General features: G+C 62.6%; 58 protein-coding genes (1 of these 58 running past the window's edge). 27 read left to right on the forward strand and 31 right to left on the reverse strand.

The features are described from left to right. The 3 genes from QM600_RS05920 to QM600_RS05930 form a co-directional block, all read right to left on the reverse strand. Window positions 1-131 carry the 5' end (the start) of a serine/threonine protein kinase gene (locus QM600_RS05920; RefSeq protein WP_283260536.1) on the reverse strand. 472 nt of this gene lie to the left of the window's left edge, so only the first 131 of its 603 coding nucleotides appear in the window; its start codon is at window positions 129-131; its stop codon lies beyond the left edge, outside the window. Window positions 132-210: 79 nt separating this feature from the next. Then, entirely contained in the window at window positions 211-747 is a 537-nt protein-coding gene (locus tag QM600_RS05925; RefSeq protein ID WP_283260537.1) for a hypothetical protein, read from the reverse strand. 17 nt (window positions 748-764) lie between these two features. Further along, complete coding sequence (locus QM600_RS05930) at window positions 765-1,706, reverse strand: oxygenase MpaB family protein (RefSeq protein ID WP_283260538.1); 942 nt, start codon at window positions 1,704-1,706, stop codon at window positions 765-767. Between the two features lie 50 nt (window positions 1,707-1,756). Here QM600_RS05930 and QM600_RS05935 point away from each other — a divergent pair, with 50 nt between their 5' ends. Beyond that, the gene (locus QM600_RS05935; RefSeq protein ID WP_283260539.1) at window positions 1,757-2,326 is read left to right on the forward strand and encodes a TetR/AcrR family transcriptional regulator; all 570 of its coding nucleotides are present in this window, start codon (window positions 1,757-1,759) and stop codon (window positions 2,324-2,326) included. On the opposite strand, the gene QM600_RS05940 is transcribed toward QM600_RS05935, so the two are convergent. From QM600_RS05940 to hglS, 5 genes are all read right to left on the reverse strand, one after another. Further along, complete coding sequence (locus QM600_RS05940) at window positions 2,313-3,104, reverse strand: DNA-formamidopyrimidine glycosylase family protein (RefSeq protein ID WP_283260540.1); 792 nt, start codon at window positions 3,102-3,104, stop codon at window positions 2,313-2,315. The two genes, QM600_RS05935 and QM600_RS05940, sit on opposite strands and share 14 nt — an antisense overlap. Then, window positions 3,104-7,624: an ATP-dependent helicase gene (locus QM600_RS05945; protein WP_283260541.1), complete on the reverse strand. Its 4,521-nt coding sequence runs from the start codon at window positions 7,622-7,624 to the stop codon at window positions 3,104-3,106. Before QM600_RS05945 ends, QM600_RS05940 begins: the two co-directional genes overlap by 1 nt. 15 nt (window positions 7,625-7,639) lie before the next feature. Next, complete coding sequence (locus QM600_RS05950) at window positions 7,640-8,644, reverse strand: acyl-CoA dehydrogenase family protein (protein WP_283260542.1); 1,005 nt, start codon at window positions 8,642-8,644, stop codon at window positions 7,640-7,642. 64 nt (window positions 8,645-8,708) lie between these two features. After that, the gene (gene amaB, locus QM600_RS05955; RefSeq protein ID WP_283260543.1) at window positions 8,709-10,214 is read right to left on the reverse strand and encodes an L-piperidine-6-carboxylate dehydrogenase; all 1,506 of its coding nucleotides are present in this window, start codon (window positions 10,212-10,214) and stop codon (window positions 8,709-8,711) included. Then, entirely contained in the window at window positions 10,211-11,473 is a 1,263-nt protein-coding gene (hglS, locus tag QM600_RS05960) for a 2-oxoadipate dioxygenase/decarboxylase (protein ID WP_283260544.1), read from the reverse strand. The genes amaB and hglS overlap by 4 nt, the downstream gene beginning before the upstream one ends. 30 nt (window positions 11,474-11,503) lie before the next feature. Here hglS and QM600_RS05965 point away from each other — a divergent pair, with 30 nt between their 5' ends. After that, window positions 11,504-11,968 (forward strand): Lrp/AsnC family transcriptional regulator, encoded by a 465-nt coding sequence (locus tag QM600_RS05965; protein WP_283260545.1) that lies wholly within the window; start codon window positions 11,504-11,506, stop codon window positions 11,966-11,968. 66 nt (window positions 11,969-12,034) lie between these two features. Beyond that, window positions 12,035-13,366 (forward strand): L-lysine 6-transaminase, encoded by a 1,332-nt coding sequence (gene lat / locus QM600_RS05970; protein ID WP_283260546.1) that lies wholly within the window; start codon window positions 12,035-12,037, stop codon window positions 13,364-13,366. Here the strand turns inward: lat and QM600_RS05975 are convergent. From QM600_RS05975 to uraD, 6 genes are read right to left on the reverse strand one after another with little or no spacing between them, the layout of a single operon-like run. Further along, window positions 13,356-16,046 carry a molybdopterin-dependent oxidoreductase gene (locus QM600_RS05975; RefSeq protein ID WP_283260547.1) on the reverse strand — a complete coding sequence of 897 codons (2,691 nt, stop codon included), beginning with the start codon at window positions 16,044-16,046 and terminating at the stop codon, window positions 13,356-13,358. The genes lat and QM600_RS05975 overlap by 11 nt on opposite strands. Then, entirely contained in the window at window positions 16,043-16,852 is an 810-nt protein-coding gene (locus QM600_RS05980; RefSeq protein WP_283260548.1) for an FAD binding domain-containing protein, read from the reverse strand. The genes QM600_RS05975 and QM600_RS05980 overlap by 4 nt, the downstream gene beginning before the upstream one ends. 7 nt (window positions 16,853-16,859) lie before the next feature. Then, window positions 16,860-18,242, reverse strand: coding sequence for an 8-oxoguanine deaminase (locus tag QM600_RS05985; protein WP_283260549.1), 1,383 nt, complete (start codon window positions 18,240-18,242; stop codon window positions 16,860-16,862). Next, on the reverse strand, window positions 18,212-19,144 hold the full coding sequence (gene pucL, locus QM600_RS05990; RefSeq protein ID WP_283260550.1) for a factor-independent urate hydroxylase: 933 nt from the start codon (window positions 19,142-19,144) through the stop codon (window positions 18,212-18,214). The genes QM600_RS05985 and pucL overlap by 31 nt, the downstream gene beginning before the upstream one ends. An 8-nt stretch (window positions 19,145-19,152) precedes the next feature. Continuing rightward, on the reverse strand, window positions 19,153-19,482 hold the full coding sequence (uraH, locus tag QM600_RS05995) for a hydroxyisourate hydrolase (RefSeq protein WP_283260551.1): 330 nt from the start codon (window positions 19,480-19,482) through the stop codon (window positions 19,153-19,155). Next, complete coding sequence (uraD, locus tag QM600_RS06000; protein ID WP_283260552.1) at window positions 19,479-19,997, reverse strand: 2-oxo-4-hydroxy-4-carboxy-5-ureidoimidazoline decarboxylase; 519 nt, start codon at window positions 19,995-19,997, stop codon at window positions 19,479-19,481. Before uraD ends, uraH begins: the two co-directional genes overlap by 4 nt. 97 nt (window positions 19,998-20,094) lie before the next feature. On the opposite strand from uraD, the gene QM600_RS06005 reads away from it, so the two are divergent. Beyond that, window positions 20,095-20,895 (forward strand): tyrosine-protein phosphatase, encoded by an 801-nt coding sequence (locus QM600_RS06005; protein ID WP_283260553.1) that lies wholly within the window; start codon window positions 20,095-20,097, stop codon window positions 20,893-20,895. Here QM600_RS06005 and QM600_RS06010 read toward each other — a convergent pair. From QM600_RS06010 to QM600_RS06055, 10 genes are all read right to left on the reverse strand, one after another. After that, a complete protein-coding gene (locus QM600_RS06010; protein ID WP_283260554.1) occupies window positions 20,892-21,242 on the reverse strand; it encodes a VanZ family protein in 351 nt (116 codons plus the stop codon). The genes QM600_RS06005 and QM600_RS06010 overlap by 4 nt on opposite strands. Then, on the reverse strand, window positions 21,239-21,580 hold the full coding sequence (locus QM600_RS06015; RefSeq protein ID WP_283260555.1) for a hypothetical protein: 342 nt from the start codon (window positions 21,578-21,580) through the stop codon (window positions 21,239-21,241). Before QM600_RS06015 ends, QM600_RS06010 begins: the two co-directional genes overlap by 4 nt. Window positions 21,581-21,609: 29 nt before the next feature. Further along, on the reverse strand, window positions 21,610-21,999 hold the full coding sequence (locus tag QM600_RS06020) for a DUF1707 SHOCT-like domain-containing protein (protein ID WP_283260556.1): 390 nt from the start codon (window positions 21,997-21,999) through the stop codon (window positions 21,610-21,612). 112 nt (window positions 22,000-22,111) lie between these two features. Next, entirely contained in the window at window positions 22,112-23,908 is a 1,797-nt protein-coding gene (locus QM600_RS06025; RefSeq protein WP_283260557.1) for an acetyl/propionyl/methylcrotonyl-CoA carboxylase subunit alpha, read from the reverse strand. Between the two features lie 143 nt (window positions 23,909-24,051). Beyond that, entirely contained in the window at window positions 24,052-25,464 is a 1,413-nt protein-coding gene (locus QM600_RS06030; protein WP_283260558.1) for a condensation domain-containing protein, read from the reverse strand. 9 nt (window positions 25,465-25,473) lie between these two features. After that, window positions 25,474-25,890 (reverse strand): SufE family protein, encoded by a 417-nt coding sequence (locus tag QM600_RS06035; RefSeq protein WP_283260559.1) that lies wholly within the window; start codon window positions 25,888-25,890, stop codon window positions 25,474-25,476. Continuing rightward, window positions 25,887-26,789 carry a sulfurtransferase gene (locus QM600_RS06040; protein WP_283260560.1) on the reverse strand — a complete coding sequence of 301 codons (903 nt, stop codon included), beginning with the start codon at window positions 26,787-26,789 and terminating at the stop codon, window positions 25,887-25,889. Before QM600_RS06040 ends, QM600_RS06035 begins: the two co-directional genes overlap by 4 nt. A gap of 253 nt (window positions 26,790-27,042) precedes the next feature. Further along, window positions 27,043-27,684, reverse strand: a complete 642-nt coding sequence (locus QM600_RS06045) for a Maf family protein (RefSeq protein WP_283260561.1) — start codon at window positions 27,682-27,684, stop codon at window positions 27,043-27,045. Window positions 27,685-27,698: 14 nt separating this feature from the next. Continuing rightward, on the reverse strand, window positions 27,699-28,040 hold the full coding sequence (locus QM600_RS06050; protein ID WP_283260562.1) for an acyl-CoA carboxylase epsilon subunit: 342 nt from the start codon (window positions 28,038-28,040) through the stop codon (window positions 27,699-27,701). Next, entirely contained in the window at window positions 28,037-29,677 is a 1,641-nt protein-coding gene (locus QM600_RS06055; RefSeq protein WP_283260563.1) for an acyl-CoA carboxylase subunit beta, read from the reverse strand. The genes QM600_RS06050 and QM600_RS06055 overlap by 4 nt, the downstream gene beginning before the upstream one ends. A gap of 116 nt (window positions 29,678-29,793) precedes the next feature. On the opposite strand from QM600_RS06055, the gene QM600_RS06060 reads away from it, so the two are divergent. Genes QM600_RS06060 through QM600_RS06080 form a run of 5 tightly spaced genes read left to right on the forward strand, consistent with a single transcriptional unit; the run spans window position 29,794 to window position 33,933 of the window. Next, window positions 29,794-30,648 carry a biotin--[acetyl-CoA-carboxylase] ligase gene (locus QM600_RS06060; RefSeq protein WP_283260564.1) on the forward strand — a complete coding sequence of 285 codons (855 nt, stop codon included), beginning with the start codon at window positions 29,794-29,796 and terminating at the stop codon, window positions 30,646-30,648. 52 nt (window positions 30,649-30,700) lie between these two features. Then, window positions 30,701-31,276 carry an HdeD family acid-resistance protein gene (locus tag QM600_RS06065; RefSeq protein ID WP_283260565.1) on the forward strand — a complete coding sequence of 192 codons (576 nt, stop codon included), beginning with the start codon at window positions 30,701-30,703 and terminating at the stop codon, window positions 31,274-31,276. A 35-nt stretch (window positions 31,277-31,311) separates the two neighbouring features. Further along, window positions 31,312-31,881 (forward strand): PH domain-containing protein, encoded by a 570-nt coding sequence (locus tag QM600_RS06070; RefSeq protein WP_283260566.1) that lies wholly within the window; start codon window positions 31,312-31,314, stop codon window positions 31,879-31,881. 37 nt (window positions 31,882-31,918) lie between these two features. Continuing rightward, window positions 31,919-32,599 carry a response regulator transcription factor gene (locus QM600_RS06075; RefSeq protein WP_094272073.1) on the forward strand — a complete coding sequence of 227 codons (681 nt, stop codon included), beginning with the start codon at window positions 31,919-31,921 and terminating at the stop codon, window positions 32,597-32,599. A gap of 14 nt (window positions 32,600-32,613) precedes the next feature. Continuing rightward, on the forward strand, window positions 32,614-33,933 hold the full coding sequence (locus QM600_RS06080) for a sensor histidine kinase (RefSeq protein WP_283260567.1): 1,320 nt from the start codon (window positions 32,614-32,616) through the stop codon (window positions 33,931-33,933). A 6-nt stretch (window positions 33,934-33,939) separates the two neighbouring features. Here QM600_RS06080 and QM600_RS06085 read toward each other — a convergent pair whose 3' ends face one another. After that, window positions 33,940-34,488 (reverse strand): GtrA family protein, encoded by a 549-nt coding sequence (locus tag QM600_RS06085; RefSeq protein ID WP_283260568.1) that lies wholly within the window; start codon window positions 34,486-34,488, stop codon window positions 33,940-33,942. A 121-nt stretch (window positions 34,489-34,609) separates the two neighbouring features. Here QM600_RS06085 and QM600_RS06090 point away from each other — a divergent pair, with 121 nt between their 5' ends. From QM600_RS06090 to QM600_RS06125, 8 genes are all read left to right on the forward strand, one after another. Continuing rightward, window positions 34,610-35,875, forward strand: coding sequence for a 5-(carboxyamino)imidazole ribonucleotide synthase (locus QM600_RS06090; protein ID WP_283260569.1), 1,266 nt, complete (start codon window positions 34,610-34,612; stop codon window positions 35,873-35,875). Continuing rightward, complete coding sequence (gene purE, locus QM600_RS06095) at window positions 35,859-36,377, forward strand: 5-(carboxyamino)imidazole ribonucleotide mutase (RefSeq protein WP_243619409.1); 519 nt, start codon at window positions 35,859-35,861, stop codon at window positions 36,375-36,377. The genes QM600_RS06090 and purE overlap by 17 nt, the downstream gene beginning before the upstream one ends. 9 nt (window positions 36,378-36,386) lie before the next feature. Beyond that, window positions 36,387-36,764: a hypothetical protein gene (locus QM600_RS06100; RefSeq protein ID WP_283260570.1), complete on the forward strand. Its 378-nt coding sequence runs from the start codon at window positions 36,387-36,389 to the stop codon at window positions 36,762-36,764. Between the two features lie 18 nt (window positions 36,765-36,782). Beyond that, a complete protein-coding gene (locus QM600_RS06105; RefSeq protein WP_283260571.1) occupies window positions 36,783-37,964 on the forward strand; it encodes a sensor histidine kinase in 1,182 nt (393 codons plus the stop codon). 21 nt (window positions 37,965-37,985) lie between these two features. Further along, window positions 37,986-38,693 (forward strand): response regulator, encoded by a 708-nt coding sequence (locus QM600_RS06110; protein ID WP_283260572.1) that lies wholly within the window; start codon window positions 37,986-37,988, stop codon window positions 38,691-38,693. 69 nt (window positions 38,694-38,762) lie between these two features. Continuing rightward, window positions 38,763-39,566 carry an ABC transporter ATP-binding protein gene (locus tag QM600_RS06115; RefSeq protein WP_283260573.1) on the forward strand — a complete coding sequence of 268 codons (804 nt, stop codon included), beginning with the start codon at window positions 38,763-38,765 and terminating at the stop codon, window positions 39,564-39,566. Then, complete coding sequence (locus tag QM600_RS06120; RefSeq protein WP_283260574.1) at window positions 39,563-39,754, forward strand: hypothetical protein; 192 nt, start codon at window positions 39,563-39,565, stop codon at window positions 39,752-39,754. Before QM600_RS06115 ends, QM600_RS06120 begins: the two co-directional genes overlap by 4 nt. After that, the gene (locus QM600_RS06125; RefSeq protein WP_283260575.1) at window positions 39,751-42,009 is read left to right on the forward strand and encodes an ABC transporter permease; all 2,259 of its coding nucleotides are present in this window, start codon (window positions 39,751-39,753) and stop codon (window positions 42,007-42,009) included. The genes QM600_RS06120 and QM600_RS06125 overlap by 4 nt, the downstream gene beginning before the upstream one ends. Window positions 42,010-42,024: 15 nt before the next feature. On the opposite strand, the gene QM600_RS06130 is transcribed toward QM600_RS06125, so the two are convergent. After that, entirely contained in the window at window positions 42,025-42,738 is a 714-nt protein-coding gene (locus QM600_RS06130; RefSeq protein WP_283260576.1) for a TIGR03089 family protein, read from the reverse strand. Window positions 42,739-42,758: 20 nt separating this feature from the next. Continuing rightward, window positions 42,759-44,294, reverse strand: a complete 1,536-nt coding sequence (locus tag QM600_RS06135) for an LCP family protein (RefSeq protein ID WP_502942893.1) — start codon at window positions 44,292-44,294, stop codon at window positions 42,759-42,761. A 66-nt stretch (window positions 44,295-44,360) separates the two neighbouring features. Here QM600_RS06135 and rfbD point away from each other — a divergent pair, with 66 nt between their 5' ends. Genes rfbD through QM600_RS06155 form a run of 4 tightly spaced genes read left to right on the forward strand, consistent with a single transcriptional unit; the run spans window position 44,361 to window position 48,056 of the window. After that, window positions 44,361-45,248 carry a dTDP-4-dehydrorhamnose reductase gene (gene rfbD, locus QM600_RS06140; protein ID WP_283260577.1) on the forward strand — a complete coding sequence of 296 codons (888 nt, stop codon included), beginning with the start codon at window positions 44,361-44,363 and terminating at the stop codon, window positions 45,246-45,248. Window positions 45,249-45,258: 10 nt separating this feature from the next. Then, the gene (locus QM600_RS06145; RefSeq protein WP_283260578.1) at window positions 45,259-46,176 is read left to right on the forward strand and encodes a glycosyltransferase family 2 protein; all 918 of its coding nucleotides are present in this window, start codon (window positions 45,259-45,261) and stop codon (window positions 46,174-46,176) included. Beyond that, the gene (manB, locus tag QM600_RS06150; RefSeq protein WP_283260579.1) at window positions 46,173-47,252 is read left to right on the forward strand and encodes a mannose-1-phosphate guanylyltransferase; all 1,080 of its coding nucleotides are present in this window, start codon (window positions 46,173-46,175) and stop codon (window positions 47,250-47,252) included. Before QM600_RS06145 ends, manB begins: the two co-directional genes overlap by 4 nt. Before the next feature lie 30 nt (window positions 47,253-47,282). After that, entirely contained in the window at window positions 47,283-48,056 is a 774-nt protein-coding gene (locus tag QM600_RS06155) for an SGNH/GDSL hydrolase family protein (RefSeq protein ID WP_283260580.1), read from the forward strand. A 7-nt stretch (window positions 48,057-48,063) separates the two neighbouring features. Here the strand turns inward: QM600_RS06155 and QM600_RS06160 are convergent, their stop codons facing one another. The 3 genes from QM600_RS06160 to cofD are packed head-to-tail and all read right to left on the reverse strand — an operon-like array spanning window position 48,064 to window position 50,959. Beyond that, window positions 48,064-48,624: an NUDIX hydrolase gene (locus QM600_RS06160; protein ID WP_283260581.1), complete on the reverse strand. Its 561-nt coding sequence runs from the start codon at window positions 48,622-48,624 to the stop codon at window positions 48,064-48,066. Continuing rightward, the gene (locus QM600_RS06165; protein WP_283260582.1) at window positions 48,621-49,970 is read right to left on the reverse strand and encodes a coenzyme F420-0:L-glutamate ligase; all 1,350 of its coding nucleotides are present in this window, start codon (window positions 49,968-49,970) and stop codon (window positions 48,621-48,623) included. Before QM600_RS06165 ends, QM600_RS06160 begins: the two co-directional genes overlap by 4 nt. Further along, complete coding sequence (gene cofD / locus QM600_RS06170; protein ID WP_283260583.1) at window positions 49,967-50,959, reverse strand: 2-phospho-L-lactate transferase; 993 nt, start codon at window positions 50,957-50,959, stop codon at window positions 49,967-49,969. Before cofD ends, QM600_RS06165 begins: the two co-directional genes overlap by 4 nt. 396 nt (window positions 50,960-51,355) lie before the next feature. Here cofD and QM600_RS06175 point away from each other — a divergent pair, with 396 nt between their 5' ends. Further along, a complete protein-coding gene (locus tag QM600_RS06175; RefSeq protein WP_165826358.1) occupies window positions 51,356-51,619 on the forward strand; it encodes a WhiB family transcriptional regulator in 264 nt (87 codons plus the stop codon). A gap of 136 nt (window positions 51,620-51,755) precedes the next feature. Here QM600_RS06175 and QM600_RS06180 read toward each other — a convergent pair whose 3' ends face one another. After that, window positions 51,756-52,244, reverse strand: coding sequence for a metallopeptidase family protein (locus QM600_RS06180; protein ID WP_283260584.1), 489 nt, complete (start codon window positions 52,242-52,244; stop codon window positions 51,756-51,758). A gap of 80 nt (window positions 52,245-52,324) precedes the next feature. Here QM600_RS06180 and QM600_RS06185 point away from each other — a divergent pair, with 80 nt between their 5' ends. From QM600_RS06185 to QM600_RS06205, 5 genes are all read left to right on the forward strand, one after another. Then, a complete protein-coding gene (locus QM600_RS06185; RefSeq protein WP_283260585.1) occupies window positions 52,325-52,723 on the forward strand; it encodes a DUF3499 domain-containing protein in 399 nt (132 codons plus the stop codon). Between the two features lie 119 nt (window positions 52,724-52,842). Then, the gene (locus QM600_RS06190; protein ID WP_283260586.1) at window positions 52,843-54,216 is read left to right on the forward strand and encodes a phosphomannomutase/phosphoglucomutase; all 1,374 of its coding nucleotides are present in this window, start codon (window positions 52,843-52,845) and stop codon (window positions 54,214-54,216) included. A 115-nt stretch (window positions 54,217-54,331) separates the two neighbouring features. Beyond that, complete coding sequence (locus QM600_RS06195; RefSeq protein WP_283260587.1) at window positions 54,332-55,456, forward strand: tobH protein; 1,125 nt, start codon at window positions 54,332-54,334, stop codon at window positions 55,454-55,456. Then, the gene (gene manA, locus QM600_RS06200) at window positions 55,456-56,673 is read left to right on the forward strand and encodes a mannose-6-phosphate isomerase, class I (RefSeq protein ID WP_283260588.1); all 1,218 of its coding nucleotides are present in this window, start codon (window positions 55,456-55,458) and stop codon (window positions 56,671-56,673) included. The genes QM600_RS06195 and manA overlap by 1 nt, the downstream gene beginning before the upstream one ends. Before the next feature lie 29 nt (window positions 56,674-56,702). Then, window positions 56,703-57,629 carry a cation diffusion facilitator family transporter gene (locus QM600_RS06205; RefSeq protein WP_283260589.1) on the forward strand — a complete coding sequence of 309 codons (927 nt, stop codon included), beginning with the start codon at window positions 56,703-56,705 and terminating at the stop codon, window positions 57,627-57,629. Window positions 57,630-57,671: the final 42 nt, after the last annotated feature.

Genomic DNA, 57,671 nt, shown 5'->3' on the forward strand with positions numbered 1-57,671 from the left:
GGGTAGCCGCCCTGTGGATAGCCAGGTTGTCGGTAACCGGGAGGAGGGCCGTTGCCAGGCGGTGGTGGTAGACCGGGTTGTGGGCGCGCAGGGTCGGAATTCCACGGATATGGCGGTTGAGGGGCAGTCATATCGTGGACTCCTGATCTGATGTTGCGCCGTTTTGTCTCCGTTATGTATATCGGATCGGGGAGCCAGGATTGTTTTTCGCTAGTGGGTCAGCACAAGTTTGAGGGCCACGATAATTGTGGCGACTGCGGCGAGTCCGAAAGCCGCGATATGGGTTTCGGTGCTCACCTTTTCGCCGTGTAGGCGACTGATCACGTAGCTGGTCGATCCGATGCGCAGTACCAGTACGAGTTCGGCGATCAATTGAGCTGTCCGGGGCTCGAACAGATTGATCCAGGCAGTTCCCAGGATTACGACAGGAACGACGGCTGACGTGAGAATCGGTACGGAATCGCGGAGTGCGTCGAGCCTCTCCCGACGGGATAGTTGTCGATCATTACGAATACTTTCGCCCACGCCCTCGGCAAAGGTGTGGGCAATGTACGTCGAGAGCGCGGTGCCGATGACAATCGCAACTCCGAGCGATTCTTCGGATCGCATCACCGGAACCAGGGCGGCAAGGGCCAGGATGTTTCCGTAGATGTACGCGGTAGTCCGGGCAGCGATGCGTTCTTGCCCGAGCGGTTCGCCGCGCGAGGTGATCGGACGATTCAGTAGAGTCCGGAAATCCCAATCCATCTGTCGAGCATGGCAGATCAGACGCGTGGGCTGTAGTGCATCGGGTTATCTCGTTGATCGAGTGGCGGCAGATTGCGGGCGGGAGTGTGAACCAGGGGAGCGTCGGCGGGTGTCCTGCCATTTGCGCGATCCCAGCCGGCGCGGGCACGGGGTTGATAGTGGTAACGCGAGGGGACTAGACGGAAGGCCGCATTGACGGCTTTACCGACGATCTTGTGGATCTTCGCGTCGCGGGCACTCCAGGAGTAGCCGAGAAGATCACGCACAGGTTGGTCGTACATCCCGACGGTCAGCCAGACGAATCCTCGGGCGATGGGGATTCGGACGACGCGCCAGATCGGGTTGGGTAGCCACGTCATGAACGGCGGCTTGCCCAGGGCGGACAGGTCGAGGACGTCGCGGGTGGCTTTGTTGTCTTCGAGTACGGTGCGGCACATGTGATCCCAGTACTCCTGGAAGGCTTCCCAGGTTTCGGGGACTGGTCGCATGCTCATGCCGTAGAGGCGGTACCACTGGATGTGTTCGGTGAAGAGTTGTCGCTTCTGGGCTTCGGTGAGACCGCCCGAAAAGTTCTCGGCCGTGACGATAGTGCCCATGAAGAACGTGGCGTGTGCCCAGTAGAAGGTGTCGGGATCGAGTGCGTGGTACCGGCGCCCGAACTTGTCGATACCCTTGATGTTGGTGTGGTACCCCCGTACCTGAAGCGCGGTTTCTTCGGCGCGATCGCCGTCGAACACAACTCCGGCGATGGGGTAGAGCGAGCGGTACAGTCGCTCCCAGCGCTCGTCGAAGAATTTCGAATGTTCTTCGACGCCGGCACCGAGGCCCGGATGCATGTTCTGCATCGAGCCTGCCCACGGGCCTTGCAGCATTCCCCGCCAGTCGCCGAAGTACTTCCATGTCAGGGAATCGGGACCCAATGGTGTGGGTGCGGCACCGTCACCTGTTTGACTACGCATGTTGTCAGATTAGGATCGGCAACACCAGTAGTCAAGGAATCGGGGCAAGCGTGGGTATCGAAGAACGGCGTGCAATACGAAAGGCAACGCTGTTCGACGTGGGCGTGACGCTTCTCGGAGCTGTCGACGGATCAGCCGTCAACGTGCGAGCAGTGTGCAGAGCGGCCGGGCTCACGGAGCGGTACTTCTACGAGAATTTCACCGACCGGGATCAGTACGTGCGGTCGGTTCACTCCTTTGTTGCAGAGCGCGCACAATCGGCACTGGTCGCAGCAGTGGCCACCGCGACCGATTCGGAAGCAGTGGCAACGGCGGCGGTGGATGCCTTCGTGAAGTTGATGGTCGACGATCCGGCAATGGGTCGAGTGCTGTTGATCGCTCCGTTCTCGGAGCCGGTTCTCACCGGCCGCGGAATTGAGTCGATGCCGGCGTTCGTGGATCTGGTGTACGCCCAACTTTCCGAAATCAGTGATGCGGTGGACAAACAACTGGTTGCCGTCGGATTGGTGGGCGCACTGTTCCTACTGTTCATCGGTTACCTCGACGGCAGCATCGACATCGACCGTGAACGCTTTGTCGCGCACTGCGTCCGTTTGCTCACGAGGGCTAATCACGCGTAGCCGGTTGGCACGACGGGCAGAAGAAGATCTGTCGCTCGGTGAGTTGATCGGGTCCGAGTAGGTCGTCGAGGATACGAGTTCCGCACCGACGGCAGGGTTTTCCGGCGCGGCCGTACACCCACGTTTCTCGTCCGCGGCGGGTATCGCCCGTGGTAACCCGAACTCGACGGGTCTTGTTGGCATCGATGATGCGGAACGAAAGATCGACCACAGCGTCGAGGTCCGGAACATCCGCTGTAGGAGTTCGGGGGTGAAGTCCACGGAGGAAACAGATTTCGTTCCGATAGATATTGCCCAGTCCGGCCAGGACGCGTTGATCGAGTAGTGCTGTTCCGATCGGTTGTATGCCGACGGCGCGCAGATTGGCCAGCGCCTGGGTGGGGTTCCAGTTGGGTCCCAGCAGATCCGGTCCGAGGTGCCCGATCACGGAATCCTCCTGGTTCCGGTCGAGAATCTCGGTAATTCCGAGCGAAAAGCCGACTGCAACAGCATCTTCGGTGGCAAGAATGATCCTTGCTTGATGTGCGGGGCGTCGCCACCGCTCGCCGGTGCGGTAGATCTGCCACGCACCTTCCATCTTGAGATGTGTGTGGATGGATGCGTCGTCGACCCGAATCAGTAGGTGTTTGCCTCGGCTGACGACGGAGTCGACGCGAGTGCCCGTCAGGTCGACAGTGGCGTATCGAGGAACCCGAACGTCGCAGGCTGTCAGGATCTTTCCTTCGAGTGCCGCGCGCAGTGCATGTGCCGTCTGCCAGACGGTATCGCCTTCGGGCATCAGGATCTCAGCCGGTATCCGCGCGGGGTTGCCGCAAAACCCGCTTCGACTAGAATCGACGCAAAATCATTGCCGTGAATCGTTGCTCCGTCTACCTTCTCGACCACCAGTTTCTCGACGGCACGATGCTTGACCATCTGTGCCAGAGACGTTGCTGCCGTGCGGAGTACACCGCTGTCATTGGTGAACGTCAGGATGGTTCGGCCACCACGCTCGACAAAGAGCGCCAATTCGCCATCTACGAGCACGACCAGAGCACCGGCTTTGCGGCCCGGTCGGTGTCCCGGTGATTCTTCGCCGCTGGACCCAGGCCAGGGCAGTGCTGCGCCGTAGGGGTTGGCGGGATCGCAGGCAGCGAGAGTGACCGTGGCAGAGGAGGTATGACGGCCTTCGATGGAATCTCCGAACGTCCGCAACCGATCCACGACGGCGGGGGTCGAGAACTGGGCGCCGCCCAGGGTATCGACAAAATATCCGCGTCGGGCTCGGCCGTTGTCCTCGAAAGTGCTGAGCACCTTGTAGATCAGTGCGAACCCGCCGGGGACGTTCTCGCTGACCACGCTGCCGCGAGTCACCACGCCGTAGCGTTCGAGAAGGAGATCGGCTGTGGCGTGGGCGCGGACGGTGGGGTCAGGTTCTGCGGGCGGCAACAGGAACCATCGCCCCGCAGCGGTGGCTGGTCCGGTACGCGCGGGCACGGCAGGACGCATCATTCCGCGATACGGACGAGCACGGGGAACGCGTCGGGGGATCCGGTGGCTTGTTGTGGTTCGGGTGGTGTCGGACAGCAGTGCGCGGAGCGGTGCGAGAGTGTCGTTGCCGATGTGTCCGAGCCACACCAACTCCCACAGCGCCGTGGTGAGGGCGCCGTCGTCGGTCGCTTCGAGTGCGTCGGCAATATGTCGGAAGAAGTACGCGCCACCGCCGGTGAGCAGATCAAGGACCTGTCGCTGCAAGTCCGAAACGTCGGTATCGGCCGGGGGATTGAGGGTGATGGGAGCAAGATCCGCCGGGTGCAGAACTATCCATCCGTCCTTGCTCGAGATGGCTCCCGACCCCGACCACAGGACCTCGCCCGTCGACGTCAGTTCGTCGAGCAGAGCCGGCGAGTAGTCGGTGACACGGCTGGGCAAGATCAAGGATTCGAGTGCCGACGCCGGAATGGGAACTCCGGCAAGCTGATCGATCACTGTTGCGACGCCGTCGATGCCGCGAAGGGTTCCGCCCACGTGCTGCCAGCTGGGCAGGAAGCGGCCCAGCGTCGCGGTACTGACCGGCTCGACTTCTTGGCGGGCGGCGGCGAGTGAGCGTCGACGCAATCGCCGCAGAACTTCGGCGTCACACCATTCGCTGCCGGCGGAGCCAGGTCGGAACTCGCCTTCCAGCACTCGCTTCTCCAAGGCGAGTCGCCCGAGGACATCGCGTGCCACGGACACTCCGACGCCGAATCGTGCGGCCGCGTCGGCAAGTATGAAGGGACCGTGGGTGCGGGCGTATCGGCTCAGAAGGTCTTCGAGCGGTTGATCCGCAGGCTCGATGAACGCGGCGGGTACTCCGATGGGAAGTGGCACGCCAAGTCCGTCGCGCAGGCGAGCGGCATCCTCGATTGCCGTCCACCAATGCTGCCCGGCAAACGAAACCGCAAGGGCGCGTTTGTCAGCGACCAACTTCTCGAGCCAGGCCACGGGATCTTCGAGGCTGCGGGCAGAAACTTCTTCGGTGGTCAGTGGACCGAGCATCCGCAGAAGATCGGCAACACCTTCGAGATCTTTTGCCTTCCGCTCCGGAACAAGCCTTTGGAGTTCACGTTCGGCCGTCTCGATGACGGCGCCGTCGAGCAATTCACGGAGTTCGACGCGGCCGAGAAGTTCAGCCAGCAAGGTCGAGTCGAGAGAAAGTGCGGCAGCGCGCCTTTCGGCGAGCGGACTGTCGCCCTCGTACATGAACGCGCCGACATAGTTGAACAACAGTGCACTGGCGAACGGTGACGGTGACGCGGTCTCGACGTCGACGATCCGGATCTGCCGCTTCGCGATCTTGCCGAAGAGTTCTTTGAGGGCCGGAAGGTCGTAGACGTCCTGGAGGCATTCACGCACCGTCTCGAGCAGGATCGGGAACGTCGGGAACTTGCGGGCCACGTCGAGGAGTTGGGCGCTGCGTTGACGCTGCTGCCACAGGGGTGCGCGTTTTCCGGGATTTCGGCGGGGGAGAAGTAATGCGCGAGCGGCACATTCACGGAATCTGGAGGCAAAGAGTGCGGAACCGCCTACCTCCTGTGTCACCAGATCCTCGATGTCGTCGACATCGAACGCAAACAGTTCGGCGCCGGGAGGTTCGTTCTCGGTATCGGGTAGGCGGATGATGATGCCGTCGTCGGACGCCGTGGGGCTCGAGTCGACGCCGTACCGCTCCTGCAACCGCGCACCGATAGCCAGTGCCCACGGGGCGTGGACCCGTTGGCCGTAGGGAGAGTGGAGAACCAGGCGCCAATCTCCGAGTTCATCGCGGAACCGTTCGACCACCAACGTGCGATCCGACGGAACCTGGCCGGTCGCGTTTTTCTGTTCGTTGACCAGTTGAATCAGGTTGGTGGTGGCGTTGTGGTCGAGGCCGCCGACGCGGCAGCGCTCGACGACATCGGCCTCGTTACCCAGCGAGGTTTCACGGACGAACTGTCCCAAGGCCTGGCCGAGTTCTGCCGGGCGCCCCAAACCGTCGCCGTGCCAGAACGGGAGTCGCCCCGGCATACCGTAGGCGGGACTGACGAGGACGCGATCGAAGGTGATCTCTTCGATCCGCCAACTGGTCGCGCCCAACGCGAAGACGTCTCCGACGCGGGATTCGTAGACCATTTCTTCGTCGAGTTCGCCGACACGAGAAGACTTCTCGCCGACCATGTAGACCGTGAAGAGGCCACGGTCGGGGATGGCGCCGCCTGAGGTGACGGCCAGACGCTGGGCGCCGGGACGCCCGGTGAGGGTGTTGGCTTCGCGATCCCAGACCAGGCGTGGGCGTAGTTCGGCGAACTCGTCCGACGGGTAGCGGCCGGCCAGCAGATCGAGGGTGGACTCGTAGGCGGAACGGGGAAGTGTTGCAAACGAACCGCTTCGGCGGACCATGTCGAACCAGTCGTCGACGTCGATGGGCTCGAGGGCCGTCGCGGCAACCGTCTGCTGGGCGAGAATGTCAAGCGGATTGGCCGGGACGGCAAGGGCTTCGATCTTGCCTTCGACCATGCGCTCGACAGTGACGGCGCAGTGGATGAGATCGGTGCGATGTTTCGGGAACACCACACCGCGTGAGATCTCGCCGACCTGGTGACCGGCGCGGCCGACGCGTTGCAGTCCGCTGGCAACCGACGGTGGCGCCTCTACCTGAATGACGAGATCAACAGCACCCATGTCGATTCCGAGTTCGAGGCTGCTGGTCGCGACGACGCAGCGCAATCGTCCGGACTTGAGATCATCCTCGATGAGGGCGCGCTGATCTTTGCTGACGGAACCGTGATGGGCACGAGCAAGCAATGGTTCGGCGCCGAAGTTGACCTCGGTCGGAGTGCCGATCTGTGCCGGTGGACGAGGCATCTTGTCGACCACTACGCCGGTGCGTTCGGCATGAATCTCGTTGAGACGCGCCGTCAACCGCTCGGCGAGCCTTCGTGAATTGGCGAAGACGATGCACGAACGATGCTCCAGTACGAGGTCGACGATCTGCTCTTCGACGTGCGGCCAGATGGAACCTGCTTGGGGCGTGGGGGATTCGGAACCGTCGGACGGAGTGGCGATTCCCAGTTCGGTCATGTCCTCGACGGGTACTCGGACCGTGAGATCAAAAGTCTTGGCGGCGGGAGGGGCCACGATGCGGATGGGGGCGGAACCGGAGAGGAATCGTCCGACCTCTTCGTGGGGACGTACGGTGGCGGACAGCCCGATTCGCTGGGCCGGCCGCTCGAGCAGGGCGTCGAGGCGTTCGAGGGAGAGAGCGAGGTGCGAACCGCGTTTGGTGCCCGCGACGGCATGTACCTCGTCGACGATGACGGTATCGACACCGAACAAGGTTTCTCGGGCAGCCGATGTCAACATCAGGAACAAGGATTCCGGGGTCGTGATCAGGATGTCCGGTGGCCGCTTGATCAGTGAGCGGCGATCAGCAGGAGAAGTATCGCCCGAGCGGACACCGACAGTGATTTCCGGCGGCGTGAGTCCGAGTCGTTTGGCTGTTTGAGTGATGCCGACCAACGGAGCCCGGAGGTTACGTTCGACGTCGACACCGAGGGCCTTGAGCGGCGAAATGTAGAGGACCTTGGTGGTGCGGTCACTGCCGTCGTGACCGGCCAGCTGATCGAGTGCCCATAGAAATGCCGACAGTGTCTTGCCGGACCCGGTGGGGGCGACAACAAGTGTGTGCGCGCCACTGGCAATGGATTCCCAGGCGCCCAGTTGAGCGTCGGTGGGGGCGGTGAAGGCACCGTCGAACCATTCTCGTGTCGCGCGCGAGAACCTCTCGAGGACATCAGTCACCTGTCCATAGTGCACCTACCCACCGACAAGACGCTCGACCAGAGATGTCTTGATCGTGGGCCGGGTACCGGCCACCAGGGTGAATGTGGCTTCACGCATCAAACGTTCGGCCGTATTGCTACCCACCAGCGAGCGACTGCCGGTGGCGGTGACCAGGGCGGCTGCCACGCGAACGGCGAGTTCGGACGCGGCGGCGCGGGCAGCAGACATGTCGGCGCGATCCGCCAGTGCCAGATCGAGATGGCGGCGAGTGGCAGCAGCCTGCTCGGTGAAAGTGTCCACATCGACGCCGAGGTCGTGGAGTTCGGTCATCGCGCGACGGGCAACCCCCATCGCCATGGCTCCGTTGAACCACAGGCCGGGCAACTGTGTGCTCTGGAACTGTTCGTCGTCGACTACCACTGCGATGTCTGCGTCCGGGATCTCGAAACCGTCGAAAACTATACGCGCGGTGTTGCTTCCGCGGGCAGCGATCAGTGGAAGCACCTCGACCGTGAGGCCCGGTGCGACGGTCGCCGGGACGACCGCGTGGACTATGGAATTGTCGAACTCGTCTCTGGCCGATACCAGCAGGATGTCCACGATTCCCCAGCCGGTCACGAAGGGCGCCGTGCCGTCGAGGACGTATCCGTTGTCGACCCGCCGAGCCCAGAGGAGCGGTGGGTTGGGAATCGCGCCGGCGTAGGCAACCCCACCCTGGAGGGATCCGGTGATGAGTGAGTCCCAGTACTGCTTGCGGAGTGCATCGTTGGCGGTCGACGCCAACGCCCCCACAACGCCATGATGCTGCATCCACGTGAATGCCGTAGCGAGGCAACCGCCGCACAGTGTTTCTACGACGTCCACCAACTCTGCAGCGGACGGACCGTCGGCACCGAGGGCTGCGAGTCCGTAAAAACCGTCCGCTGCCAGGGCGTCGAAATGGCTGCTCGGGATTTCACCGTCCGCGTCAACGCTGTCGGCAACGGGGAATAGGACGCTATCGGCGATCTCGCGCGCAAGTTCGGGCCACATGGTCACGGTGAAAAGCGTAGGCGGTCGATCCGAACGGCGCTGGCGAACTCACGATCACGAACCTGGCGAGTTACCCGAACTCGACTCCCTGAGCCAGTGGTAGCTGATTCGAGTAGTTGACCGTATTGGTGGCGCGGCGCATGTAGGCCTTCCATGAATCGGATCCGGACTCACGCCCACCGCCGGTTTCTTTCTCACCACCGAAGGCCCCGCCGATTTCGGCTCCCGACGTTCCGATGTTGACATTGGCGATTCCGCAATCGGAGCCGTCGGCGGCCAGAAACCGTTCAGCTTCACGATGATCGAGCGTGAAGATCGATGATGAAAGTCCTTGCGGCACTTCGTTGTGGAGCCTGATGGCGTCGTCGAATTCGCGATAGGTCAGTACGTACAGGATCGGGGCGAAGGTCTCGGCTCGAACCACATCGCTCTGTGCCGGCATCCGCACCAGCGCAGGATTCACGTAGTAACCCGTATCTCCGACGCGCTCGCCGCCGCAGACGACCGTCCCACCTTCGGCGCGCACCGACTTCAGAGCCTTGTCCATCGTGTCGAAGGCAGCCTCGTTGATCAGCGGGCCGACCAGGATGCCGTCGTCGAACGGGTTTCCCACACGCAGTTGCGCGTAGGCAGCAGAAATTCGATCGACCAGAGCATTCGCTATCGACTCGTGAACGATCAACCGGCGCAACGACGTACACCGCTGGCCTGCAGTTCCGGCGGCTGAGAAGACGATCCCGCGGACAGCGAGGTCGAGATCCGCCGACGGGGTGACGATCGCGCCGTTGTTTCCACCTAGTTCGAGGAGACTGCGCCCGAACCTCGCCGCAATCCGCGGCGCGACCTCGCGTCCCATCCGGACGGAGCCGGTGGCGCTCACCAGAGCGACCTGCGCGTTGTCCACCAGGCGTTCGCCGACCTCTCGTCCGCCGATGACCAGTTGGTGAACCTCTGCCGGAGCGCCGCATTCCGCAAGGGCGCGTCGTAGGAGAGCGTGGCAAGCCAGCGCCGTGAGCGGGGTGGTCTCGGAAGGCTTCCAGACAACCGCGTCGCCGCACACCAGAGCGATAGCCGTGTTCCAGGACCACACCGCCACCGGGAAGTTGAAGGCGGAGATGACACCGACAACGCCAAGGGGGTGCCATGTCTCCATCAGCCGGTGGCCGGGCCGCTCCGAAGGCATTGTCCGTCCGTACAGTTGGCGCGAAAGACCAACGGCGAACTCGCAAATATCGATCATTTCCTGCACTTCGCCAAGCGCTTCCGACGTGACCTTGCCGGCCTCGAGTGTGACGATCTCGGCAAGGTCGACCTTGTGTTCGCTCAAGAGTTGACCGAGCTGCCGTACCACCGCGCCCCGAGTCGGGGCCGGAACTGTGCGCCAGGCCAGAAATGCCTGATGTGCAGTAGAGGCCGCGGCGTCGACGTCACTAACGGATTGCTGGGCGACGGTGCGAAGTTCGGTTCCCGTAACGGGAGTGCGCGCACTGAGATTGCCGGTCGGCCAGTCGACTCCGCATCGGGAGAGCGCGGATTGTGCACGCTCGGCGAGGGTGGACGGATCGGGAAGGATCACGGGTCACTCCTTTGGTCGGCACGGGAGGCGTCCTGTTGCTTTCGGTACAACTCGAAGGGATCGAGTATCGATCGTCCGATTGCGCCCTCGAGTTGATCCTGCCCGTAATCGGCGCTGAGCGCATCGGAAACGGATTCGGAGGCGGAGTCGAGGTTGGATGCAAAGATCCCGGCCGCGGAAGCCGGTAGGAAGTCCTCGTAGACGATGGGCTCACGTATCGTCGTCGAACCCTCGCGTCGGCACGTGAAGTACGCCAGATCAGCCTCGGCAAGTCCGTCCTCGGTGGTGGGAAATGCGCTCTCCCACACCGCGGTTTCAGTGCAACCGATCAGGGCGTCGTAGATGTCTCTTCCCTTGTGTGTCAGTGCGATGCCACGTGCTTCCACCTCCCCGAAACGCACTCGAACGGGCCCGTCGGTGATCGATCCGTCGGCCTCCCGGAAGCGGCGGATCTCGTCCAGCGCACGAAAGGAGGTTTGCCGCAGCAGAAGTGGCGGTCCATTCCATCGGGGTGGTCCCTGAATTCGGTCGATCATGGTGATGCCGCGTGCTGTCATGCGTCGGTACAACTCGTCGATGTCGAGTACTCGCGGGGTGAGGTGGTTGACGTGTGTTGTTCTCTGCCCGGCGATATCGGCGGCCACGGGCGAGATGCGGCTGAGTTCGCGGAACCACGTTGCGTCGATCGGTTCGGTTCCGAGGCTGAATGCACGTGTCGCGGCGTCGACGAACTGTGTGGCTTGCGGTTCCGGCAACCCTCCGTCGGCGTGTGCGGCCCGGGCCAGGCGAAGTAGTTCGGGGGAGAAGAGGGTGCGTCTGCGAAGGTAGGCGGCGATTCGGCGCTGGAGATCGGTGTCGAAGAAGCGTTGATCCGCGATTGCCAGAACGGATGTGAAAACCCGAAACGGGTTGTGCGCGAGTTCAGTCGGATCGATGGGACGGAAAGCGGTCGATACCACCGGGACCGGAGGGTTAGCGATCCGCAAATCGTAGTACCCGACCGGCGACATTCCGAACCCGCCGAAGAGAATTGCGGCGTCCCGTAGTTCGTCGAGAGTCCCCAACCGGATCGCCCCGTGTCGTTCTGCGCTGATTCGGGCGAGGTCGCTCACGTTCTCCAGGCCCGGGTAGGAGGCAACGAAGTCGCGATTGACCTGCCTCGTTACGTCGACGAGAGTGTTGTACGCGGGGACTTCACTCCCGTACATGTGTCCTAATTGGGCGGCAAAACGGGAACGCAACCGCCATGTTTCAGTCATGTGCGCCCCTTGCTACGTTAATGTGCGCGGGTGGGCGAAATAGAACAAGGTGACAATTCTACTGTTCCGATCGACGACACGGACCGACTGCTGATCCGAGAATTGGTGTCGGACGGGCGTGCCACTTTGTCGACCCTTGCCGAGAAGGCTGGTCTCTCGATCTCGGCGGTGCAGTCGAGGGTACGTCGACTCGAGTCCCGCAAGGTGATCCGCGGCTACTCGGCGAAGGTAAATCCCGAGGCTGTCGGTCAGAACTTGGCGGCATTTGTGGCCATCACCCCTCTCGACCCTTCTCAGCCCGACGATGCGCCTGCGCGCCTGCGGCACCTGCCGGCGGTGGTGGCGTGCCACTCTGTGGCCGGCGACAACAGTTACGTGCTCCTCGTCCGAGTCGCATCACCGCGAGCGCTTGAATCTCTGTTGCAGGAGATTCGGACAGTCGCAAATGTCGGAACCCGAAGTACGATTATTCTACAAACTTTTTACGACGAATAGCCTCAGCTGTAGTAATTTTTCCTGCCGATCATCGACTTTGCCGGAACACGGACATATTGTGAGCGTATGAGTACCGCGATGCAGGGCGTGGGCGGCAGTACGGAGTTTCCGGTGTTCGACGTGTTGAACGCCAGCATTCTCACGGACGGGTTCGATCTTGTGCTCGACGTCGAACGTTCGCACGGTGTGTATCTGGTGGATTTGCGTACCGGAACCGAATTCCTGGACATGTTCGGTTTCTTCGGTTCGTCGGCGCTCGGGATGAATCATCCAGGCATCGCTGACGACGAAACGTTTCAACGTGAGTTGGCGGTGGCTGCGTCCAACAAGCCGAGCAATTCCGATGTCTACAGTGTGCCGATGGGCCGGTTCGTGGACGCCTTCGTTCGGGTTCTGGGGGATCCCGCTCTCCCACACCTGTTCTTTGTGGACGGCGGAGCACTCGCCGTCGAAAATGCGCTCAAGGTGGCGTTCGACTGGAAGAGTAGATTCAACGAAACTGCCGGACTCTCACCAGACCTGGGGACCAAGGTCCTGCATCTGACCGAAGCGTTCCACGGTCGCAGTGGATACACGATGTCGCTGACCAATACCGAACCGGGCAAGGTTGCGAGGTTCCCCAAGTTCGCCTGGCCTCGGATCACTTCGCCGTATCTCGCCGATGGGCAAGATGTGGCGTCTGCGGAGCGCTCGAGCCTCGCGCAGGCAAGGCGAGCATTCGCCGAAAATTCCGGCGACATAGCCTGTTTCATTGCCGAACCGATCCAGGGTGAAGGCGGCGACCATCACCTTCGGCCGGAGTTTCTGCAGGCGATGCAACAACTGTGCCGGGAGAACGACGCGTTGTTCGTTCTCGACGAGGTTCAGACCGGGTGTGGACTCACCGGAACTGCCTGGGCTTACCAACAATTGGGGTTGGAACCGGACGTTGTGGCTTTCGGCAAGAAGACTCAAGTGTGTGGAATCATGGCCGGCGGCCGGGTAGACGAGGTGCCGAACAATGTGTTTCGCGTCAGTTCGCGAATCAACTCCACCTGGGGTGGCAACCTGACGGACATGGTGAGAGCCCGTCGAATTCTCGAAATCATCGAACGGGATCGTTTGATCGATCGGGTACGGCTTACCGGCGCGCACCTGTTCGATCGGCTCAAGGATTTGAGCGGAAGATTCGATGACGTCACCGAACCTCGCGGACGCGGTCTGATGTGCGCGATCACCCTGAACACCAAGGAATTACGCGACCATGTTGTTTCCCGATTGTGGGAAGACGAGCGCGTGATCATTCTCCCGACCGGAGTTCGAGGCATCAGATTCCGTCCACCGCTGACCGTGACGATCGGTGAGCTGGACGCAGCAGTGGACGCCGTGGAGCGAGTTCTGAGCCGAGTCACTCGCTGAGTTTCCGCCAGACCCGGTCCGGCGTCATCGGTACGGCGTACATCCTTGCGCCGCAGGCATCCGCGATGGCGTTTGCCAGCGCCGGTGCTACCGGATTGACAGGAGCCTCGCTCATCGATTTGGCGCCGAAGGGACCTAACTTGTCGTAGGTATCGGCAAAGAGGACTTCGGTTATCGGGAGATCCACCAACTGTGGAATGTGGTAATTCCGCAGCGTGGGATTGACCACGAGACCCTGTTCGAGGACGATCTCCTCGAACAGCGCGGCGCCGAGAGCCTGTCCCACACCACCTTCCACCTGCCCGCGCAATTGAGCGGGGTTCAGCACGGTTCCGGCATCAGCGGCCTGGACCGATTGCAGAATGACCACTCGGCCCGTCGCGGTATCTACCGCGACCCGAAAACCGTGGACATTGAACGAGACCGAGCGGGGGGTTCCGTCGTGACAGCCGTCGGCCGAGAGCGGTCCACTCTCGAGTAACGTCGAGAAATCGATGCGGCGGTCTCCGACGTCGACGCCGTCTGCGGCGAGTGCTGCCGGACCCGGGCAGATAGCTTGTGTGCGTGTGAGTATCCGGTCGCGGAGGCGTTCGCATGCGATCAACAGTGCCTTGCCCGCTACGACCGTACCGGCCGATCCGAAAGCGCCGGTGTCGTGTCCTCCGGTATCGGTATCGGATTGAACGATCACGATGCGATCGACGCTCGTCCGAAGTTCGGTGGCGGCAATCTGATGATGAACTGTGGTTGTTCCGTTCCCGAATTCGGCCGTGCCGATTCGCACCACGTACCGGCCATCGGATTCGAGTGTCACGGTGGTGTCGGCGAAGTGGCCGCGCGGCGGGATCGTGGCGATCATGGCAATTGCCATGCCCCGACCGGTTTTCCACGGTGATCCGGGCGCTGTTCCACGCCCGTTCGAAAGTGCAGTTTCGACCAAGTCCAGGCACTGATCGAGGCCGTAGCTGCCGAATTCGAGATCGCCGTCCTCGACGTGCCAGTCCACAAAATCGTCTCCCGGGACCACGACATTGCGACGACGGAACTCGAAGGGATCGATATCGAGTTCGCGGGCGAGTTGATCCATCGCCGATTCGACGGCAAAGATGACTTGCCCGAGGCCGTACCCGCGAAACGCTCCCGACGGCACGTTGTTCGTGTACACGGCTTCGGCGTCGACACGCTTGTTCGGACACCGATACACCGCAATCGATTCGGTGCAGCCGTGGAACATCACACCCACCGAGTGATTTCCGTAGGCCCCGGCGTCGGAGAGGACGTCGATTGCCAGCGCGCTCAGTTGCCCGGATGCGTCGGCACCGACTCGCACCGACACCTGCATCGGGTGCCGCGACGGTGCGATCGTGAACTGGTCGCTCCGACTGAATTCGTACTGCACGGGCCGCCCGGTGCGCAGTACAGCGAGGGCAACGAGGTCCTCCGTCAACATTTCCTGTTTACCGCCGAATCCGCCGCCGACCCGCGTAGCGAACACCCGAACGTTCAACCGATCGAGATCGAAGATGTGCGCCAGTTCGTCGCGCACCAGGAAAGGCACCTGTGTGCTGCTGCGGATGACCAAGCGGCCGTCCGCGTCGAGCCAGCCGACCGATCCGTGGGTTTCCATCGCTACGTGCTGGACCCGCGCCGTCTTCCAGGTTCCTTCGACGACGGCAGCAGATCCTGCCAGTGCTTCCTCGATATCGCCGACGCCCTCGTGCAGTGCGGCAACAACATTGCGCTGCGCATCGGCGATCCGGGACACGGCGTCTTTGTCGGCGTGTAGGAGCGGCGCAGTAGGGGAGCGTGCGTCCGTCGGGTCGAAGACTGCAGCGTGTATCTCGAAGTCGACCTCGATCAGCGCCAGTGCACGTTCTGCGTCTCGGGCTGTCTCGGCGATCACTGCGGCAACTCGTTGACCGATGAATCGCATGGTGCGGTCGAAGACACGGGTGTCGTCCGGATCGTCGGTTCGATCCTCATGCCGGGCTGTCGAGAACAGAACATCGGGGCTGTCGAGGTAGGTCAATACTGCTACGACACCGCGTGCGGAACGTGCTGCAGCCGTGTTGATCCCGCAGATGTAGGCATGGGGATGCGGGCTGCCGAGTACCGCGGCATGTACGAGTCCGGCGGGTATATCGCCTGCACGCAAATCCATGGTGAAGGGTTCATTTCCCGTGACGATCCGGGCTGATGCCGGCGCTGCAATGGAACGTCCCTGTGCTGCCTGGTTATCCGAGCGCTCGGTGTTGCTCGTGCCCGCGAGTGCGTCGCGAATCGAGCGATACCCCGTGCAGCGGCAGAGATTTCCCTTCATCGACTGCGGTAAGTTCTCCTTCTGCTCGGTGGAGAACGCACATGTGGTCACCACCATTCCGGCCGTGCAGAAACCGCATTGGAATCCTCCGGCGTCGATAAACGCTTGTTGCGTCGGGTGTAGATTCTCCGGGGCGCCGAGACCGGCCGCAGTGACTATCGCGTGCCCGCCGATGCGATGGGCGGGGAAGATGCAGGAATGGGTGGGCCGGCCGTCCACCAGTACCGAACAGGCGCCGCAATCGCCGGCGTCGCAACCTTTCTTGACCGAAGTGGTGCCGTGTTCACGCAAAAACGTCCGCAGGCACTGGCCCGGGCGGGGTTCGTCGTCGTGGGCTACCCCGTCGACGGAGTACTTCATGTCAGTTCCTCCCGGACCTCTTCAGCGAGTAGTGCCGTCATCGCGCAGCGCCAGGATGCACTGCCGTGGACGTCCGTGAAGTAGGCGTCTGCCGGTATCCGATGACGAAGTGCGTCAGCCACGTCCGTCGGGTTCGGATGTTCGGTAAACCGCAGTACGTACGGTCTCCGGGTTGACGCCGTGACCGCGAGGGTGAAACCGTCTGCGCCCCTTCGTCCGACAATCAGAACAGACGAGCGCCCGAGCGTTGTGAGTGCCAGCTTGCGAATCGCAGTACGGGCTGACAATGCGTGCGCGGGAAGGGTGATACCGCGAATGATCTCGCCGACACCGAGCGCGTTGATGCCGTTGTCGATCACACAATCTGCAATCGGTATCCTGTATTCGCTCCCGTCGGGCCTCCAGATAGTCAAGCCGCCGTCGAGTGCCGCGGCCATCGTCGTCATGGCGCCGGCCGGAAAAGCGAGCGCGATATTTCCGCCGACTGTGGCGTACCGCAACACTTTCCACGACGCCAGCAGCGCGTCGGCGCAGTTCTGGAACAGTGGAGCCGCGCGGAACGAGGCCGGCAGTTGGGCGCGGCACAATTCCTCGATCGTGCACGTGGCCGCAATCTCGAGGCCACGATCGGTGACGGTGATCGGCTCCCAGCCGAGGCCGGCAAGGTCGACAAGTGCGCTCAGCTGGGGTTGTGGCTCGGAGTACAACCACGTACCGCCGCCGATGAATCCGATCCCCGCCGAGGGCGCCGGAAGGTCCGCCCGAGTCCGGGGAACCAGAACATGATCGATTGTGTGCAGGTCCACCGCTAGGTCACCCGGCCTTTCGCACCAGCGCGAGGTGAGCGCGAGCGACGTCCGATGCAACGACGTCCTCGTCAACCGTGGTTACCCGATTATCGGCCACCACAACCTCGCCGTTCACCAACAACAGTTTCAGGGGTGGTGTGGAGCCCAGTACCAATGCGGCTACCGGGTCGGTGATTCCGGCGTGAGCGATCGTATTCAGATTCCACACTGCGAGATCTGCCAACTTGCCCGCCTCGAGTGATCCGATCTCGTTCTCGCGGCCGAGAACCCGTGCGCCGCCGATGGTCCCGAGCTCGAGTGCTTTCCGGACCGTCATCGCCTGCGGACCGCCGCGTGACCGGGCGAACAGGAGGGCATGGCGTGATTCCTCGACGAGACTGCACGCCTCGTTGCTGGCTGAGCCGTCGACCCCCAGTCCGATCGTGACACCGGCACCGAGAAGCTCCGGCGTGCGGGCAACGCCGGCGCCGAGTCGGGCATTGGATGTCGGGCAGTGTGCCGCAGCGGTTCCCGTGCGTGACATGGTCTCGATTGCTGCGTCGTCGAGATGCACGGCGTGCGCGAACCACACATCCGGCCCCAGCCAGTCGACGCGTTCCATGTACTCCATGGGAGTGCCGCCGAACTGTTCGCGGCAGAACTCCAACTCGTCAACTGTCTCCGCCAGGTGAGTGTGCATCCCGACCCCGGCAGCACGGGCCAATGTAGCCGACTCGCGGAGCAGAGCCTCCGTAACCGAGAACGGGGAGCAGGGCGCCACAGCGATCTGCAGCATCGATCCGGGACTCGGGTCGTGCCAGCGATCGATGACAGTCTGGGTTCCGGTCAGAATGTCGTCGAGTTTTTCCACTATGTGATCGGGTGGCAATCCGCCTGAACTCCGCCCGAGGTCCATCGATCCGCGCGTCGGATGGAACCGCAGGCCAACTTGTGCTGCGGCAGTGATCTCCGCTTCGAACACGTCGCCCGCGTCGCGCGGAACCACGTAATGGTGATCCGTGGTCGTGGTGCACCCCGTTTTCGCCAACCAGGCGAGTCCGCCCGTCGCGGCAGTGTGTACTGCATCGGCGTCTATGCCCGCCCAGACGGGATACAGGGTGGTCAGCCACTCGAAGAGCGTCGAATCGGCTGCCAGACCGCGAGTGATCCACTGGTACAGATGGTGGTGGGTGTTCACCAGTCCCGGTGTGATCAGGCATCCGCGGGCATCGATGACACGTGCCCCGGGGAATTCCGGAGTCGGTCCGGCGCCGACCGCGGTGATCGTGTTGCCCGCCACCGCCACATATCCGCTGGTGAACTCGGTACCCGCGCCGTCGACTGTGGCGATGTGAGCGCCCTCGATAACGAAGTCGGTCACGACAGCCAGCCTGTATAGGGCGTCCATGCGGGGCCCGCGTCGGGTGCGTCGGATCGACTGACTGCTGCTTGGATCAGCCCGTACGGACGATCTGCGGCCTGAAAGACTTCGTTGTTGTTCTCGACCCCGAAACGTTCCAGAGCGTAGTCGAAATGGTGTTTGTTGGGTGCGGAGAGGCGGACCTCGGCGATGATCGGGAACTCCTTCAAGATCGCCTTGCCGATCTGGAACAGTGTCTGCTGCAACGCAAGTGAATGAACTGTCGCGAACTGCTTGACGATCTGTGCCTTGACGCCCACGTAGACCGACTCCCAATCGACGTCTGTCCCGACGAACCGCCACTGCGCGACCAGAGCGGTGGCCAGGACACGGTCCTCGGTGGGTTCGAGAACCGTGTACGGATCTTGAAGGAACCCGGTGAACTCGCTGCCACTCGACTTGAGCAGCACCAGGTCTTTCAAGCCTCCGATCACCCAGGTCCCGGTGTCGTCCTGGGTGATCGACGCGGTCCGCACCTCCTGACCCTTACGGACCCAGGTGTGATCGTGCTCGGTACCGTCGACAATCGCACGCAACCAGGCGTATTCCTCGATCTCGACCCGTGCACCGGTGACGGGCTGGATGTCGTCGACAAAGTGGGCGGCAAGTTCGAGCCCGTAGGACTCGATCGAGATCAGGCCCTTCTCTTTGGCATAGGCGTACGCCGTTTGCTTCTGGGAGTCGGTGGGGAGCACTGTGGATTGGTCGCCCGTGAGGTACGCGTCGGCGAAATCGCCTCGCAGGCAAGTGGAGACGTTCACATCGTGAATTTCGTGGCGGGGTGTGTCGCGGTAGATCCGGACGACACGATTCTCGGCCTTGCCGTACTGGTGCCCGGTGAGTTCGATCGATCCGGAGAGCGGCGCCGTGGTCGGGTTCTGTTTTCTCACTGTAGTTTTCAGCTCCCGCGATAGGTGGAATAGGCAAAGGGGGACAGCAACAGTGGGACGTGATAGCCGCGTACCGCGTCGTCTACCCGGAAGGTGACAGTCACCTCCGGGTAGAAGTTTTCTTGTCCGGTCTGCTCGAAATATGCTCCGGTGTCGAAGATCAGGTGATAGTTGCCCGGTGTCAGGCCGTCGGGGGCAAGTTCGGCTATCCGCCCGTCGGAGTCGGTGAGGGCGCATGAAATGGGCGCTCCGTCTGCGCCACACAGTTGGACGCTGACGCCCGCTGCGGGCGTGCCGGTGGTGGAATCGAGAACGTGCGTGCTCAATACCTTGCTCATGGGGTCTCTCCCGGTAGCGCGTCGATCAGACGGGTGAGCCTGATGCGATTGATTGCAGCCAACTCCGTTCGTAGCACGGAACGCTCGGTGGCGGGGTCGTTTTCGAGACGCTCGAGAAGTATGTTCAGGAGTTCCGACCCCGACCGGCCACTCGCGCACACCAGATAGACGTGTGAGAACTTGTCCTCGTACTCCGCATTCTTGATTCGCAACTGGGCCAGCACCTGTTCGGATGCCGTGGACACGAGCGTCTGCTCCGTGGTCGAGGATGCGCTGTCGGTGCGCTCACCGATGCGGGGATGACCCGCCAGTGCCTCGTCGATTTCGGATTCGGGAAGGCCGCGAAGCACGGAATCCGCAGTATCGAACAACGCGTCGACATTGGGGTAGGGACGTGCCGCTGCCACCGCCGACGCCCAAGCCGAGGAATGGCAGCATTCGAGCAGCGCCTTCAGTGCCGACTGATCCGTGAGCGCGTTGAATGCATCGAGACCACTGGAATTCCATGCACGCATGACCACAGCATTACCTGAACATGTTTCGGAGCGGTAGCGCAGCAATTACGGGAGATGAAGCCTCATAATCTTCTTGTTCATCGGTATCTTCATAGACATGACTGATACTCCAAAGTTGCCATCCGTCGTGCCGTCCCTGGCGAACCTGCGCGATATTGGGGGACCGGAGTCGAGGTTCGGCGGTTCGGTACGAACTGGTGCGGTGTTCCGCTCGACAGACCTTGCTTCGCTGACAGAGACGGGCGAGCAGACGCTGGCGGAGTTGGCCATCACCACGATCTACGACCTGCGCACTGCGTCCGAGCGTGAAACTGCGCCCGACCGGATTCCTGCCGGAGTTCGCGAACTCGGCCTGGACGTATTGGCGGACAAGGAGTATCGGGCCATCCCCGCTCAGATGCAGGAGATGATCGCCAACCCTCGAGCAGCTACCGAACTGCTGGGAACCGGTCAGGCACTCGAGTATTTCCAGGGCAGCTACCGCGATTTCGTGACACTACCCAGTGCTGTCTCGTCGTACCGGCAACTGTTCCTGGATTTGACGCAACCTACCAGCGCGCCGGCACTGATTCACTGCACGACCGGCAAAGATCGAACCGGGTGGGCTGCCGCGGCACTCCTACTGTTCCTCGGCGCCTCGGAAGACGCAGTGTTCGACGACTACCTGATGACAAACACGATCTTGCTCCCCCTGTTCGCGCCACTCTTCGAGCGGTTTGCCGCTCAGGGCGGCGATCCGTCACTCCTCGAAGGGGTTCTGGGTGTGCGCCGGGAGTACCTCGAGGCTTCACTCGACGAACTTGCATCGGTGCACGGTTCCATCGAAGCCTATTTCGCGGACGGACTGAAGATCGACGAGCAGACGCAGACTCGGTTGCGGGACAACCTGATCGGCTAGTTCACCGGGGTGTGAGCACGCCGCCGAGCGAGCAGGGCAACTATCCCGATTCCGATCGCGATACCGACCAGATCGGCGGCGCCGTCCCAGACCGAACCCGAACGTGAAATCGGCAGCACACCTTGCAGGACTTCGGATACCGCGGCAAAGGCGATCAGCCAGAGCGCCGTGAGCCACCACGGGATTCGGGCGTGCAGTGATGTCATCGCCAAGGCGACGAACATCAAGGTGTGTGTGACCTTGTCGCTGTTTTCCGGTCCCGACGGCACCGTGGAACCGGGGGAGAACAGCATGATCAAGGCAATGACCACGGCTAGGGCGAGTGGCCAATATCGGTTGTGTTTCATGCGTGAGTCACAGTCAGATCGAGAGCGCCTTCGGCAAACCGAGTGACGGCAGCGGACGCCGTGGCGAGGGCTTCGTCGTGGCCGTCCCGCGCCCAACCGGTGAGCCGGGCAGTGGTGCCTTCTGGCGTAAGGAGGACCTCCGCCAGAAGTTCGCCGGTATTCGGTTGGCACACCGCCCACGAGTAGACGCTGTTCTCAGCCCACTGAGATGCCCGGAGGCCGACGTAACCGGCATCGGCGATTCCGCCGTCGGCAAGTGCCGGTCGGTCGTCCACACGCTCGTCTGCGCGCAGGGCACGGAGGTACCAACCACCGGCGTTGATCTCGATCGGATCCATTGGTTACGTATTCCCGTCGCGTCGAATCATCAGTTCCTACCGTCGTGGCGATTCTTTTTACGTTCTCGGTCAGTTCCGAACAGGAGCGCGCCGGCCAACGGAATGGCCAGGAACCACAGCCAGGTCCCGGTCACGAAGAACAAGATGACTGCCAGAATCGGGATGACGGCCATGATGCGCCCGGACCAGTCGGGATCGAATTTCCGGACCGGAGTCGGAGCAGTTGCCGCAGGAATCGGACCGGGAAGATCTTTGAATACCGGTGCCAGTTCGCTGCGAGTTGTTGCAGCCGTGACGATTCCGCTGCGCTCGTCGAATTCTGCGACGGTGAGGCGACCGGCGGCAAAGTGCTCGCTCAGTAGCGACAGTGCCTGCTCGCGTTCGGTGGTACCGATACGAATGTCGGGAACGTCAGCCATGAGTTACAGACTACTGGCCGGAAACGACTGTGCGCCTTTCTGGTAGTGGGAACTACCAAAAAGGCGCACAGTGCAAAGCTCCGGTGCAAGCACCTACGTGGGCTGCGCCCCTTTACTTCAGTTCTGCGAGAACCGTGCCCTGAGTGATGGCAGCACCGGCTTCGACAGTCAGACCGGTGACGATACCGGCCTTGTGTGCGTTGACCGGGTTCTCCATCTTCATGGCCTCGAGGACTGCGATGAGGTCGCCTTCGGCAACTTCCTGGCCCTCGATGACAGCGACCTTGACGACGGTGCCCTGCATCGGAGCGGTGACGGCGTCACCGGATGCGCCGCCTGCGCCTGCGCCGCCGCGCTTGCGTGCCTTCGGCTTCTTGCGGATGACGCCGGAAGGTGCGCCGCCGCCGTTACCGAGCGAGAACTGCCCGGGCAGGGAAACCTCGACGCGACGTCCACCGACCTCGACGACGACGTTCTGACGCGGCAGAGCCTCGTCCTCGTCGTCGGCCGGGACACCGGCGCCGGCCCACGGCTCGATGGTGTTTTCCCAGTCCGTTTCGATCCACTTGGTGTAGATGTCGAACGAAGTGCCGTCGCCGACGAATGCCGGGTTCTCGACAATGTGGCGGTGGAACGGCAGAACCGTTGCGAGGCCGTCGATCTCGAACTCGGCCAACGCACGCGACGCACGCTGGAGAGCTTCTTCACGCGTTGCACCGGTGACGATGAGCTTGGCGAGCATGGAGTCGAACTGGCCGCCGATGACGTCGCCGGCGACAACGCCGGAGTCGACGCGCACGCCGGGGCCCGAGGGCTCACGGTAAACGGTGACGGGGCCCGGAGCCGGCATGAAGCCGCGGCCGGCGTCTTCGCCGTTGATACGGAACTCGAAGGAGTGTCCACGCGGGGTGGGATCTTCCTTGATGGAAAGCTCTTCGCCGTTGGCGATGAGGAACTGCTGACGCACCAGGTCGATACCGGCGGTCTCTTCGGTGACGGGGTGCTCGACCTGCAGGCGCGTGTTGACCTCGAGGAAGGAGACGGTGTCGCCCTGGACCAGGTACTCGACCGTGCCGGCGCCGTAGTATCCGGCTTCCTTGCAGATGGCCTTCGCGGATGCGTGGATACGGGCGCGCTGGTCGTCCGTCAGGAACGGTGCCGGTGCTTCTTCGACGAGCTTCTGGAAACGACGCTGCAGCGAGCAGTCGCGGGTGCCCGCGACGACGACGTTGCCGTGCTGGTCGGCGATGACCTGAGCTTCGACGTGGCGTGCCTTGTCGAGGTACTGCTCGACGAAGCACTCGCCGCGACCGAACGCCGCGATGGCCTCACGAGTAGCGGACTCGAACAGTTCCGGGATTTCTTCGATGGTCTGCGCGACCTTCATACCGCGTCCACCGCCGCCGAAAGCTGCCTTGATAGCGACCGGAACGCCGAACTCCTTGGCAAACGCGACGATCTCGTCGGCGTTCTTGACGGGGTCCTTGGTGCCGGCTGCCATCGGAGCCTTTGCACGCTCGGCGATGTGGCGGGCCGTGACCTTGTCACCGAGGTCGCGGATGGACTGCGGCGACGGGCCGATCCAGATCAGGTTCGCGTCGATGACGGCCTGGGCGAAGTCGGCGTTCTCCGAGAGGAAGCCGTAGCCGGGGTGGATTGCGTCGGCGCCGGACTTACGGGCGGCGTCGAGGATCTTGTCGAATACGAGGTAGGACTCGGCGGATGTCTGTCCACCGAGGGCGAATGCCTCGTCTGCGAGCTTTACGAACTGCGCGTCGGCGTCGGGTTCGGCGTAGACAGCGACGCTGCCGTAGCCGGCGTCCTTGGCTGCCCGAATGACCCGTACCGCGATCTCACCGCGGTTCGCGACAAGCACCTTCGTAATGTGCGCGCTGGCATGACTGGGCACTGAGCCTCCTGTGGTTCGCATTGTCTTTATCTCCGCGGTGTATTCCTCTGGGATTTCACCATCGGTGGATTACTGGCATCGCTTCGGAGTGTATTCATGGCTTCGATGCAGGTTGTAACCGGATCGGAATAGCCCCGTGCGACTCATGAAACGGTCTGAAAAGCTACTGGCGAGTAGCTCGAACTGTCCGTTGTGGGCGGGTTGTCGTCGGTTTCGGTCGCAGCTTCCTCGATCGCGCGACGCAGCGCAGCGACATAGGTGTGCACCGACGCGTTGGCGGTGTCGTTGTTGGGGTATCGCACGGCAAGATTGAGGCCCGTCGGTGTGCGATTGATCCAGATGTACACGTCGTGGGTGAATGCCTTGCTGCGCAACGCGCGTGCATTCCACTCCGGCCACTGGGCGGCCTCGGGAACAAAGCGAACATCCATGTAGGACACCACGAATCGTGGCCGGATCGGAGTTCCGAGCTTCTCGCCGATCCGATCGAAGGGGATGGCCGCAGCAGGCTTCATCGCGGTAAGGGACTCGGCGGCTCGCCGCGCGAGAGTGTCGAACGAGGTGTCGTCTCCGACCGGAAAATCGATCGGACACAAACCCACGAACCAGCCGAGAGCGCCGGCCCATTCCTGAGCGGAGCGAGTGTGGACCGGAGTCACGATCTGGAAGCGGTCCGCGCCGGCAACATCATGGCCGACGGCGGCAAGCGCGCCCAGTAAACCGGCGAAGTAACCGACTCCGGCCTCGGTGCAACGTGCACTGAACCGCTTGGAGTGATCGGAGTCGAGAAGCCACATCGAGAGTCCGTTCTGGGACTCGGTGCCACGATCTCCGATAGGTAGCGGAAACTGCGGTAGGCCGCCGTCGGCGAGTGCCTTGCTCCAGACCTCGAGAGCTGCGTCTTCGGTCTCCCGGTCGGACATCTGTTCGCGTTCGAGGGCCCCGAAATCGACGTAACTACCGACCGGGAACAAGTTGGCCGGATTGCCCGTCAGCGCTTCGCGGTAGAGCGAGGTGATCTCATGCGCGATCAGAACGATCGAGAAGCCGTCGATGATCGAGTGGTCGGCAGCAAAGAACACTGTGGACGGGCCGTCGCCGCCCCGAGGTGTGAGCGTCGCGAACACGTACGACGGCCAACTGTGGGGGGAAGCAAAATCGTCGAACAGACGGTGAAGGTGCTCGAAGTTGACCTGGCTCAGCGCGTCGTAACCGTGGTTGACAACTCCGATGTCGATGCCGTCGATCGGCACAGTGTGCCGGGTGATTGCGCCGGTCGAGGTGTCGAGTGCCGTATGTGAGCGCAAAACCTCATGACGATCGATCCACTGCCGCAACGCAATTCGAAATGCGTTGACGTCCAACGGGCCGGGAATCTCGAAAGCTGTACCCAGCCATGACTTATCGCCCGAGCCTGCGGAGGAGCGTTGCAGGTGGGCCTCGTGAATGTACGACGCGGGCCGCGGATCAGGCGTCCACGGACCGGTTGCGCACGGTAACCATTCGATCAGCGATCCGCTGGGAATCGCGTAGTCGGCAAGTTCGGTGAATTCCATGTCTCTCTCTCAGCCCCGCAAGCGACGCTTGATGCGAGCGAGCATTGCGGACATGCCGCGCAGTCGCAGCGGACTGACTGCCGCAGCCAGGCCGAGTTCCGAATAGAAGTCGTCGGGAACAGCGAGGATCTCGTCGGCACTGTGCCCGTCGAGGCCCTGCGCCAGGATCGACGCGAAACCGCGGGTGGTCGGGGCCTCGGCGGGAGCGCTGAAATATAGCCGCACCTTGGCGCGATCGGAATCGTCGACCGAAAGGAACAGTGGTGACTGGCATTCCGGAACCGGCTCCATCGCGCTCTGCTCGAGTTCGGGAGGCAACGCCGGAAGTTCACGGCTGAATTCGAGAAGCAGTGTCAGCTTGTCGGACGTGCCGACGGCCGCGAAGTCCTCGACGATCTCGGCCAATGCTGGTGGTACAGAACTCATGCCGAAACCTCGAGGGGAGCGTCGCCGGGCTCTTCGCCGATAGCGATGGGGACACGAACAGCGTTGCCCCACTCGGTCCACGAACCGTCGTAGTTGCGGACGTCGGGGTAACCGAGCAAGTGAGTCAAGACGAACCACGTGTGGCTCGAACGCTCACCGATTCGGCAGTACGCCACGATCTTGTCCTCGCGCGACAGATCGCCGTAGATCTCGTCGAGTTCTGCGCGAGTGCGGAAACGGCTGTCGGGTGCTGCGGCCTTTGCCCACGGAATGCTGCGGGCACTGGGAATGTGTCCGCCGCGCAACGCGCCTTCCTCCGGGTAATCAGGCATGTGGGTGCGTTCGCCGGTGTACTCCTGCGGTGATCGCACGTCGATCAGTGGACCGGTGCCGAGGTGCGAGAGAACGTCGTCCTTGAAAGCGCGGATCGAGGCGTCGTTTCGCTCCACCACGGGATAGTCGGTGGACGTGGCATTCGGGACGTCGAACGACGTGTCGCGGTTTTCGGCGATCCAGGCGTCGCGTCCGCCGTCGAGCAGACGGACGTCCTCATGCCCGAACAAGGTGAACACCCACAGTGCGTACGCTGCCCACCAGTTGCTCTTGTCGCCGTAGATGACAACGGTGTCGCTGCGACTGATGCCCTTGCGGTTCATCAGGTCGGCAAAGGCCTCACCGTCGATGTAATCGCGCGTGACCGGGTCATTGAGATCGAGGTGCCAGTCGATCTTCACGGAGCCGGGAATGTGCCCGATGTCGTAGAGCAGAACGTCCTCGTCGGACTCGACCACCTTCAGTCCCGGCGTACCGAGGTTTGCCGACAGCCATTCGGTCGAGACCAACCGGTCGGGATGGCTGAACTCGGCAAACGCGGGCGAAGGATCGGGGGCAACGGGCACGGGCAGGCTCCTGTAAGGCGAATCGATCGGTTCGAAGACGGACTTCATCGATTCTAGGCGCTCCCGGAGGCAGTGGCGCTTCTAACAAGTTCGGTGCACCGCCGCCCGTTGCCGTAGTCCTGGATCTGCTGCGATCGCCGAATTCCTCAATTGTTCGGTGAGACTTCCGATCGGCGGCTGACGGTGCTCACAAATCTCCGGCAGAACTCGGCCGAGTCAGGTGAGTAATTTCACTTTTCGTGAGGCTCGTAGCCTAGAGAACGCTCTGGGTCCGCCACAGTTCGGAGACGGAAACGCCGACGCGCTCCAAAAGTGTTCGGACCAAAGGTAATCCGATACCGATGACGCTCGACGGGTCGCCCTCGATTTTCTCGACGAACCATCCGCCCAGGCTGTCGAGGGTGAACGCGCCCGCAACCTGTAGTGGTTCGCCGGTGGCGAGATAAGCTTCGAGGTCTGCCGTCGACGGATTGGCGAAATGCACCACGGTGGCACTGTGATCGGAGGCCACGCGGACTATGTTGCCCTCGATCACCCGCATTACACAGTGGCCGGTGAGCAATGTGGCACTGCGACCGGCCATAGCGGCCCAGCGGCGACGCGCGATATCGACACTGCCTGGCTTCCCCTGCAATTCGCCATCGATCAAAAGCATCGAATCACAGCCGACGACAACAACATCGGTCAAACCGTCGGCAGCCAAACCGGGAACGATCTCGGCGGCCTTGGCCTCGGCCAGGACCGTGACCACCTTTTCGGGGGCGGCACCCGGACCGAGTTCGTCGGCGATCTTGTCCTCGTCGATACCGGACACACGTACAACAGGCAAAACCCCGGCTGCCCGCAGAACTGCGAGGCGAGCCGGGGATGCCGAAGCCAGAACTAGTTGAGTCACATGAGCAGGCTAGATCAGCCGCGGCGCATCGACGGGTTCAGGTACGCGTACGGAGAGTACGGCGCACGCGTGCGATGGAACTGTGTCGGATTGCCCCATGTTTCCGTGGGAACGGTCTCGGCCGGAGCGGAGCCGCCGCCGGCCGCAGCAGCAAGGACACTGACCAGCGCCGCGATCTCGACGTCGGAGGGCGAACCCTTGACGATCTTGATCACGGACGCGTCGGAAACCGGGGTTTTCGTCAGTTCAGTGAGGACGCCGTCAGCTGCAGATTCGTCGACGACGACACCGTTGGCAGACTGAGCCTCTACAACTGCGACATCTTCACGCGTGATGTCTTCGGTGATAGCGGTCATAGGGGAATGTTCCCATGCTTCTTGGGCGGAAGGGAAACAGACTTACGCTCGAGCAGTCGCAGTGCGGCGACGATCTGGCCACGGGTGTGCGACGGCGGGATGACCGCGTCGACGTAGCCGCGCTCGGCAGCGACGTACGGATTGACGAGGGTGTCCTCGTACTCGTTCTGCAGCTTCAAACGCAATGCATCGACGTCGTCACCGTTCTTCGCGGCTTCGAGAAGCTGCTTGCGGTAAACGAATCCGACAGCGCCCGAAGCGCCCATGACGGCGATCTGTGCGGTCGGCCATGCCAGGTTGAGATCGGCGCCCATGTGCTTGGAGCCCATGACGTCGTACGCTCCGCCGTAAGCCTTGCGGGTGATGACCGTGATCTTGCCGACTGTGGCCTCGCCGTACGCGTACAGCAACTTCGCGCCGCGGCGGATGATGCCGTTGTACTCCTGCTCGGTGCCGGGCAGGAAGCCCGGGACGTCGACGAGAGTGATGATCGGGACGTTGAACGCGTCGCAGGTACGGACGAAGCGCGCAGCCTTCTCGGAAGCATCGATATCGAGGCAACCGGCGAACTGCATGGGCTGGTTCGCGACGATGCCGACGCTGCGGCCGTCGACGCGACCGAAGCCGACGATGATGTTCATCGCGCGCTCGGCCTGGACCTCGAGGAATTCGTCGTCATCGAGGATGCGACGGATGACCTCGTGCATGTCGTACGGTTGGTTGGCCGAATCGGGGATCAGGGTGTCGAGTTCGATGTCCTCGGCAGTGAGGCTTTCCTCGATGGATCCGACGATCGGATCGGTGATCTCGCCGCGCGGTGCTGCGGCCTGGTTGTTGCTGGGCAGGTAGCTCAGGAGGTCCTTGACGTAGTCGAGGGCGTCCTGCTCGCCGGAAGCGACGTAGTGAGCGACACCGGACTTGACCATGTGGGTGCGTGCGCCGCCCAGATCCTCCATGGTGACGTCTTCGCCGGTGACGGTCTTGATCACGTCGGGGCCGGTGACGAACATCTGAGAGGTCTCGTCGACCATCACGACGAAGTCGGTGAGGGCGGGGGAGTAGACGTGGCCGCCGGCAGCGGGGCCCATGATCAGGGAGATCTGCGGGATGACGCCGGATGCCTGGACGTTGCGGTGGAAGATCTCGCCGTACAGGCCGAGCGAGACGACGCCTTCCTGGATGCGGGCGCCGGCGCCTTCGTTGATGCCGACCAGCGGACGGCCGGTGCGGATCGCGAGGTCCATGACCTTGACGATCTTCTCACCGTAGATTTCGCCGAGGGATCCACCGAAGACGGTGGCGTCCTGCGAGAAGACGCAGACGTCGCGGCCGTCGATGGTGCCGTAGCCGGTGACGACGCCGTCGCCGACGGGACGGTTGTCAGCGAGGCCGAAGTTCACCGAGCGGTGACGGGCCAATTGGTCGAGTTCGACGAACGAACCCTCGTCGAGGAGTGCGTTGATGCGCTCACGGGCGGTCAGTTTGCCTTTGGCGTGGACTTTGTCGATGGCGGCTTCGCCGCTCGGTGCCTGCGCCTGCGCTTGCCGAATCCGCAGATCCGCGAGCTTTCCCGCGGTCGTGTGGATATCGGGTGCGGTCGCCGCCTCCGGCGCGTTCGGCTCTTGGACAGTGGTCATGAGTCGTGAGCTTAACGAGAGCAGTTGGGCCGGCTCGAAGGCAGGTCCGGTTGTGGAGGTTTGACCAACCGAAGCTACTGACCAGTACATTTTGCTTGTCGTCCTAGGCTGGGACTATGTGGACCGACCTGAACCGACCGCCCCTCGATCACGCCGCGTTGCGACGCGTCCTCGTGCGCAGTGACGACAACACCGACGCCCGTGCTTTCTGGAACCGGCTCGACGTTGTCGAACGCACCGGATCCACCAATGCCGATCTCTTGGTCCGCGCTTCGGATCTCGGTGCCGATCGTCATGTGCTGATTGCCGAGTACCAGGAAAGCGCGCGCGGTCGACACTCACGCAGTTGGGTCAGCCCGGCGCAGGCCCAGATCTCGATGTCGGTTCTGTTGGTCATGCCCGGACTGAACCTTGCGGACATGGGGTGGCTGCCGCTTCTGGCCGGTATCGCCGTCGTCGACGCGTTGCGGTCGGTAGCCGAGGTGCCGGCAGAACTGAAGTGGCCCAATGACGTTCTGATCGGGGACAAGAAGGTGGCCGGCATTCTGGCAGAGGTGGCACGGACCACCCCCGACCCTGCCGTCGTGGTGGGTGTCGGCTTGAACGTCAGTCTCGGGGAAAACGAACTTCCGGTGCCGACGGCTACGTCGTTGCTCCTCGAGAACGCCGAGACGATCGACCGCGACACGTTGGTTCGAGCAATTGCACGCGAATTGGCGAGGCAGTTCCGTGGTTGGGAGAAATCAGGATGGGACACGGCCGTGTTGGCGGCCGAATATCGTCAGCGCTGCGGGACGCTCGGCAAACGCGTTCGAGCAGTACTGCCCGGAGACAAAGAGGTTTTCGGTATCGCAACCGACATCGACACCTCCGGTCGCGTTGTCATCGAGATCGAAGACGGCGGCGGTGAAACTTTCGCTGTTGCGGCTGGAGACATCACTCATTTGCGGGCTGCTCCGACCGCAGACTAGAAGAATAGCGAGCCTCGTCGGTTTTCGTCCGTTCGAGTGATATTTTTCGGTCATGACCACACCTATCGTGCTTCCGACCGAATCCGAGATGGCGGAAAGTGCCCGTCGGCTCCTCACCGGTGTAACGGTGCTACTCGGCGTCCTCACTCTGGGACTGGGTATCGCGGTTCTCGCTTGGCCGAACGCGACGCTGTTCGTTGTAGCCGTAGTGATCGCGATCCAGCTCTTCGGCTTCGGCATCGTCCAGATCATCCGTTCCTTCGCCGACGTCACCGCAACCGGTGCGACTCGGACTCTCGTTGCGATTTCCGGTGCACTCGCGGTGCTCCTCGGCTTCCTCGTTCTGCGCAGCCCGCTCCAGACGGTGGTGCTGATCGCCCTCGTGATCGGCGCGTGGTGGGTGTTCCGCGGTGTACTCGACATCGTCGACGCGGCCAAGGGCGGAACGGTGGATCGCGGACTGTCGATCGTGCTGGGCGTCATCAGCATCGTCGCCGGAGCCGTCGTGCTGCTGCAGCCGGAACTTTCGCTCGAGGTGTTCCGAATCGTCGTCGGCATCTGGATGGTGCTCTACGGCATCATCATCGTCATCACACCGTTGGCGCTGCGCAAGCTCAGCAAGCCCTGACAGCACTGTCCGGCTGAGGTGGCAGACTGCCACTCATGGGATATCCGGAAGATGCTCTCGCACAAGACGAGGAACTGATCCTGCATCGGCATCCGCACTGGAAGATGTTGGTGCTTCCGGCACTCACGTTTGTCCTGGCGACGGCCGTGGCCGGGTTTCTGCTCGGGCTGACGCAGGATCGGGCGGACGGTACGACGCGAACCGTTCTGTCGATCTCGATCGGTGCCATCTGGCTGGGAGTTGTTCTCTGGCGTTCGGTGGCACCGTTCACGGTCTGGAAATTCACGCATTTCATAGTCACTGATCGACGAGTCCTCATTCGGCACGGCGTGCTGACGCACACCGGTATCGATATTCCGATGGGCCGGATCAGCAACGTCCAATTTCGGCACGGCCTGATCGATCGAATGCTCAAGACCGGCACTCTCGTGATCGCGTCGGCCAGTGACGATCCGCTCGAATTCGATGACATCCCGGACGTCGAGCAGGTTCACGCGATGCTCTATCACCAGGTTTTCGACTCCACCTTGCAACCTCGGGAACGCAATCGCCCCGACGATCACTACCCGGCCGATCACGACGCGGACGACGAAAACGGCTGGTAATCAACGTGTAAAGGGCCGCAGTACGTACTCTGTTCCTGTGACTGCCGTATTGCTAGCCGAAGACGACGAGGCCATCGCTGCACCGCTTGCTCGAGCATTGGGGCGCGAGGGGTACACGGTAACCGTCGAACAGACCGGGCCCGCTGCACTTCAACAAGCGCTCGAGGGTGATTTCGATCTGTTGATTCTCGATCTCGGCCTGCCCGGAATGGACGGTCTCGAGGTGTGCCGCCAGATTCGTGCACATCGAACGGGGTTGGCGGTACTGATGTTGACCGCTCGAACCGACGAGGTCGATTTTGTCGTCGGTCTCGATGCGGGCGCCGACGACTACGTCGGAAAGCCGTTTCGCCTTGCAGAACTCATGGCCCGCGTTCGAGCACTGCTCCGTCGGCATGGCAGCCGTGAAGACAGCATCGTCGAGGTCGGTGGCATCCGCCTCGAACCGGCAGCTCGTCGCGTTCTGGTCAACGGATCCGAGATCGCATTGGCCAACAAGGAATACGAACTCCTGCGGGTGCTCCTAGAGCATGCCGGTGAAGTTGTCTCGCGAGATACGATCCTGCGCGAGGTCTGGGGCGACGTCGAACTTCGTGGATCAAAAACTTTGGACATGCACATGTCCTGGCTGCGCCGGAAGATCGGCGACGAGGGACCGGCTGTCGAACGTCGAATCGCCACGGTGCGCGGAGTCGGTTTCCGCATCAACACCGACTAGAACGCACCCTGTCGATGCGTCGTCGCATTCTTCAATCGATTCTCGGTGTCGTGATCCTCACGGCTCTACTTCTCGGCGCTCCGCTGATCTACACCGCGTGGTTGTGGGTCGAGGATGTGAGCCGGAGCGACTTGCGTGTCCGCTTGGACCGGATGGCGACCGAGGTGATCGCTCAAGAGGGTGCGAGTGGAGTGGTCGACGGAGCCCTCGACACGGGCGCACTGCGGGTTCTCACCCCGAACGACGGCCGTCTCGTGATCGTGTATCCGACGGTGTCGGACGGGGCGACCCGTGTTGATATCGGTGAAACGACGGTGAAGAATCCGCTCGTCGAATCGCTGGCAATGGGATCGTCGGGTTCACTTCGTCTCGAGGTTCCCTCGGAGAAACTGCGTAGTCAGCAGAAGCAGGCTGTTGCTGCGGTCGGGATTCTTGTCCTCCTTGCGATGACGACCGGCGCTGTTGTCGCCGTTGTGACCGCGCGCCGACTCGCCGATCCGCTGCAAGACGTCGCAGACCGGGCGGCGCGACTGGCAGAAGGCGACTTCCGGCCCGATCCCCGGCGCCACGCCATCCCGGAACTCGATCGGGTCTCCGATGTTCTCGATGCTGCGACCGTCGAAATTGCGGGTCGGTTGCAACGGGAGCGCACGTTGGTTGCCGACGTCTCGCACCAGTTGCGCAGCCGACTCACCGCAGTGCGGTTACGTCTGGACGAGTTGTCGGTGCACGAGGACCCCGACGTGGTCAACGAGGCCGAAGAAGCCATGGCTCAGGTCGACCGGTTGACGGACGGAATCGACGAGTTGGTCCGGTCTTCGCGAAGCAGCAGTTCTGCGGCCAAGAGTGTGTCCGTGGTCGGCGAACTCGAGAGCGTGACGCGCGATTGGCGGCCACAGTTCGAGGACGACGGCCGGAAACTCCTTCTCAGCGGTGACCGGGGTGTGCTCGCGTCGACCACGGGTTCTCGTTTGCGGGAAGCCGTCTCGGTCTTGGTCGACAACGCGTATGCGCATGGCGGCGGCAACGCCGCGGTCTCGGTGCGGTTGATCGAGGGAGCGGGTCAACGGGAACCGATGGTGTGTGTCGAGGTGACCGACGAGGGCGAAGGCGTCGACAACAATCTTGCCCCGCACATTTTCGATCGTGGATTCTCCGGAGCCGGCTCGACCGGCGTCGGATTGGCGCTTGCCCGGGCACTGATCGAAATGGACGGCGGGAGACTCGAACTGCAACGGCGCAAGCCGGCTCTGTTCGCGGTGTTCTTGCCGGTGGCGACAGGGCGGGGACAGGAACGACCGGCTTACGTGAGCGTGCTCCGGGAACCGCGCTGAGCGCGATCAGGAGTGCCCGAGTTCCTCTTCTTCTTCGGCGGTCCGAGTGGTGCCGTCGATGTTGACGGGACTGTTCTCTTCGGGGAACACGAACTTGCGGAACGACCAGAAGCGGAACACCATCTGCAGGAGAGTGCCGATGATGTAGGCGCTGATGAAGTCGGCGACGTTCTCCATCGCAAAACTGACCTCCGGAATTCGGAGATCGAATACGTAGCGTGAGAAGTACAGCGGAATGAAGCTGATCACTACGCCGATAGCGCTGATGATGAAGAACAACGCCGCCTCATGTGCGGGTTCACGGCCGCCGCGATTCTTGAATGACCACTCCCGATTGAGGATGTACGACGCGATCACTGCAATCACGCCGGCGATGATCTTGGCCGTGATCGGCTTGGATTCGAGGATCGACAACTTGAGCGTGTAGAAGATGCCAGAGTCGATCAGAAAGGTCGTGCCGCCGACAATCGCGAACTTGATCAGCTCGCTGTGACGCAGAGCGATATCTCGGAACGGCTGGGGTATGCGGGCGATTACCCCGTCGACAAATGGCACAACAAACGAGTTTACGAAACGAAACCGCGTCGCCACCAATTTTGCGTGGAATATCAGCAGAATCACAGATAGAGGCTGCTGATTGAACGCCCCGCTGCGGCACATGACAATATTGAGAGCCGTGACCGGCAACAACGCAGATCAGACTCCCGCCCGCCCAACCAGCGCGCGACCGGCAAACTCTTCGATGCCTGTCGTCACCATGATCGGTGGCGGACAGCTGGCCCGAATGACGCACCAGGCAGCGGTCGCTCTCGGCCAGACGCTTCGTGTGCTCTCGGGCACGGCCGGAGAGCCGGCGGCGCAGGTCAGCCCTGATGTCGTCCTGGGTAGCCACGACGATCTCGACGCACTGCGAGCAGCAGCCGTCGGATCCAACGCGCTCACGTTCGATCACGAGCAGGTTCCGACCGAGCACCTCGAGGTGCTGGTCGCCGAGGGCGTCAACGTGCAGCCGCCGCCGCACGCGCTCATCTTCGCTCAGGACAAATTGCTGATGCGTCGCAAGCTGGCCGAGTTGGGTGCACCGATTCCCGCGTACGCCGAGGTGACGTGGGCCGAGGACGTCGTACGTTTCGGGGCCGAGCACGGCTGGCCGGTAGTCATCAAGGCAACACGCGGCGGCTACGACGGCCGCGGAGTGTGGATCACCGACGACTCCGAGGAAGCCGAGGCGATCGTCACGGAGCAGTTGGACAAGGGTGTGCCGCTGATCGTCGAGGAAATGGTCTCGATGCGCCGTGAGCTGTCGGCAATGGTGGCGCGGTCACCGTTCGGGCAGGGTGCGTCGTGGCCCGTCGTGGAGACCGTGCAGCGAAACGGCCAGTGCGCCGTGGTGATCGCACCGGCTCCCGATCTTTCCGACGCCGTGGCTGCAGAAGCCGAACAGTTGGCGCTGCGGATCGCGTCGGAACTCGGTGTTGTCGGCGCGATGGCGATGGAACTGTTCGAGACCACCGACGGCCGCCTGATTGTCAACGAACTGGCGATGCGTCCGCACAACTCCGGCCACTGGACCATGGACGGTGCCCGTACCTCGCAGTTCGAGCAGCACCTGCGCGCGGTACTCGACTACCCACTCGGCGATACCACGCCCATCGCGCCGGTCACGGTGATGGCAAATGTGTTGGGTGCCCCCGAAGCTCCCGAGATGACGATGGACGAGCGCGTCCATCACCTCTTCGCACGGATGCCGGATGCCAAGATTCACCTCTATGGCAAGGGTGAGCGCAAGGATCGCAAGATCGGGCACGTCAACATCGTCGGCGGCGCCGGTTCGATCGACGATCCGAATTATGTTGCCGCAGTTCGGGAACGGGCTGAACGGGCAGCGCATTGGCTTTCGTACGCAGTTTGGACCGATGGATGGGATGTACACGGTGAGTGAAAGTATGGGCGCACAGGTCGGCCTGATCATGGGCAGTGACTCGGATTGGCCGGTCATGGAGGCCGCAGCCGAAGCGCTCGCCGAGTTCGGAATCCGCTTCGAGGTCGGTGTTGTCTCCGCGCACCGCACGCCTCAGCGGATGCTCGACTACGCCAAGGATGCAGCGGGCCGCGGCATCAAGGTCATCATCGCCGGAGCCGGCGGGGCGGCGCACCTTCCCGGAATGGTTGCCTCCGCAACACCGTTGCCCGTCATCGGTGTACCGGTTCCGCTGAAGTACCTCGACGGTATGGACTCCCTGCTGTCCATAGTCCAGATGCCGGCCGGTGTGCCGGTGGCGACGGTATCCATCGGCGGCGCTCGCAATGCCGGCCTGCTGGCGGCACGCATTCTCGGAGCTTCGGATCCGGCTCTGCAGGCTGCCATGGTGGTTTTCCAGGAAAGCCTCGAAGCGATGGTTCTGGAGAAGGACAAGGCGCTGCGCGACAAGCTGCTGGGCTAGAGATTTTTCGTGCCTGAACATCGCGGCCTGCCGCTGATCCGAGCTAGTCGGGGCAGCGCGCAGGCCGCCTTTGTTACACGCCTGGCACTGCTCTATGCGCGACTCCTGGGTGCCGACGTCACATTCGACCCGGAATTCGGCATATTTGTCGCCACCGGAATGCGCCGCGGATTTGCCCGCGGCGGAACAACTCTCGGTGGGGTGTACCTCACGCGTCGCAATATCGCCCGCGCAGTGCTCCGGCACGAAGCGATTCACGCGGACCAATGGGCAAGGTACGGAATCGTATTCGGGGCGAAATACCTCGTCGAAGAGATCCGGCACCCCGGCCGGAAGAATCGCTTCGAGATCGAGGCGGGACTCGCAGACGGCGGCTACACGAGCTGAGTCGCTACTGTTGGCGGCATGGCTCGCTTTCCGACTAGTGAACGCTTCGTCCGTTGGAGCGCGGATCATTCACGCGGTATCGATATCTGTATCGCGGTCCTGGTGACACTCTTCAGTCTGGTAGTGGCGGTAGAAACCGGCCCGCTCGCTGTGCCGATCACCCTGGGCATGACAGTCCCGCTCGCGTGGCGGCGATCCAAGCCCGAACTTTCCGGCATGACAGTTGCGGCTTTTGCGGTCCTACACGTGATCTTTATCGGGAACACGCTGCTCGGCAGCGCGATCGCGGTGCCGATCTCGCTGTATGCGCTGGCCGCGTACGGCGCGCGATGGAGCAGCCTCACCGGGTTGGGTTTGGGGCTACTCGGGGCGATCGCGGCGGCGATCCGCTATTTCAACTACGAAGACATCGCGCTCTCGGCGTTGCTGTTTCAGTGCGTGGCGGTGATGGTCTTCGTTCTTGCCGTGTGGGCGTTCGGAGACTTACGGCGCGTCCGTACCAAGCAATTGGAGGGCCTCACGGAACGCGCGCAACTTCTCGAACTCGAGCGAGCCCAGGAAGCCGAAATCGCCACCATCAGTGAGCGTTCGCGAATCGCCCGCGAGATGCACGACATCGTCGCCCACTCGTTGACCGTCGTCATCGCCCAGGCCGACGGTGGACGCTACAGCGCAGCACAAGATCCACAGGCCGCGGTCCGGGCACTCGAAACCATCGCGGCTACGGGTCGGCAGGCCCTGACCGACATGCGGGCACTCTTGTCCGTGCTCCGCGAAGACAGTCCACGAGACTTTGCGGTGATTCCGGGCGTCGGCGATATCGCTACCCTGCTCGGTGAATTGAAGCGCAGTGGCCTCGACGTCGACGTAACTGTCACCGGTGATCCGCGCGAACTGTCGGCAGGTGCCGGATTGACCGCGTATCGCATCATGCAGGAATCGCTGACCAATGTTCTCAAGCATGCAGGGCCGGGCGCCCACGCCGCCGTCGAGATGACCTGGACCGAAACCGAACTCGTACTCGGAATCACCGACGACGGACGCGGCGGCAGTGCTGCCTTGGTCGAATCTTCACCCGGTGGGCAAGGCCTGATCGGGATGGCGGAGCGCGCACGCCTGCACGGCGGCACTGTCATGGCGGGCCCTCGGCCCGGCGGTGGATACAGCGTGCGCGGCGTCCTGCCGTACCGGACCGGCTAGGTGGCACTTAGGGTGAACGGCATGGACGAACAGGCGAATCCGATCGCAGTGGCACTGGTCGACGATCAGCAACTGGTCCGCGCCGGCTTCCGAATGGTGATCGATTCCCAACCGGATCTCCACGTGGTGCTCGAGGCGTCCGATGGGCAGCACGCTCTCACGGAACTGGCTACCCGCCGCGTCGATGTGGTGCTCATGGACGTACAGATGCCGCGCATGGATGGAATCGAAGCAACGCGGCGGTTGCTGGCCAACCCGAACGCTCCGAAAGTGGTGGTGCTCACCACTTTCGACAACGACGAGTACGTGATGTCGGCAATCCGAGCCGGTGCCAGCGGATTCCTCCTCAAGGACGTACCACCGGAACAGTTGCTCGACGCTATTCGCACAGTGCACCGCGGTGATGCGGTGATCGAGGCCCGGGCCACTCGACGGTTGCTCCAACACGTCGGGCCACTACTCGAAGGCTCGGCGCCCGCAGTGCAGTTGCCGGAAGAGTTGACGCCGCGGGAAGTGGAAGTCCTCGAAGCCATGGCGTACGGACTGTCCAACTCGGAGATCGCCGCCAAATTTCACGTTTCCGAAACGACCGTGAAAACCCATGTGGGACGAGTTCTTTCGAAAACCAAATCTCGAGACCGTGTGCAGGCAGTCGTCTTCGCCTTCCAAGTCGGTTTGGTTCGTCGCGCAGACCTCTTGGGTACTGCAGACTGTCCTCCCCTGGGATGACACCCTCCCGCTGAAGATGGCCCCGCGCTCCGACGCGAACAGCGTGCGCGCTCCCATACCGTCGACACCATGAATCAGCACAGGGTCAATACGCCTGGAAAAGCAGTGCCACCGGCGATCACGGCGCGTGGTGTCACCAAGATTTACGGCACCGGCGAAACAGCTGTGCACGCACTCGGCGGCATCGACGTCGATTTCGGGCGGGGAATGTTCACGGCGATCATGGGTCCGTCCGGGTCCGGGAAGTCGACGCTCATGCATTGTCTTGCCGGTCTCGATACCGTTTCAGGTGGCAGTGTGTTCCTCGGTGATACCGAGGTGACAAAGCTAGGGGATACCGAACTGACCGAATTGCGTCGTGAGCGTATAGGTTTCGTATTTCAGGCCTTCAATCTCTTGCCGGTGATCTCGGCGCGGGAAAACATGCTCTTGCCCATGCGGTTGGCCGGGAGCGAGCCCTCGCAGAAGTGGATGGACGAGGTGGTCACCCGGCTCGGGCTGACCCATCGCCTCGATCACTTGCCTCACGAACTCTCGGGCGGCCAGCAGCAACGCGTGGCGGTGGCGCGAGCACTACTGCCGGCGCCGGACGTGATCTTCGCGGACGAGCCGACCGGAAATCTTGATTCGCGCTCGGGGACAGAGGTTCTCGGATTGTTGCGTACCGCAGTGCGTGAGAGCGGGCAGACGGTGGTGATGGTGACTCACGATCCCTTGGCTGCGTCGTATGCCGATCGGGTGGTATTGATCGCCGACGGTCGTATTGCCGGCGAAATCCTTCGTCCCACTGTCGATTCCGTGATCGGTGCGATGCGTGCTCTCGGTGCCGACGACCTGGCAGGCGCGCCGGAAACCGCGAGCGTGCTGCGATGAGAGGGTTGGCAATTGCGCAGGCGAAGGCGCACGCGGGCCGCTACGTAGCATCGATCCTGGCAGTGGTGATCGCGGTCGGGTACATCGTCGCGACGCTGACGTTGAGTTCCACGGTCGATGCCAGTATCAGTAAATCCCTTGCCTCTCAGTATGAAACGACGGACGTTGTTGCTTCCGGCCGGGAGTGAGTGCCGATGCCCTGGAATCGGTTTCGGGGGTTCGCGCGGTGGCCGAGGACGTGTCGGGATCGGTCCGCGTGGATTCCGAAGTCAAGGGTGCCTCGTACGGTGAGGCGCTGTCGATTGCTGCCAGTGCGGACCTGCGGTGGCAGAAACTCGCTGAGGGTGTTTTGCCCATCGGGCCGGGACAGGTGCTGGTGAGTGTTGACGTGGGGATCCCGGTGGGTGCCGATGTCACAGTGACAGCGGGTAACTCGGACGAGGCGACGGCGCCGACCGCACGGGTTGTCGGGCTGGTGGACTTGGCGGGATCGGCGCAGCGGCTCGGTGGAATGAAGGTATTTGCAACACCCGAGCAGGTGAGCTCGTGGGCTGGAAAGTCCGCGACGCGTGAATTCCGTATTGCCGGTGACGGTTCCAGTTCCCCGCGGCAACTCGCCGACCGCGTCGAGGCAGCGCTGCCTGCCGATGCGACGGTGATCACCGGTGCGGAAGCTACCGACGCCGCGGCTGCGCAGTTCCTGGGCGGCACCAAGATACTGAGCACGATCCTTCTGGCGTTCGGTGCCATCGCGGTGGTCGTTGCGGCACTGGTCATCGCCAATACTTTTGCAGTTCTGCTTGCTGCTCGCACTCAGGAACTTGCATTGCTGCGGTGCGTCGGTGCAACCGCTCCGCAGGTTCACCGAAGCATCCGCGCAGAAGCCGCAGTTGTCGGAGTGGTCGCCTCGGTGATCGGTGTGGGACTCGGGGTTGGTCTCGCATGGTTGGTTGGCTGGGCCGCCACCGTTGCCGATGTGCCCGTGCCGCTCTCGACGCTGAGCGTCACGCACGTGACTGTTTTGGCCGGGCTCGCGGTGGGCATTGTGATGACCATGGTCGCAGCGTCGGCTCCGGGACGCGCCGCCACCAGGCTTTCGCCGATGGCGGCCCTTGCGCCCATGGAGTCGCAGCCGGAACGTGTTCAAGATTCCCTCGTGCGCCGTGTGTTGGGAGTTGTGCTTCTGCTGGCCGGTATTGCGATGACGGTTCTGGGCGTCAGTGGGCAGCAGGTGCTGCCGGCAACGATCGGCGGTCTGCTCTCGTTCCTGGGGATCGCAGCGTTGGCGGGGCGGATCGTTCCCGCACTGGTCAACAAGGCCGGCGGACTGCTGGCGCGTGCAATCGGTCCGGTCGGTGGCCTTGCCGCAGGTAACGCCGGCCGCAATCCGCGTCGAACATCCGCCACCGCAGTGGCATTGCTGATCGGTGTCGCACTGACGAGCACCCTGGTTGTCGGGATCGCCACCGTCAAAGCTGCTGCGCCCGGAGCCATGGACAGTCAGTTTCCGGTCGACGTGATGGTGAGCGGTTCGGATTCTGCGCCCCTGCCTGCCGCGCTCGGTACCGGCATCGGCCTGGTCGACGGTGTGAGCGCGGTGGCCGGGCTGGAAAATGCCGAACTGATTCTTGACGGACATGGTGATTTACCAGGTTACGGAGTTGATGCGGCGCAGGTGAAAGATGTTCTGCGTACCGATATTTCGGTACCGGGTGCAGGGCAATTAGTCCTCTCGCCGGCGGCGTTGACCGACTTCGGACTTGGCACCGGCGACACCGTGACGGTGCGCGGGGACCGTGGGAGCATCAACCTCAGTGTCGTCGAGGGTGTGAAAGGTCAACCGGCACTGCTGGACCGGGGGGACCTCACTGTGGCCGCGACACTGCCAACCACTGATGCCTACTGGGTCAGGCTCGATACCGAGACCGACGACCAAGCTCTGGTAACTACCGACCGAATCACCGAACTGGCTCGCCAGGAAGCGCCGGGTAGCAATGTTCAAGGCATGACCGAGATGCGTTCGACCCTCGATTCGATCCTCGACACGATGCTCATGGTGGTTGCGGGACTGCTGTCGGTCGCGGTCCTGATAGCGCTCATCGGTGTCGGAAACACGATGGCGCTCTCGGTCCTCGAACGACGACGCGAATCCGGGTTGCTGCGAGCACTCGGCATGACCAAGAGGGGAATTCGGGCAATGCTTATCTGGGAAGCTCTACTCGTGGCGGGAGTCGCGTCGGTGATCGGAGTTGTGTTCGGTCTGGTGTTCGGCGTCGCGGGGACGGCATCGGTGTTCGGGATCGACGACATCGCCCTGGGTGCGGTTCCCTGGGCGCAATTGGTGGCAATTACGTTGATCGGTGGGATCTGCGGAGTGATCGCGTCACTCCTGCCCGCTCGCCGCGCCGGGATGGTCTCGCCGGTCAGTGCGCTCGCCGGTTGATCGACCCTCGTTGAATCAGAACTGCTTCGTGATCTTTTCGGTGCCCACTCGGCGCGCGGTAGCTTCCGCGTCCGGGTGGGCCACCTGCACGAGCGAAGCACCGGCCGCGAAGACGGCGAGTAGTCCGTCGATGAGTTCTTGCGCTGAACCCCACGACTGACTCGACAGCACTCGGTCCACGGAGGTGAGCTCGCGAGCAGTCGACGTTACCGTTGCAGCACGTATGGTTTCCGCGACCGATCGACCTTCCAGTGCGGATCCGGCTCCGGCACTGCGGAACTGATCGCCATGCACACGAATGGAGGTCGCGTAGTCCGCAACTCCGATCGGCAGGTCACTCAAGCCTTTTCCGAAAGCGTCGAGCGAGAGAGCCGCAACCTCGGGCACATCAGTGACGTCGACGAGACGGTCCTCGGTGACAAAAGCGAGTTCGGTATCAGAATCGGGGGAGAGGACTACCTCGCACCCAGCCCACCACACACCGAGCAGCACGGCAACACTCTGCCAGTGTGCGGGCAGCAGCACGGCGACCTTCGCGCCCGGGTCGAGAGAGAACTCGTCGACCACCATGTTCGCGGTCTTGGCCGCCCAGTTCATCAAGGTGCTCGCCGAGAGTTCGATGCGCTCGCCGCTCGCGTCGTCGTAGTACGTGATCCGCGGGCCTGCTGGGTCGGCAGCCAGGATCGGTCCGAGGAGCGCGTCGGTCAGGTTGTCGACAGGTGAAGGCATCAGGTCAGTTTACGCAGTGGTTAGTTGACACACCGCGGCCCGCTGGATGCCGCGTCGATCGGAGGGCCGGGGGGAGCGGGCGTCGGACTGGTCTCGGTCGTGCTGGCAGAGTTCGACGTTGTGGAGGAGTTGGAATCGCTCGGCGACACGGAGTCGGCGGATTGCGGGCCGGAGTAGTCCGCGGCGAGAACGACGCGAACTGTGTTCGAAGACAACGACGAATCCGCTTTCACCGTCAGACCGCCGAGGGCGTCGGCGACAGCGAGTGCTGCGTCGTCGTCTGCGGACTTCGCGAAAACCGTGGATTCGGAGACACTTGCGCCGGTGTTGTTGCCGACCTTGCCCTCCTTGTACCCGAGGGCGCTCAGTGCCTCGGAGACACCGCTCGCAAGTCCGGCGATGTCACTCGCATTGGCGACGTCGACGGTGAACTTGGACGCATCGACAGTCGGTGCCGACGACGTCGTGGTTTCCTCGGTCGGGGCGTCCGCCCCGACCAGGCTCGCGATGTACTTCTTCACATCCTTCGGATCGACCTTGACGATGGACTCGCCGTAGTCGGTCATCCCGTTGATGTCGAGCACAGGGATTGTCTCGAACTGAACTTTGCCGCCCGCGAGATTCTGCAGTTGCTTGGCGAATTCGATGATGTCCCAGTCGTCGTCGATGACAACCGAGCGTTCGACGGCGTTGGTCAACGAACCGAGTTTGCCGGGATCGCTCAGTGTTTTCGCGCTGAGGACCTTGCTGACGAGGGAGGCCATGAAGACCTGCTGACGGACGATGCGGTCGAGGTCGCCGCGGGGGAGATCGTGACGTTGCCGCACGAAGCTGAGGGCATCGGATCCGTCGAGAGTTTGTTCACCGGCCGGAAAGTTGGCGCCCGACATCGGTTCGTCGACCGCCGCGTTGAGGCAGACATCGACGCCGCCGACGGCATCGGTCAGGAGGACAAATCCGAGCAGACCGATCTCGGCGTAGTGGTCGACAGTGATGCCCGTCAGGTTCGAGACGGACTTGATCAGCGCGGTGCGGCCGGCTTCGGTGGATTTGCGATCGGCTTCCGAATCGCTGGCACCGTTGTTGACCAGACGCAGTCGCTCGGTCTCCTTTGTTGCACCGAAGGCGCCGTTGATCTTGGACATCCCGATGCCCGGGACGTTGACGTAGGCGTCGCGCGGGATGGAGATCGCGGTGGCGGAGCTGCCGTCGTTGGGTACGCGGATCAAGATGATCGTGTCGGTGTTGGACGCGACCTCCTCGCCGGCGCGCAACGAGTCCAACTCCTTCTGTGAGAGCGGATTTCCATGTGCATCAGTTCGGCTGTCGGTTCCCACCATCAGGATGTCGATGGCACCGTCCTTGCCGCCGCCCAAACCGAGGCCGCTCGCGGTGGCGAGACTGTTGCGGAGGGAGTCCACTCCGCGCCAAGCGAATCCGGTAACCAGTAGCACCAGCACCGACACAACGGCGACAGCAATCCGTCCCGGGCTCGTCTTCTGCCGAGCAGGCGCAGGTCGTGGACGTGCGCGGCGTGGCGGTTGCTGGTGTGACACCCACCCAGGTTACTGGTCTACCCGCGTGTCGCGGGTACCTCGACGCGGCGTGCCAAACTGAACGGTGTGACGAATATCCTGCTCACCGGCGCCCGTGGACAACTCGGAACACGCATCGACACGCTGGCTCGTTCGGCGGGTCTCGACATTGCGGCGTTCGATTCGTCGCAGTGGGATATCGCCGACCTCAGCGCCGTCGAGCGGATAATGAGCTCGAACAACGTGACGCCGAACAGCGTGGTGATCAACTGCGCCGCCTACACGGGGGTGGATGCCGCGGAGTCCGACGAGGCGGCAGCTACCCGAGTCAACGCGGTCGGACCGGGCAACCTTGCCGGCGCCTGTGCTCGCGTCGGTGCTCGGCTCATCCACGTATCCACCGACTACGTCTTCCCCGGCGACGTACACATCCCTTACGAAACCGACGCACCCACCGGTCCGTCGACTGTGTACGGCCGCACCAAGTTGGCCGGTGAGGAGGCGGTGCGGGAGTCCGGGGCCGATTCTGCGATTGTTCGAACCGCCTGGGTGTACTCCGGCGAGGGCGGCGATTTTGTCGGCACCATGCGCAGGCTCGAAGCCGAGCGTGAGTTCGTCGACGTCGTTGACGACCAGGTCGGTTCACCCACCTACAGCCTCGATCTTGCGGCCGGACTGCTCGAACTCGCCGCCCGACCCTTCACCGGCAGTGCGACGCTGCACGCCACCAACGCCGGGCAGGCCAGTTGGTTCGACCTGGCTCGCGCGGTGTTCGAGGAGATCGGAGCCGACCCCAACCGGGTCCGCCCGTGCAGCAGCGCGCAGTTTGTCCGCCCCGCCCCGCGCCCGGCGTATTCGGTCTTGTCCGGCCACGCGTGGGCGGCGGCCGGACTGAGCCCGCTGCGTCCGTGGCGTGAGGCGCTTCACGACGCTCTGGGGCGCGCACAGTTCGGGCGGAGCGCTGCGGGCGGCTAGGCTGACCGGCGTGAGTCCCAAGCTGGCCGTGGTAACGGTGACCTACTCGCCAGGCGAGCATCTCGAGAACTTTTTGAGCACACTCGCTGTGGCGACGACAGAAAAACCCCAGGTCATCATGGCCGACAATGGGTCGACCGATGGAGCCCCCGAGGCTGCTGAGGCGAAGTACGAGCATGCCCGACTGCTCCGTACGGGTGGAAATATCGGTTACGGCGGTGCCATAAATCGGGCCGTCGCGGAGGTCGATCCTGCGATCGAATTCATCGTCATTTCCAATCCGGACGTCCAATGGGCACCTGGTTCACTCGACAAATTGGTCGCTGCGGCAGATCGGTGGCCAAGGGCCGGTGCACTCGGGCCCAAGGTCCTCGAACTCGACGGCAGTGTCTATCCGTCAGCGCGAGCGGTTCCCGACATCGCCTCCGGCGCGGGGCACGCAATTCTGGGAACCGTGTGGCCGAAGAATCCCTGGACCACTCGATACCGCCAGGAAAATGAGGCTCTGACCGAGCGGGCCGTCGGCTGGCTGTCCGGCTCGTGCCTGTTGGTTCGACGGGACGCATTCGACGCCATCTCCGGATTCGACTCCCGCTACTTCATGTACATGGAAGACGTCGATTTCGGCGATCGTCTCGGAAAAGCGGGGTGGCTCAACGTTTTTATGCCCTCGGCTGAGGTGACTCACGCGAAAGGGCATGCGGCAGGCCGCCATCCGGAGTTGATGTTGCCGGCGCACCATCGCAGTGCGTACCGTTTCCAAGCCGACCGCCATCCACACTGGTGGCAGGCGCCGCTGCGTCTCGCCCTGCGCGGCGGACTGGCCGTGCGATCCAAGATCGCAGTGGCATCCGCAGTACGTGCGCGCGGTCGCACCGAAAACTCGACCGACAACACTTCAGTTTCGAATCATGGGGGACAACGATGACCGAACCGAATCCGACCGACGCCGTAATCCTGGTAGGAGGCAAGGGCACTCGTCTGCGCCCGTTGACCTTGTCGGCGCCCAAGCCGATGCTGCCGACCGCAGGCTTACCATTTCTGACGCACCTGCTTGCGCGGATCGAAGCCGCCGGAATCAAGCATGTCGTGCTCGGCACCTCGTTCAAAGCGGAGGTGTTCGAGGACTACTTCGGTGACGGTTCCAAGATGGGGCTCGAGATCGACTACGTCTTCGAAACGGAACCGCTCGGAACGGGTGGCGGCATTCGCAACGTCCTCCCGAAACTGCGCGGCGACAACATCATGGTGTTCAACGGCGACGTGCTCGGCGGCACCGACCTGAACGGGATTCTCGACACCCACGCCAAGACGGATGCAGATGTGACTCTGCACCTCGTCCGTGTCGGCGATCCCCGTGCATTCGGTTGCGTTCCCACCGACGACGACGGTCGGGTATCCGCGTTCCTGGAGAAGACGCAGGATCCGCCCACCGATCAGATCAATGCCGGTTGCTACGTCTTCAAGCGCGAGATCATCGAGCAGATCCCCGCGGGACGCCCGGTCTCCGTCGAGCGTGAGGTTTTCCCCGCACTGTTGTCCGAGGGCAAGCGTGTCTTCGGCCACGTCGACTCGTCGTACTGGCGTGACATGGGTACCCCGGAAGACTTCGTTCGTGGTTCCGCAGACCTGGTGCGCGGTATCGCGCCTTCGCCAGCTCTCGACGGCCCGCGCGGTGAGGCCCTGGTACATCCGGGCGCCGGCATTGCTCCCGGTGCGGTACTGATCGGCGGCACGGTTGTCGGTCGCGGCGCAGAAGTAGGAGCCGGTGCGCGCCTCGACGGCGCCATTCTGTTCGACGGCGCAGTGGTTGAGGCAGGCGCAACAGTGGAACGGTCCATCATCGGTTTCGGAGCCAGGATCGGACCCCGCGCGCTGATACGTGACGCCGTGATCGGTGACGGTGCCGACGTCGGTGCTCGTTGTGAGCTGCTCCGCGGTGCCCGCGTGTGGCCGGGCGTGACACTGCCGGACGGCGGCGTGCGTTTCAGCACAGACGTGTGACCGCGCCGTTGCGGCTGGGATACTGATGGGATGACTTCATTTCCGAGCCGGTACGTCGCTCTCGGTGATTCGTTCACCGAGGGCGTCGGCGATGCAGACGAGCGCTTTCCCAACGGCTTACGAGGTTGGGCTGACCGCGTCGCCGAGCAGTTGGCGAGCCGCAATCCCGATTTCCGCTACGCCAATCTTGCTGTCCGTGGCCGTTTGCTCGGTCCGATCATCGAAGAGCAGCTTGCGCCGGCACTGGCCCTGAAGCCGGATCTGGTGTCCATCTACGCCGGCGGAAACGACATGATGCGTCCGAAGTTGGATCTCGACGCGTTGGTCGATCATTACGACACTGCGATAGCGCAGCTCACGGAATCTGGTGCGCGCGTCCTGATGTTCACCGCGTACGACACCGGATGGTCGGCGTTCTTCGGCAAACTTCGTGGCCGCATGGCGATCTACAACGAATTGGTTCGTGAAGTTGCCGACCGTCACGGCGCGACCATCGTCGACTTCTGGCGGTTCGACGAATACCAGGACTTGCGGATGTGGGACTTCGATCGGCTACACATGTCGCCGGCCGGGCATCAGAACATGGCTACCCGTGTATTGGACGCGATCGGTGTCGACCACGATCTCACCCCGCCGGATCTCGGTCCCGCACCGGTGCTGTCCAAAGCGGAGACCCGGGCCGAAGACCGTGCATGGACCCGAGAGTTCTTGGTGCCGTGGGTAGCTCGACGCGTCAAGGGAACCTCCTCCGGCGACGGCGTCAGCGCCAAGTGGCCGGAACTTGCTCAGGCCTTACAATCCTGACAGGTTTTCAGTCCTGACTCAGGCGAGTGCGGGCCAACGCGATCAAATGGTCGATGGTCTCGCGTTCCGCTGACTCCGGGAGTGCGTCGACGGGCCACCACCTTAGGTCCGTCGACTCCTCACTGCGCACGATCGGCGAATTTTCCGGTGCCACAACAAGAAACCTCAGGTCGAGGTGCCGCGTCGGAACGCCCAGTGAGCAGGTGATCGGATGGGTGTGTGCCGAGAGTAGTGCGGGATCGATGCGGAGATCGTGGATACCCGATTCCTCGCGGGCCTCGCGCAGAGCCGAGTCGACCACGCTGTCGTCTTCCGGTTCACAATGCCCGCCGAGTTGGATCCACCGACCCACCCGTGGATGCAGAGTCAGCAAGACGTGTCGACCACTCTCGTCGAGAACCAACGACGACGCGGTGATGTGTCCGGGCGCATGACGACGGAGGCAACCGTCGGGTGCCGAATCGAGAAACGCCAACATGGTGTGCCGTAAGGACTCATCGTGATCGGAGGGCGTAATCCAGCCCTCCAGAACACTTTTGGCGGAGGTGTGCAGGGACTCGGCGCTCACAGCTCTACCAAGGCGTCGCCAGGTGCGGAGGCCTCACGCACAGTGAGCGGTTCGAGCGGATGGCCGATGGCAACAGCGCCGAGTGGCTGCCAATCAGCGGGAAGCCCCAACAGTTCTCGTACCGCATCGGCCGCGAAAATCGTCGACCCGATCCAGCAACTCCCGACCTCGCGAGTCGCGAGTGCAACCAGCAATCCCTGCACTGCCGCTCCCGCAGCAACCGTGAACATCGTGGACTCGGCAGCGGTACGACGGTCGTCGGGATAACTGTGCGCACCATCGGGGACACAGAACGGGATGACCACTTCGGGGGCGTCGAAAAGGATGTTGCCGCGCGCTACGCGGGCCCGGATCGATTCCTCGCTCCGTCCGTCGGCGCGCAGATCCGCAGTCCAGAGTTCGCGCAACGCGTCGAGTAGTTGCGCGCGAATTTCCTTGGTGCGCAACCACACAAAACGAACCGGGCGGGTGTGGTGCGGTGCCGGAGCCGTGAGTGCCTCGGCGATGGACGCGCGAATGAGTTCGGCGTCGACGGGTTCCTCGGTGAACTGACGAACGGAACGACGGAGAAGCAGCGCCTGGCCGCGGCCCATTGCGGTGGCTTCCGCGGTGCCGAGCCAGAACAGATCCTCCGGCCCGCGGCGGATGAGGTCTTGGCCGGTGGAACCGTCGTCCTCGAAGCGCAAGCCGCGTACTACCGCCACGGGCACACCACCGAGCTTGCCCTTGACCAGATCGCCGGCTGCCGCGATTTCGTCGGCCACGGCGATCTCGGTGACGACAAGGTCGTTGCCCTGACTGTCCTGAGCGCCGAGGTACCCGTGCAGAACGGGAATTCCGGCGGAGCCGATGGCCGCATCGGTCTGCCCGTTGCGCCACGCGCGGCCCATCGTGTCGGTGACCACGACAGCCACGGACTTGCCGGTGCTCGTGAGTATCCGCGCACGCAGCGATGCGGCACTGGCATCCGGATCCACTGGCAGTAGCGCCAATTCCGCGCCGTCGACATTGGAGCCGTCGATGCCTGACGCGGCTTGGACGATCCCGAGCTTGTTCTCGGTGATGAGGGTTCGGCCCTTGCGTGCGACGACGCGTACGGCTTCCTGGTCGACGAGAATGCGTCGGGCGGCGTCGCGCTCCTCGGGGTCGGTCGGAGAGGCGACGATGCGACCTTCGACCTTCGAGAACACCTTGCTCGTCACGACAAGTACGTCACCGTTTTCGAGCCAGGGTGTAGCTGCGATGAGCGCGGCAGCCAAGTCGTCTCCCGGCCGGAATTCCGGAAGTCCCGGTACCGGAATCACTTCGATGGCTGCGCCGGGGGAGTGATCATCTGGGGCCGTCACAGCGATACCCCGGCGATGTCGAAGGCGGTCCGGACCATGTCCGCGGTCGCTGCGGGCGACGTCATGATCAGGGGGATGCTGCGCACGTCCACTCCGTCGACAGTGGCAGCGTCACCTTCGTCGATCAGCCAGCCGTCGAGAATGCCGTTGATCGACCGTGCGCCGTAATGGCGACCGATCGATTCGGACGTGGTTTCGACGCCGATGACCTCGAGGCATTCGTCCGCCATGCCGCGCAACGGTTTTCCGGCAATCACGGGGGAGAGTCCGATCACCTTTGCCGACGTCGTACGTAGTGCGCCGCGGATGCCGGGGACGGCGAGAATCGCGCCGACACTGACCACGGGGTTGGAGGGAGCGATCAAGACTATGTCGGCGTTCTCGATCGCCTCGATCACTCCGGGAGCCGGCTTGGCCTGCTCGGCGCCGACGTGCGCGAAGCTGTGTGTGGGGACCTGGGCACGGTGGCGTACCCACCATTCCTGGAAGTGAATTGCTTTCTGCTCACCGTCTTCGGGGTCGGTGATGACGACGTGCGTCTCACTGCGGTCGTCGCTGACGGGAATTAAATCGACTCCCGGATTCCAGCGATTGCACAATGCCTCCGTGATTGCCGAAAGTGGATACCCGGTTCGCAGCATCTGGCTTCGAATCAAATGAGTAGCGATATCTCGATCGCCGAGGCCGAACCAATCCGGCTTGGCGCCGTAGGCTGCGAGCTCTTCTTTTGCGTTCCAACTCTCGCCGGCGTGGCCCCACCCGCGCTCGGTGTCGATGCCGCCGCCGAGGGTGTACATGCAGGTATCGAGGTCGGGGCAGATGCGCAGCCCGTGCATCCAGACGTCGTCCCCGACGTTGACAACCGCCGTGATCCGATGCGGGCCTTCATATTTCTCGAGCGTTTCGCCACCAGAGATGCTGAGCGCATGTTGCACTCCTTGGAGGAAACGAGCTCCACCGACGCCGCCAACCAACACAGTCACGTTCACTTGACAAAGACTAGGCGGTGCTCGATCTGTCGTGCCCGCTGGGCAGTCGGTCGGCTGCGAATTTCGGGCCGGAATACTAATGGATTGATATGGATTAGCTTGACCGCGACACGCTGGACGTGTGTAATCTCAAATGTGTCATTCCACCGTTGCTACCGAGATCACGTGCAGCGGGACCAAATTCGAACGTAGTTTCGAATGGTCAACGGGGTGGGGTTGAATAAACGGAGTGAAATTCTGCGCTATTACAGGTGAGGAGGCGGAACGGTGCCCAATGAAAATGTCGAGATCAGTTCTCTCGCAATGACAGTGAGCTACGAACCGCAGACCGATTCCGGAGCGGGCGCAGCAGAAGGTGCTTGCAGCAGTGGTTTCGAAGCAGTGAGTACTCGGCCCGTGCTGAGTCTCGTGACTGGATTCGAGGAACTGTTCGACACCATCGAGGATCAGTGGCAGGAGCGCGCACTGTGTGCGCAAACCGATCCCGAAGCGTTCTTCCCCGAAAAGGGTGGATCGACTCGGGAGGCCAAGAGAATCTGCCTCGGCTGTGAGGTTCGTGACGAGTGCCTCGATTACGCACTCGCCAATGACGAACGATTCGGTATCTGGGGAGGGTTGTCGGAGCGCGAGCGGCGACGCCTGAAGCGGGGAATCATCTGATCTCCTGCTGAATCGGTTCCGTCAGCGTCGGGGCTGACGGATGGTCTGCGAAGTCTGACCTGCAACGGGGAATTGCAGGTCGTACACAGACTTTCGGTTTTCATCATGCTCGGTTTTTGTCAAGTTCAGTATTCAATTAATCTTCGTCGGGCAGTGTCGGGTCGATCACCTGTGGGTCTACTCCGAGGAACGTACTGACCTGGTGCACTAACACGTCGTGGACCAAATCCGTGAGTTCATCCGGATTTTTGGCACGTTGCTCCAGCGGTCGACGGAACAATACGATTCGCGCTCGCGTCGTCTTGCCGTAGCGATCGATGCCGGCTGGGATCAAGCGTGAGAGAGGTACCGGTCCGTCTGCGACAACTTCCGGCGGCCAGGTCACCGAGTCGGGATCGCGGGCGAAGATCTTCGGAACCTCGTCCACAGCGATATCGAGTTTCTTGAGTCGGTCGTGCCAGGCGCTGTCGACCGGGGCAAATGCATCCATGACCAGTAGGTCGAACTTCTCCGCTCGGGTTCGACGTGCGGGAACCTCCGGTGGAAGCAAGGGTCCACGCAGTCCTCGTCCGCGCCGCTCGATAGAACGGGTGGTCACCGAGCGTCTGCGGGGGGAGCGTGGCATGCCGTCGAGATTACGACAGTCGAAGCCGCCCGGTGTGTCCGAGTAGGTTCCGGCAGCGGGGAGGACTAGGCTCCGTACCTGTGAGATCTCTGCGTCGCTGCTGCCGCCCCGGGTGCAAGAACCCCGCCGTCGCGACGTTGACGTATGTCTACTCGGATTCCACCGCTGTTGTAGGTCCGCTGGCTACTGTCGCGGAACCGCACTCGTGGGATCTGTGTGACAACCATGCGTCGCGTATCACGGTCCCCAAAGGCTGGGAAATGGTCCGGTACGAGGGAGGATTCTCCACAAGTACCCCGGATGAGGACGACTTGACCGCCCTGGCGGAAGCCGTTCGTGAGGCCGGTTTCGGCGACCGAAACAAGGGTCGTGAGGATTCCGGCGCTTCACTGAACGAGGACGTCCGTTCTATCGCTCCCACCGCAGCCCGCACCGGGCGCCGAGGGCACCTACGTGTCCTGCCGGACCCGTCGGCCTGACTCGAGGCGACTGCCTCCATGACAAGAAATTGTCATGCGTGAAGCACTAGGCTTGCTCACAACTTTCAGCGTCCCTCGGACAGATCCGTCGGGATGCGCATACAAGGAGAATGAATTCAGTGGTGCGAACAGCCGAGTCGGTTGCTGCAATCATCAAGGCGTACGACGTCCGTGGCGTAGTCGGTGAGCAGATCGACGAAGATTTTGTGCGCGATGTCGGCGCTTCGTTTGCACGGCTGGTCCGCGACGAAGCCGGCGCAGCTACCACCGTCGTGATCGGTCACGACATGCGTGCATCCTCGCCGTCCTTGTCTGCGGCTTTCGCGGACGGTGTCGTCGCACAGGGACTCGATGTCGTCCATATCGGACTGGCGTCCACCGATGAGCTGTATTTTGCCTCCGGATTGTTGAACTGCCCCGGCGCGATGTTCACCGCGAGCCACAACCCGGCCAAGTACAACGGAATCAAGCTGTGCCGAGCCGGTGCAAAGCCTGTCGGCCAGGACACCGGTCTGGGAGTCATCTCGGCCGAGGTTGTTTCCGGCGTACCCGAGTTCGACGGTCCGGCAGGGTTGGTCAGCAGCCAGGATGTGCTCGAGGAGTACGCGAGTTACCTGCGCGGACTGGTCGACCTCTCCGAAATGCGTGAGATGAAAGTTGCCGTCGACGCGGGCAACGGTATGGGTGGACACACCGCCCCCGCTGTATTCGGGCCGATGCCCCTCGACGTCGCACCCCTGTACTTCGAACTTGACGGCACGTTCCCGAACCACGAGGCGAACCCGCTCGATCCGGCCAACATCGTGGACCTGCAGGCGTATGTCCTCGAGACGGGAGCCGATCTCGGTCTCGCTTTCGACGGCGACGCCGATCGATGCTTCGTCGTCGACGAAAAGGGCGAGCCGGTATCACCGTCCGCCGTGACCGCGCTTGTCGCCAAGCGCGAGTTGGCGAAGGAGCCCGGCGCCTCGATCATCCACAACCTCATCACGTCAGCGGCGGTGCCCGAACTGGTCACCGAGTTGGGTGGAGTGCCGATTCGTACTCGCGTGGGCCATTCGTTCATCAAGCAGGAGATGGCCGACACCGGAGCAATTTTCGGCGGCGAGCATTCCGCTCACTACTACTTCCGCGAATTCTGGGGTGCAGACTCCGGCATGCTGGCCGCACTGCACGTCCTTGCAGCACTCGGTGAGCAGGACCGACCGCTGTCGGAACTGATGGCCGAATACACCCGCTACAGCGCTTCCGGTGAAATCAACTCCACCGTCGCGGATGCTGCCGACCGCACCGCTGCCGTCATTGCGGCCTTCACAGATCGCACCGAATCCGTTGATCGTTTGGACGGCGTCACGGTCAACCTGTCCGGCAAGGCCTGGTTCAACCTGCGCGCATCCAACACCGAACCGTTGCTCCGACTGAACGTCGAAGCCCTGACGCAAGCAGATGTCGACGCGTTGGTCGACGAGATCTTGGCGATCGTGCGCAACTGAGAAGATTATCTGCTCGATTGGTTTGTCGGCGCATCGACTTACCTGGGATAGTTGGGGGACTATCCCGCACGGGACACTGCGAGAGAATTTGGTACGGAGAAGGGGGTGCGGTGAAATGACAGCGCCGACGCCGCTTCTCGACCTCGACGACAGTGACGGTTTGTCTGCTGCCGATTTCGAGGGGCTACTGCGTTCGGTAGCCATGGGGGGCGCACAGATTCGCTCGACAGCTTCGGCCATTGCCGAGGGCACATTGGATCGGCTGGTTGGTCTGCGGCCACGAAGCATCGTGTTGGTCGCCGGGGCCGGGGGTGCCAGGCACGCTGCCCGGATCGCCGTCGCTCTGCTCGGTAACTCGGTCAGTTGTCCGTTGGTCTTGTTGGACCGGACACCGTCGTGGGTGGGTCCACTCGACGTCGTGGTTGTCGCGGGTGACGACGCCGGCGATCCGAGGCTGGTGGAATCCGTTGACGGCGGCGTCCGTCGCGGCGCCGAAGTTGTCGTGGCGGTTCCCGAAGAAGGTCCGATGCGTGCCGCCGCGGCCGGCCGAACCATGTCCCTGGCGCCACGTGTGTTCACTGCCCCACGCCATACGATGATGCGTTTTCTCGCAGTCTTCGCCGCCGTTGTCGCCGCGATCGACAACCGTGGTCGCAGTGCCGACGGAACGTCGTACTTAGGTCGCAGTGCAGACGGAACGTCGTTTCTCGATCGCATCGCGGATGCCGTCGATGCGGAAGCAATCAGCGACGGGCCGACAAACGAGGTCTTCCACAACCCGGCAAAATCGTTGGCCACTCGCATGCGTGACCATCGCGTCGTTCTGTGCGGCAGCGGCGCACTCGCGTCTGCGCTCGCTGAATATGCAAGTGCTTCACTCCTGGCATCCGGGCATTCTGCTGCCGGCGCAGAGCTCTCCGATGTGATTGCCGCCGCCCGGTCACTGTTCGTCCCGACAGGTGGCGCACGTGATTCGGTGTTCCACGATCCGTTCTTTCATGATCCGGAGTTTGACGGCGCACTCCCGGTCGACCCCGTTCGTGTTTTCGTTTTTGCCATGGAAGCGGGTCGTGGGGAGGCCACACGCAGGATCGATGCGCTTGCAGATGCAGACTTGGTGATCGCCGCGCACGACGACACAGCCGACACGGGGGTATCGGAGATGGAACAGCTATTTGTTTTGGCGTCGCGTCTGGATATGGCGTCGGCGTACGTGCAGTTGACGGGTGGTGCGCGGTAGTGCAAGAACTCGAAGGTGCTTTGAGGTCGTATGCGTGGGGGTCGCGTACGGCCATCGCGGAACTTCGCGGGCGCCCCGTGCCATCGGCCCATCCCGAGGCAGAATTGTGGCTGGGTGCGCACCCGGGTGATCCGGCTCTCGTCGTTGACGAGAACGGCACTGAATCATTGCTCGAGTTGCTGCGCCGCGACCCCGCAGGACAGTTGGGTTCTGCCAACGTCGAAGCATTCGGCGAGCGGCTGCCGTTCCTGCTGAAATTGCTCGCGGCGGAAGAACCGTTGTCGTTGCAGGCTCATCCGAGCGCCCGGCAGGCGGCAGAGGGTTTCCGCCGGGAAAATGAGTTGGGCGTGCCGATGGACGCATCGATTCGCAACTACAAGGACGGTAGTCACAAGCCTGAACTTGTTGTCGCTTTGAGTCGGTTCGAGGCTCTCGCCGGGTTCCGTGAACCGGCGCGGACGGTCAAGATGCTGCGCGCGTTGGCGGTAGCCGAACTCGAGCCGTATATCGGCCTCCTCGAAGGACAACCGGACTCCGACGGACTGCGCGCGCTGTTCACTACATGGATAACGCTGCCGTCCGCTGCGCTCGGTACGCTGCTGCCGGCGGTACTTTCGGGATGCATCAGTTACGTTTCGCAACGAGACGTCGAGTTCGCGCCAGAGATACGCACGGCGCTCGAACTCGGCGAGTCGTACCCCGGCGACGCCGGAGTGCTGGCTGCGCTGCTCCTCAACCGAGTCACGCTCGAGCCGGGTCAGGGAATCTTTCTCGCTGCCGGGAACCTTCATGCCTACCTGCACGGACTGGCAGTCGAGATTATGGCGAATTCCGACAATGTCTTGCGCGGTGGATTGACCCCGAAACACGTCGATGTTCCCGAGTTGCTTCGCGTTCTCGATTTCAACGGTGCAGACATCACGGTTCTCGAGCCCGAGCTGGGACCAGATTCGGCGGAATTCACCTATCCGACACCGGCATCGGAATTCCGGTTGACGCGGATCGAATTCGGCGAAGGCACGACGGAGAGCGTCGTACCGGAGGGTGGTCCGAGAATCTTGATCTGCACGGCCGGCGCGGTGACGGCTCGGTGCGGAAGCAGTGAGCTCGACCTCGGTGCGGGGCGGTCGGCGTGGATTTCCGCGGACGAGCCGGCTGTTCGGATAACGGCGAAAAGCATGCACGCGCAGGTATTCAGTGCTTCGGTTGGTCGATAGTTACATTTGTTGTCAGACAGGGAGAATTTGTGTCGGCTAGCGGCAGTAAGAAAGCAATTCTCGCGGCATTGGGTGCGAATGCCGGAATAGCAGTAGCCAAATTTGCGGGATTCCTGATCACCGGCTCGTCGTCGATGCTGGCAGAGTCTGTGCACTCGGTTGCTGACACGTCCAATCAGGGACTGCTGCTTCTGGGGCAGAAGAAAGCCGAACGTGAAGCCGACCAACTCCATCCGTTCGGGTACGGGCGTAGTCGATACTTCTATTCGTTTGTTGTCGCTCTGGTGCTGTTCACTCTCGGTTCGATGTTCGCGATCTACGAGGGAATACACAAGATTCAACATCCCGAGGACCTCAACTCGGCGTACGTCGCAGTCATTATTCTGGTTATTGCGATCGGACTCGAAGGCTTCAGTTTCTGGACCGCCATCAAAGAATCACGTTTGGTCAAGGGCGACTCGACGTGGTGGGGCTTCATCCGCAATTCACGGAGCCCGGAACTGCCCGTCGTCCTGCTCGAAGATTTCGGCGCGTTGATCGGACTGGCGCTGGCACTTGGCGGCGTCGCGTTGACGATGATGACGGGCAACCCGGTTTTCGACGGTATCGGCACACTCTGCATCGGAATTCTGCTCGGGATCATTGCGATCATTCTGATCGTCGAGATGCAGAGCCTGCTGATCGGTGAGGGCGCTACCAGCGCGGAAACCGACCGGATTCTGGCGGCGCTGGTCGACGGAACCCGCATCGAACGCGTCATCCATTGCAAGACGCAGTACCTGGGTCCCGAAGAACTTCTGGTTGCCGCGAAGGTCGCCGTGCCCTTCGGTTCCACGATCTCGGATGTCGCCGCCGCTATCGACGCGGCCGAGGCGCGGGTGCGCGCTGCGGTTCCCGCCGCGCGTGTGATCTATCTGGAACCCGATCTGGACAGGCTTGCGAAAGAAGCCAGGTGAGCAATCTTTCCTCCACAGGCTTAGGCTGAATGCATCTCTGTT

Origin of the sequence: Rhodococcus sp. IEGM 1379, from assembly GCF_030056815.1 — a bacterium.
Lineage (GTDB): Bacteria > Actinomycetota > Actinomycetes > Mycobacteriales > Mycobacteriaceae > Rhodococcus_F.

Excerpts from the sequence above, each read along its gene's own strand:
- QM600_RS05925 (WP_283260537.1), bottom strand. The coding sequence starts at position 747 with ATGGATTGGGATTTCCGGACTCTACTGAATCGTCCGATCACCTCGCGC.
- QM600_RS05930 (WP_283260538.1), bottom strand. The coding sequence starts at position 1,706 with ATGCGTAGTCAAACAGGTGACGGTGCCGCACCCACACCATTGGGTCCC.
- QM600_RS05940 (WP_283260540.1), bottom strand. The coding sequence starts at position 3,104 with ATGCCCGAAGGCGATACCGTCTGGCAGACGGCACATGCACTGCGCGCG.
- hglS (WP_283260544.1), bottom strand. The coding sequence starts at position 11,473 with ATGACTGAAACATGGCGGTTGCGTTCCCGTTTTGCCGCCCAATTAGGA.
- lat (WP_283260546.1), top strand. The coding sequence starts at position 12,035 with ATGAGTACCGCGATGCAGGGCGTGGGCGGCAGTACGGAGTTTCCGGTG.
- QM600_RS05975 (WP_283260547.1), bottom strand. The coding sequence starts at position 16,046 with ATGAAGTACTCCGTCGACGGGGTAGCCCACGACGACGAACCCCGCCCG.
- QM600_RS05985 (WP_283260549.1), bottom strand. The coding sequence starts at position 18,242 with ATGGACGCCCTATACAGGCTGGCTGTCGTGACCGACTTCGTTATCGAG.
- uraH (WP_283260551.1), bottom strand. The coding sequence starts at position 19,482 with ATGAGCAAGGTATTGAGCACGCACGTTCTCGATTCCACCACCGGCACG.
- uraD (WP_283260552.1), bottom strand. The coding sequence starts at position 19,997 with ATGCGTGCATGGAATTCCAGTGGTCTCGATGCATTCAACGCGCTCACG.
- QM600_RS06005 (WP_283260553.1), top strand. The coding sequence starts at position 20,095 with ATGACTGATACTCCAAAGTTGCCATCCGTCGTGCCGTCCCTGGCGAAC.
- QM600_RS06010 (WP_283260554.1), bottom strand. The coding sequence starts at position 21,242 with ATGAAACACAACCGATATTGGCCACTCGCCCTAGCCGTGGTCATTGCC.
- QM600_RS06015 (WP_283260555.1), bottom strand. The coding sequence starts at position 21,580 with ATGGATCCGATCGAGATCAACGCCGGTGGTTGGTACCTCCGTGCCCTG.
- QM600_RS06020 (WP_283260556.1), bottom strand. The coding sequence starts at position 21,999 with ATGGCTGACGTTCCCGACATTCGTATCGGTACCACCGAACGCGAGCAG.
- QM600_RS06030 (WP_283260558.1), bottom strand. The coding sequence starts at position 25,464 with ATGGAATTCACCGAACTTGCCGACTACGCGATTCCCAGCGGATCGCTG.
- QM600_RS06035 (WP_283260559.1), bottom strand. The coding sequence starts at position 25,890 with ATGAGTTCTGTACCACCAGCATTGGCCGAGATCGTCGAGGACTTCGCG.
- QM600_RS06050 (WP_283260562.1), bottom strand. The coding sequence starts at position 28,040 with ATGACCGCTATCACCGAAGACATCACGCGTGAAGATGTCGCAGTTGTA.
- QM600_RS06055 (WP_283260563.1), bottom strand. The coding sequence starts at position 29,677 with ATGACCACTGTCCAAGAGCCGAACGCGCCGGAGGCGGCGACCGCACCC.
- QM600_RS06060 (WP_283260564.1), top strand. The coding sequence starts at position 29,794 with ATGTGGACCGACCTGAACCGACCGCCCCTCGATCACGCCGCGTTGCGA.
- QM600_RS06065 (WP_283260565.1), top strand. The coding sequence starts at position 30,701 with ATGACCACACCTATCGTGCTTCCGACCGAATCCGAGATGGCGGAAAGT.
- QM600_RS06070 (WP_283260566.1), top strand. The coding sequence starts at position 31,312 with ATGGGATATCCGGAAGATGCTCTCGCACAAGACGAGGAACTGATCCTG.
- QM600_RS06080 (WP_283260567.1), top strand. The coding sequence starts at position 32,614 with ATGCGTCGTCGCATTCTTCAATCGATTCTCGGTGTCGTGATCCTCACG.
- purE (WP_243619409.1), top strand. The coding sequence starts at position 35,859 with ATGTACACGGTGAGTGAAAGTATGGGCGCACAGGTCGGCCTGATCATG.
- QM600_RS06105 (WP_283260571.1), top strand. The coding sequence starts at position 36,783 with ATGGCTCGCTTTCCGACTAGTGAACGCTTCGTCCGTTGGAGCGCGGAT.
- QM600_RS06110 (WP_283260572.1), top strand. The coding sequence starts at position 37,986 with ATGGACGAACAGGCGAATCCGATCGCAGTGGCACTGGTCGACGATCAG.
- QM600_RS06115 (WP_283260573.1), top strand. The coding sequence starts at position 38,763 with ATGAATCAGCACAGGGTCAATACGCCTGGAAAAGCAGTGCCACCGGCG.
- QM600_RS06120 (WP_283260574.1), top strand. The coding sequence starts at position 39,563 with ATGAGAGGGTTGGCAATTGCGCAGGCGAAGGCGCACGCGGGCCGCTAC.
- QM600_RS06130 (WP_283260576.1), bottom strand. The coding sequence starts at position 42,738 with ATGCCTTCACCTGTCGACAACCTGACCGACGCGCTCCTCGGACCGATC.
- manB (WP_283260579.1), top strand. The coding sequence starts at position 46,173 with ATGACCGAACCGAATCCGACCGACGCCGTAATCCTGGTAGGAGGCAAG.
- QM600_RS06155 (WP_283260580.1), top strand. The coding sequence starts at position 47,283 with ATGACTTCATTTCCGAGCCGGTACGTCGCTCTCGGTGATTCGTTCACC.
- QM600_RS06180 (WP_283260584.1), bottom strand. The coding sequence starts at position 52,244 with ATGCCACGCTCCCCCCGCAGACGCTCGGTGACCACCCGTTCTATCGAG.
- QM600_RS06195 (WP_283260587.1), top strand. The coding sequence starts at position 54,332 with ATGACAGCGCCGACGCCGCTTCTCGACCTCGACGACAGTGACGGTTTG.